Origin of the sequence: Streptomyces longisporus (assembly GCF_039532765.1) — a bacterium.
Classification (GTDB): domain Bacteria; phylum Actinomycetota; class Actinomycetes; order Streptomycetales; family Streptomycetaceae; genus Streptomyces; species Streptomyces longisporus.
Window position 1 is genome coordinate 843660 of the sequence record NZ_BAAASG010000007.1, and the last position, 57671, is coordinate 901330.

Here is a 57671-nt window from a genome sequence, read left to right on the forward strand (position 1 = left end):
GGTTGTACGACTACCCGTCGGTGATGGAGTTGGCTGCTTATGTCGAGCAGTTGATGCCGGCGGGGGAGGCTGTTTCCCCGGAGCCGGACCCGGACCCGGACCCGGAGCCGGAGCCGGAGCCTGTTGCTGCGGCCCGGTTCGAGGGGCTCCCGGCCGCGGCCGAGCCCGCGTCGCCGGGACGTTCTTCGCGTGTGTTGCGGGAGGAGTTGCGGGCGGGGCTCGCTGCGGTGTTGTTCCTGTCGGAGAGCGAGGTTGATCCGCGGCGCAATTTCGTGGAATTGGGTCTGGACTCCATCATCGGGGTGGAGTGGGTGAAGTCGATCAACAAGGCGTATGGCACGTCGTTGACGGCGACGCGGTTGTACGACTACCCGTCGGTGATGGAGTTGGCTGCTTATATCGAGCAGTTGATGCCGGCCGGGGAGGCTGTTTCCCCGGAGCCGGAGCCGGAGCCAGTGGTCGTGCCGGAACCCGTTTCCTTACCGGTGGCGTTACAGACTGCGGAACCACCGTCGGAACCGATACAGCAACCGGAACCGGAACCGGAACCGGAGCCAGAACCGGTGTCGTTGCTGCCGGCGCCCGGGGACACCCCGCACGCCGCCGTTCGCGGTGACCGCGTCGCCGTGGTCGGAATGTCAGGGCGTTATCCGGGCGCGGAGAACCTCCGCCAGTACTGGGCCAACCTCCGGGACGGCCGTGACTCCGTGCGGGAAGTGCCCGCCGACCGCTGGGACATGTCCCGCTACTACGACCCCCGCCCCGGCCAGAAGGGCAAGACCTATTGCAATGCGATGGGCTACCTGGAGGACGCGGACTGCTTTGACCCGCTCTTCTTCAACATCTCGCCGGCCGAAGCGGAAGGCATCGACCCGCAGCACCGCCTGTTCCTGCAGGAGGCCTACCGGGCGTTCGAGGACGCGGGCTACGACCCCGGGTCGATGAGCAGGATGAAGTGCGGTGTCTATCTGGGCATCAGCGGCAACGAGTACAGCTTTCTGCTGTCCGGCAACGACAGCGAGGAAGACACCGTCGCGACGAGCAGCAGCAACGCCATCGCCGCCGCGCGCATCGCCTACTTCCTCAACCTCAAGGGCCCGGCGATCGCCCTCGACACCGCCTGCTCGTCCTCACTCGTCGCGTTGCACCTCGCCCAGCAGGCGCTGTCCAGTGGTGAGATCGACATCGCCCTGGTCGGAGGTGTCTCGCTGTACCTGCTTGCGGGCACCTACGTCAGGATGTCGGGAGCGCGGATGCTGTCGGCACGGGGGCAGTGCCGCTCGTTCGACCAGGGAGCCGACGGCTTCGTGCCGGGCGAGGGTGTGGGAGCCCTGGTGCTCAAGCGGCTGAGCGACGCCGAAGCCGATCACGACCACATCCACGGCGTGGTACTGGCGTCGGGTACGAACCAGGACGGCAAGACCAACGGCATCACGGCTCCCAGCGCCAACAGCCAGATGGAACTGTTCCGTACGGTCTACGACCGGTACGGCATCGACGCGGCGTCCATCGGTTACGTCGAGACGCACGGCACGGGGACGACGCTCGGGGACGCGATCGAGCTGGACGCCCTGAGCACGGTCTACCGTGAGCGGGGAGTCGCCCCTAGGTCGTGCGCGATCGGCTCGGTGAAGAGCAACATCGGGCACACCTCCGCCGCCGCCGGCGTCGCCGGTGTGCACAAGGTGCTGCTCGGCCTGCGCCACGGCCTGCTCGTCCCGTCCCTCCACGTCGAGACGCCCAACGAGCTCCTCGACTCCGACGACTGCCCGTTGACCATCAGCAGGGACCTCCAGTTCTGGGGAGCACGGAACGGCCACGAGCTGAGGCGGGCCGCCGTCAGCTCCTTCGGATTCAGCGGAACCAACGCCCACGTGGTGCTGGAGGAATATCGCCATGCGTGACACGACCGAACACGCCGGATCATCGGCTGTCGTGATCGTCCTGTCGGCAGTGTCGGAAGGGCAGTTGGACACCAGGGCACGCGATCTGCTCGCCTTCGTTGAGGAGCAGCCGCGGCTCGATCTGGTCGACCTGGCCTTCTCGCTCCAGGTGGGGCGGGCGGCGCTGGACTGCCGGCTGGCCTTCACCGCCGACTCCCTCGACGCGGTGGCCCGGGGATTGCGGACCCATCTCGGACAGGACGGCACAGTCGAGGTCTACCGGGGCAGGGCGCCGGAGTCGCCCGACTGGGACGAGCAGAGCGAGGAGGACCGCGACCTGGTCCGCTCGCTGGTCTCCGCCCGCGCGTGGCGCCGTGTCGCGGAGGCCTGGGCCGGCGGCCGTGCCATCGACTGGGCCCAGCTGTACGCCCCGCGCAGGCCCTTCCGCATCCCGCTTCCCACATACCCCTTCGCCAAGGAGCGGTACTGGGTGGCGGCGAGCCCCTCGGCGCCGGCCGGTTCCGTACCGCCTCCGGCCGCAGTGCTCCACCCTCTGCTGCACCGGGACGCATCCGAGCCCGGAGGCCGGCGCTACCACTCGACCTTCCTCGGCGAAGAGCCGGTCCTGCGGGACCATCTGGTGCACGGGGTGCGGACGCTGCCCGGCGCCGCGTACCTGGAGATGGCCCTGGCGGCGGCCGACTTCGGGGGCGGGACGGGGACGCTCAGTGCCGGCGTCGCCCTCACGGACGTGGTCTGGATCCGGCCGTTCCACATCAGTGATCAGCCGCGCGACCTGCACGTGGTGATCCAGCCCGACTCCCCGGACGCGGTCCGCTTCCGGATGTCCGCCGCCGACGAGGACGCCGGGACCGCTGTGCTGTGCACGGGATCGGTGGTGACGTGCCAGACGACACCGGCCCCGGTGGACCTCGTACGGCTGCGGGCCGCATGTGGCGAACGGCGGTGGGATGCGACGGAGATCTACCCCGCGTTCCGGTCCGCCGGGATCGAGTACGGCGATTCGTATCGCGCCATCGATCACCTGCTCCTCGGGGAGTCCCAGGTGCTCGCACGCCTGGCACTGCCCGAAGCGGCGCGCGCCGACGCGGACGGCTGCCGTCTGCCTCCGAGTCTGATGGACGCGGCTTTCCAGACCTGCGCGGGATTGATGGCCGGGGAGCCGGACGCCGGTCGGGCGGCGTTCGTGCCGTTCGGGGTGGAGCGGGTCGAGGTGCTCGCCCCACTGGGCGAAGCCCCCTGGGTCTGGGGCCGGCGTGCCGCTCGGGACACGGTGGGCGGGGCCACCCGTACCTTCGATCTCGATCTGTGTGACGACGCCGGACGAGTCCGGGTACGCGTCCGGGGCCTTTCGGTCCGGGCGCAGTCGAGGACGACGGCCGATGCAGCCCTCCCGCACGCCGCCGAGGCAGCCCTCGCGCACGCGGACGGCGAGGTCTTCGCCACTCCGCGCTGGCAGCACAGGCCGTTGCCCGAGGCGGCCCTCCCTGCCGTCGGCGGGCGGGCCGTGGTGTTCGCCGAGAGCGGTGCTCTGGCCGGTGCCGCCCCGGATCGGGACTGCGAGGTGGTGACGCTCAGCTCCCCGGCCACCACCCTCGACGCCCGCTACACGGATTACGCGTTACAGGTGTTCGAAAGGACGCGGCAACTGCTGCGGGACGGCACGCAGACGAAGTACGTCCTCCAGATCCTGTTGACCGACGGACCGGAGTCGCGGGTGCTGACCGGTCTTGGCGCGCTGCTGAGGACCGCGGCTTCGGAGAACCCCCGGATCACCGGACAGGTCGTCGTCGTGGACGCCGGGACACCGGTCGCGGCACGGCTCGATCTCCTTGCCAAGGAGCGGCGCAACCTCACCGACGCCACCGTGCGGCTGCGCGGGGACAGGCGTGAGGTGCTCACCTGGGCCGAGGAGTTCCCGGCGGATTCCCCCGGCGCGCCGTGGCGGTCCGCAGGCGTCTACCTCATCACCGGCGGCATGGGCGGCCTCGGCCGCATCTTCGCGGAGGAGATCGTCCGGCAGGTGAAGGACGCCAGGCTCGTCCTCGTCGGCCGTTCCCCGGCGACGGAGCAGTCGCGTTCGATCCTCGAACGGCTCCGGGCCTCGGGCGCGGAGGTGTCCTACGAACCCGTCGATGTCGCCGACCGGGCCGCGGTCAGAGCGCTGGTCGACGGGATCCGCCGCACGGCGGGGACGATCCACGGGGTCGTCCACAGCGCCGGCGTGATCGAGGACGACTTCATCCTGAGGAAGTCCGAGCGCGCGTTCCGCGAGGTTCTCGCGCCGAAGGTCAGCGGCCTGGTGAGCCTCGACGAGGCGACCGAGGATCTCGATCTGGACTTCTTCGTGACCTTCTCCTCCGGCGCCGCCGTCACGGGGAACGTCGGTCAGGCCGACTACGCCGCGGCGAACGCGTTCATGGACGCGTTCGCTGAGTACCGCCAGGGTCTCGTGGCCGACGGACGCCGGTCCGGCCGCACCCTCTCGATCAACTGGCCGCTGTGGGCCGAGGGCGGTATGGGCGCCGATGCCGACACCAGGACGGTGCTGCGCGACCGCTTCGGGATCTCCCCGCTGGAGCGCGCCGCCGGTATCGGGGCATTCACCCGGTGCCTGCACACCCACCACCACCAGGTACTCGTCGCCGCTGGGCACATGGACCGGATCAGGAAGGCGCTGACGATGCAGCAGGCCGGAGAACACACGGCACCCGCGACCACCGGGACCCCCGTCGTCCCGTCGGAGGCGGGCCGGGACGACGGACTGGCGGAGTGGACCATCGCGTACATCACCTCGCTGCTGGCGGAGGTGCTGAAGGTGCCCGCACGGCGCATCGATCCTGGCAGCCGCCTGGAGCGCTACGGCATCGACTCGATCCAGGCCGTCAACCTCACCGCCCGGCTGGAGACGTCCTTCGGGAACCTGCCGAAGACGCTGTTCTTCGAGTACGGGAACATCAAGGCGCTGAGCCAGTACTTCGTCGAGGTCCACGGGGACCGGCTGCGGGAGCTGAGAGGCGCCGTCCCGGCCGCCGCGTTTCCCTCGCCTCAGACACAGGCACAGGCGCCGGCACCGGCTCGGACGGAGCGGTCCGCCCCGTCCGCCGCCACCGGACAGGCGGCGGGGATGCCCGCGGCCTGGCCGGCTTCACGCGCGGTGGAGCGCGGATCCGGGCCGCGCGGCACGGAGATTGCCGTCATCGGGATGGGCGGGCGCTACCCGCAGGCACCCGACCTGCGGACGTTCTGGCGCAACCTCGCCGAGGGCCGGGACTGCGTCACCGAGGTCCCCCGGGATCGTTGGGACGCCGGTGCCCACTATGACGCGGACCGTTCCCAGCCGGGGACGACGAACTCCAAGTGGGGCGGCTTCCTCGACGACGTCGACCGGTTCGACCCGCTGTTCTTCAACATGTCGCCGCGAGAGGCCGAGTTCACCGACCCACAGGAGCGCCTGTTCCTGGAGTGCGTCTACGAGACGCTCCAGGACGCCGGATACACGCGCCGGGACCTGACGGAGCCCTCCCCGAACGGAGCCGGAGGCAACGTCGGCGTGTTCGTGGGCTCCATGTACGACGAGTACCAGCTCTACGGCGCGACCGAGCAGGCGCTGGCCGACGGAAGGGTGGTTCCGGGCAACGCCGCGAACATCGCCAACCGCGTCTCCTACTTCTGCGACTGGCATGGGCCGAGCCTCACCGTCAAGACGATGTGCTCCTCGTCCCTGACAGCTCTTCACCTCGCCTGCCAGAGCCTGCAGACGGGCGACTGCGAGGTCGCCATCGCCGGTGGGGTCAACCTGTCCCTGCACCCCGCGAAGTACCTCCTGCTGGGACAGGCCGGCTTCGCGTCCAGCACGGGCCGCTGCGAGAGCTTCGGCCAGGGCGGCGACGGCTATGTGCCCGCGGAGGCGGTAGGGGCGGTGATGCTCAAGCCGCTGGACCGGGCCATCGCCGACAACGACCGCATCCACGGAGTCATCAAGGCGACAGCGGTGAACCACGGTGGCCGCACGAACGGCTACACCGTCCCCAACCCCAACGCCCAGGCCGACGTGGTCGCCCGCGCCCTGGACAGGGCGGGGGTCGACGCGCGCACCATCAGCTATGTCGAGGCGCACGGCACGGGCACCTCGCTCGGGGACCCGATCGAGATCGCCGGCCTCGCCAAGGCGTTCTCCCGCCACACCGACGACCGCCAGTTCTGCGCGATCGGATCGGTCAAGAGCAACATCGGACACGCCGAGAGCGCCGCGGGCATCTCGGCCTTCACCAAGGTGCTGCTGCAGCTCGCGCACGGCCGCCTGGTGCCCTCGCTCCACTCGGAGACGCTGAACCCGCACATCGACTTCGGCGACACGCCCTTCCGGGTGCAGCGGGAACCGGCGGAGTGGCGGCGGCCGGTGATCGACACCCCGGACGGACCTCGGGAGTACCCGCGTCTCGCCGGCATCTCGTCCTTCGGCGCGGGCGGATCGAACGCCCACGTGATCGTGGGCGAGTACGTACCGGCCGGGCCCGCGCCGGCCGACGACCCGGCGCAGTGGCCGCTGGGGTCGGTCATCGTGCTCTCGGCGAGAACCGAGGAGCAACTGCGCGAGCAGGCCCGGCGCCTGCTCGACTGGGTGCGCGAGGAGCGGATCGAGGATGCCGACGTGCCCGCAGTCGCGGCCACCCTCCAGGTGGCCCGGGAGCACATGGCCGAGCGGCTGGCGTTCCTGGCCGGCTCGGCGGCCGAGCTGACGGCCCGGCTGGGCGACTACGTCGAGGGCAAGGACGACGCCGGGGCGTACCGGGGTCGCGGCAGGCGCTCCCAGGACGTCGTCTCCGCCCTGGTCGAGGACGAGGACATGGAACGCACCATCGCGGCCTGGGTGGACAAGAGGAAGTACGGCAAGCTGCTCGAACTGTGGACCAACGGGCTGGACCTGCCGTGGCGCAGCTACTACCCGAACGCGGTGCCGCGCCGGCTCTCACTGCCGACCTACCCGTTCGCCCGCAAGCGGTTCTGGGTGGCCGACGGTGCCCGGCCCGGGGCCGGGACGGCCGGCCGCGACGTGGTCACGGCAGCCGGTCCCGCCGAGCCGGCGGTACCCGCGAAGGTGGAGATCGAGGCGGTACCGGCCCCCGCTCCGGCCCCTGCCGGCACCCGGAGCGTCGCGAAGCCCCGCGGCATCGGCCTGGCCCCCCTGGACGCCGCGTTCGGGCAGGGCGGCGGTTCGGTGCCCGCGCCATCCATGTCGCCGGGCTCCGTCACGGTGCCGGAGGGTCCGCCCCAAGAGACCGATGCGACCGCGACGGCCGGTGCGGACAGCACTCGGCGCCCCGCCCCGGCGGACCCGCTCGGCCCGACGCCCGGCCGGCTCATCCCTCCGGCGCCCGCCCTCCAGGACCAGCAGACTCTCGTCCGCGAGCTGGCGGCGAGCCTCGCCGAGGCTCTGTACCTGCTCGACGAGGAGATCGACCCGGACACCAAGTTCATCGACATCGGCCTGGACTCCATCGTCGGCGTCGAGTGGATGAACGCGATCAACAAGCGGTACGGACTGGATCTGACGGTGACCCGGCTCTACGACCACCCCACCGTCGTGGAGCTGTCGGCCTACATCGTCCGGGAGCTGGCCAAAGGAGGCGCCCCTCAAGGGCGACCCTTTCGTGAGGTGACCGAGCCTGTCGCCGAGCCGGAGCCGGAGCCGGAGCCGGAGCCGGTCGAGGCCGTCGAGCCGGAGCCGGAGCCAAAGCCGGTCGAGGCCGTCGAGCCCGAGCCGGTCGAGCCGGTCGAGCCGGTCGAGCCGGTCGCGCCGGAGCCGGTCGAGCCGGTCGCGCCGGAGCCGGTCGACGCTGCCGTACCGGAGCCCGCGGGCGAGCGGGAAGCGGCGCGGGCCGCGTCCGTCGCGGTGCCGCCGTCAGCGGATTCCCGGCCGGCCGGAGCGATCGCCGTGGTGGGCATGGCCGGCAGGTACCCGGGGTCCACCACCCTGGACGAGTACTGGGACAACCTGGCGCACGGCCGTGACTGCGTGGGCGAGGTCCCCGGTTCCCGGTGGAGCGTCGCCGATCACTACGACCCGCGTCCCCACCAGGAGGGCAAGGTCGCCTGCAAGTGGATGGGGCACCTCGACGACATCGAGAGCTTCGACCCGCTGTTCTTCAACATTCCGCCCGCGGAGGCGGAGTCGATGGATCCGCAGCAGCGGTTGTTCCTTCAGGAGGCGTACCACGCGTTCGAGGACGCGGGCTACGACCCCCGTTCGCTGAGCGGTCGCAAGTGCGGTGTCTATCTCGGGATCATGAGCAATGAGTACGGCGTGCTCATGCAGCGGCAGGGCGGCGAGACGAGTGCGGCGGCCACGAGCGGCAGCAATGCCATCACCGCCGCGCGCATCGCCTACTTCCTCAATCTCAAGGGTCCCGCCATCGCCCTGGACACGGCCTGTTCGTCCTCTCTGGTGGCCACGCATCTGGCGACGCAGGCCCTGCGGAACGGTGAGATCGACATGGCCCTCGTGGGGGGCGTCACCCTCTATCTGAGCCTGGACGCGTACCTCGGCATGTCCAGTGCGGGAATGCTGTCCCCGGACGGGCGCTGCAAGGCCTTCGACAACGGCGCCAACGGGTTCGTACCGGGCGAGGGCGTGGGCGCGCTGGTCCTCAAGCGTCTCGATGACGCCGTCCGCGACGGTGACCACATCCACGGCGTGGTCATCGGCTCGGGCATCAACCAGGACGGCAGGACCAACGGCATCACCGCGCCGAGCGGCGCGAGCCAGATGGAGCTGGAGCGCGACGTCTACGACCGGTACGGCATCGACCCGGCCGGAATCGGCTACGCCGAGCTGCACGGTACGGGAACCAAGCTGGGCGACCCGATCGAGCTGGAAGCCCTGGCGACGGTCTACCGGGAACACACGGACAGAATCGGGTACTGCGCCATCGGCTCGGTGAAGAGCAACCTCGGCCACACCTCGGCCGCGGCCGGCATCGCCTCGATCCAGAAGGTGCTGCTGTGCATGCGGAACGAGCAGCTGGTGCCGACGCTGCACTTCGACCGGCCCAACGAGCACTTCGACTTCGAAAGCTCCCCGTTCCGCGTCAACACCGAGCTCTCCCCGTGGAAGACCGAGACGGGCTCCCCGCGGCGCGCGGCCGTCAGCGGCTTCGGCTTCAGCGGTACCAACGCCCACCTGGTGGTGGAGGAGTATCCGCTGGATGCCGCGGAGCGGCCGGACGGGGGCCCGCAGGTCTTCGTGCTGTCGGCCAGGAGCGAGGAACAACTGAGGACGTCGGCCGCCCGCCTCGTCGAGCACCTGCGCGCCCACCCGTCGCTGGCCCTGCCGGACGTCGCCCACACCCTGCAGCAGGGCAGGGAAGCCATGGCACGGCGGCTCGCCGTCGTGGCCACCACGCCGGGAGAGCTGCTGGAGAAACTGACGCGGTACGCCGAGAACGGCGTGGCGGACGGCGTCCTCACCGGCCTGGCGGGTAAGGGCCGGGCGGTCCGCACCGAACTGGTGCGGCCCGCCGGCGGCGACGGCACGGTGTCGGTGGCGGAGGCCGAGCAGCTGGCCGCGGCGTGGGTCGGCGGAACGCCCGTCGAGTGGGCGGGGCTGACCGAAGGGACGCGGCCCCGCCGGGTCCCGCTGCCCACGTACCCCTTCGCGCGTGAGCGCTACTGGTTCGACGACTCCCCGGCGTCCGGGCGGACCGAGGTGTCCCTCCCGTCACCGAACCCCGTCGCCACCGAGCAGGAGCACGCACCGGCCGCGAGCGACGGCGAGGTCCCGGACGGTACGAGCATCCTGTTGGCACCGGTCTGGGACGCGGTCCCCCTGCGCGTACAGCAGGACGTCGCCCTCCCGTCCGGCCGCGTCGTCGTGATCGGCGGCACAGCGCAGCAGTGGGAGCTGATCCGTGCCGTCCATCCCCGTGCCGAACACCTGCCGCTGGACCCCGGGGACACGACCGCGACCATCGCCGCGAAGCTCGACGCCCACGGTGAAGCCCTCGGGCACCTGATCTGGCTGTCCCCCCGGGAGACGGCCGCCGACGCAGCGGACGACGCGCTGGTGGACGCGCAGGAGGCCGGTCTGTATGCCTGCTTCCGCACGCTGAAGGCGCTGCTGAGGCTGGGGTACGGCCGCCGCCGGCTCGACGTCACGGTCGTGACCGAGCGGACTCTGCGGGTCCGGCGCACGGACGTGGTCGACCCCGCCCACGCCGGACTGCACGGCCTGCTCGGCTCGGTGGCGAAGGAGTACCCCGGCTGGACGGTGCGCCTCGCCGACCTCGACCCGGACCGCGACTGGCCGGTGGCGCAGCTGTTCGCGCTGCCCGCCGAGGAGAGCGGCAGCGTGTGGGCGTACCGCCGTTCCCGCTGGTACCGCCAGACCCTGGTGCCCGTGCGGGACACGACCGCGCAGCGCACCCGCCGGACGGTGTACCGGCAGGGTGGCGTCTACGTCGTGATCGGCGGTGCGGGAGGCATCGGCGAGGCATGGACCGAGCACATGATCCGCGCCTACGGGGCGCAGGTCGTGTGGATCGGGCGGCGGGAGGAGGACGAGTCGATCCGCGCGAAGCTGACGCGTCTGGGCGAGCTCGGCCCCCGACCGCGCTACGTGCGGGCCGATGCCACCGACCGGGCGGCGCTGGAAAAGGCGTACGAGGACATCAAGAGAACCCATCCGGTCGTCCACGGTGTGATCCAGTCGGCGATCGTGCTGCTGGACCAGAGCCTGGAGCGCATGGACGAACAGCGCTTCCGCGCCGCGGTCACGGCCAAGGTCGACGTGAGCGTCCGACTCGCCCAGGTCTTCCGGGGGGAACCCCTGGACTTCCTCCTTTTCTTCTCCTCGATGAACTCCTTCCTGATGGCGTCGGGACAGTGCAACTACGTGGCGGGATCGGTCTTCGAGGACGCCTACGCCCACCGTCTCGCCACCGAGCTGGACATTCCCGTCAAGACCATGAACTGGGGCTACTGGGGCACCGTCGGCGTCGTCGCCGCACCGGAATACCGGGAGCGCATGCACAGAGCCGGTGCGGGCTCGATCGAGCCCGCGGACGGCATGGCGGCTCTCGACGTCCTTCTTTCCGGCACGTTCGATCAACTCGGGCTGATCAAGGCCCCCGGGGGTAATTCCTGACATGCTGAACGACATTCGCCGCGAAGCCATCACGATGGTGCCGGAAGGCACGCGGGTTCCCCTGCGCCACCTGTGCCAGGAGCAGGACGGTACGGCGGGCCCGGCAGCGGGCGCTTCGCCCGGCGTCGAAGCCGACCTGGACGAGGACCTGCTGAGCCGACTGCTGCTCGTCCAGCTCACGAGCGCGGGGCAGCTGTCCGCAGCGGCCCCGCCCCCGCTCCCCAGCGGCGGGCTGCGGCGCTGGCTGGACGAATCCGTGCGGCGGCTGCGCGTCGGCGGGCTCCTGAGCGGCTCCCTCTCGCGGCCGGTCCCGGTGGTGGCGGTGGACAGCTCCGCCGAGTGGTCGAAATGGGAGGAGCACCGCGCCGACGCGCAGGGGGACGCCGCCCGGCGCGCGCGGTTCACGCTGCTCGACGCCACACTGCGGGCGCTGCCCGGCATCCTGCGCGGCGAGGTCCTCGCCACCGACGTGCTGTTCCCCGACTCGTCGATGCAGCTGGTCGAGCGCATCTACCGGGACAACCCCCTCTCCGACCGCTTCAACGGGATCCTGGCGGACGCCGCGGTCGCCGTGGTGCGGGAGATCGTCCGCGCCGACCCGGCCGCCCGCGTCCGCATCCTGGAGATCGGCGCGGGAACCGGCGGCGGGAGCGTCACCGTCCTCCAACGGCTGGAGCCCTTCGCGGCGCACGTGGAGACGTACTCCTACACGGATCTGTCGAAGTCCTTCCTGATGTACGCGGAGGAGGAGTACGGGCCGCGGTACCCCTACCTGGACTACCGATTGTTCGATGTCGAGGAGCCGCTGACGGCGCAGGGCATCGCCCCCGGTTCCTACGACCTCGTCCTCGCCACCAACGTGCTGCACGCGACGAAGGACATCCGCCGGACGCTGCGCAACGCCAAGGGCGCGCTCAAGCGGCACGGTGTCCTGCTCGCCAATGAGCTCTCCACCCACTCGATCTTCACCCACCTGACATTCGGTCTCCTCGACGGCTGGTGGCTCTACGAGGACGACGAGCTGCGCATGCCGGGCGGTCCCGGTCTCTCCCCGGAGACCTGGGAGGAGGTGCTCGACGACGAGGGCTTCGGCTCCGTGTCCTTCCCGGCGCGGCGGCTGCACGGGCTGGGCTACCAGGTGATCGCCGCGGAGAGCGACGGCCTCGTCCGACAGGAGCTCCAAGAGGTCCGGGAGGCTGCGGCCCCGACGCAGGAGACGGCCGGCGAGGGACTCGTCCGGCCCGAGGTCCAGGAGGCCGCGGCCTCCGGCGAGGCGCTGGAACAGCGTGTCAGGGACGCGATCTACGCGCAGCTGAAACGGTCGCTGAAGCTCGACCGGACGCAGATCGCCGCGGACGACGCCTTCATGGACTACGGCGTCGATTCGATCATCGGCGTGCGGCTGATCCAGGAGATCAACCGCACGCTCGGCACCGACCTCGCCACGACCGACCTCTTCGACCACGGTTCCGTCAGCCGGCTGGCCCAGCACATCGTCGACCACGCTCTCCCGGCCGCACCGGCCGCACCGGCCGCACCGGCCGCACCGCTGCCGGCCCGGCAGCGGGTCGCCCCCGAGGAGCTCGCATCGCCTTCGGCCGCCTCCCGACGGGCGGCTGCCGGGCCCGAGGCGGGGCCGGACGCGGGGCGGACCGCCGTGGGCGCCCCCTCCAGGGAGCCCATCGCCGTCGTCGGCATGAGCGGCAGGTTCGCCGGCTCGGCCGACGTCGAGCAGCTCTGGGAGCACCTCGCACAGGGCCACGACCTCACCGGGCCCGTCTCGCGGTGGGACCTGTCCCGCTACCACCCGGCCGATGCGCAGAGCTGCGAGCGCGGCAGCTTCATCGACGGGATCGACCGCTTCGACCCGGCCTTCTTCAACATCTCGGGCGTCGAGGCCACCTACATGGATCCGCAGCAGCGGCTCTTCCTGGAGGAGTCGTGGAAAGCCCTGGAGGACGCCGGCTACGCGGGCTCCGGTACCCGGGGGCGGCGCGTCGGCGTGTACGTCGGCTGCCAGGAGAGCGGTTACGCGCAGCTGTTCGGCGCCGAGGCGCCCCCGCAGTCGATGTGGGGCAACGCGCTGTCGGCGATGCCGGCGCGCATCTCGTACCATCTCGACCTCCAGGGCCCCGCGATCGCGGTCGACACGGCCTGCTCCAGTTCGCTCGTCGCCCTCCACCTCGCCTGCCAGGGGCTGTGGGGTGGTGAGACCGAGATGGCCCTGGCGGGCGGTGTCTCCCTGCAGTGCACGCCGCAGTTCTACGCGCTGGCGGGCCGTGCCGGCATGCTCTCGGCGAGCGGCCGCTGCCACACCTTCGACGACCGGGCCGATGGCTTCGTGCCCGGCGAGGGCGTCGGAGTCCTCGTCCTCAAGCGGCTCGGCGACGCGCTCGCCGACGGCGACCACATCCGTGGCGTCATCAGCGGCTCCGGGATCAACCAGGACGGCGCGTCGAACGGGATCACCGCGCCGAGCGCCGCCTCCCAGGAGCGGTTGGAGACCTCGGTCTACGACACCTTCCGGATCAGCCCCGACGACATCCAGATGATGGAGGCGCACGGCACCGGCACCAAGCTCGGCGACCCGATCGAGTACCGCGCGCTGAAGAAGGCCTTCCGCCGGTACACCGACCGGAGGGACTACTGCGCGCTGGGCTCGGTCAAGTCCAACCTCGGCCACACCATCACCGCCGCCGGCGTCGCCGGAGCCATCAAGGTCCTGCTCTCGCTCGGACACCGGACCATCCCGCCCACCATCAACTTCGAGCGGGCGAACGCGCACATCGACATGTCCGACAGCCCCTTCTACGTGAACACGGTGAACCGCCCCTGGGCTGCCGGGAACGACGGCACACGGCGTGCCGCGGTCAGCTCTTTCGGGGTCAGCGGGACCAACGCCCACATCGTGTTCGAGGAGGCCCCGGACCGGGTCCGCCCCTCCACCACGTCCACCGCGCACCTCGTCACCCTGTCCGCGGCCACCGCCGGGCAACTGGTCGAGCAGGCCCAGCGACTGATCGAGCACTGTGAGCAGCGGCCCGGCCTGGACCCGGGCGACATCGCCTTCACCCTCCTCCTCGGCCGCAGGCACCTGGCACACCGGCTGGCCTGGGTCGTACAGGACGGCGGGGAACTGGTCCGGACCCTGCGCACCTGGCTCGACGGGGGGCAGAGCCCCCACCTGAGCGCCGGCGAGGTCCCCGCGCAGGGGATCGACGAGCGTGCCGCGCTGCGCAACCTCGGCAACGACTGCCTCCGGCAGGCCGCCACCGACCCGGCATCTCGCACCGAGTTGCTGTCGACCGTCGCGGACCTCTACGTACAGGGCTACGACCTGGACTACGCCGCCCTCTTCGCCGCGGACCACCACACCCGCGTACCGCTTCCGACCTACCCGTTCGCCCGTGACCGCTACTGGGTGCCCGAGGAGCAGCCGCTCACCCCGGCCCGTCCCGGGACGGCCGAGCCGCACTCGCTGCTGAACGAGGACCTCTCGGACTTCGGCGCCCGGCGCTACCGCACGCGGTTCACCGGCGAGGAGCACTTCCTCACCGACCACGTGGTCAAGGGACAAAAGGTGCTGCCGGGCGTCGTCTGTCTGGAGATGGCACGCGCCGCCGCCGCCCTGACCCTGGGGACGCCAGAGCCCGGTGGCGGCGGCAACGGCATCGTCCTGCGCAACGTGGTGTGGGCGCGGCCCGTGGCCGTGGGCGACGAGCCCGTCACCCTCGTCACGTCTCTCGCGCCCAAGGGCCCCGACGAGGCCGACTACGAGATCTCCGGCACGCCCGCTCCGGCGCCCGGCAGCGCCCCGGTGGTGCACAGCCAGGGGCAGGTGGTGCGCAGGGAGGTGATGCCGGCGCTGCTCGACGTCCCGGCCCTCCGCGCCGCGTGCGACCAGGGGGAGCTGACCGCAGCCGAGCTGTACGGGGCGTACGAGGCCATCGGGTTCCGCTACGGCCCTTCGCACCGGGGGCTGGAGCGGCTGCACGTCGGCCGCAGCCAGATCCTGGCCCGCCTCGTCCTGCCGGACTCGGTCCGCGCGGCTCGCGACGCGTTCGTCCTGCATCCGAGCCTGCTCGACGCGACCCTGCAGGCATCACTCGGCATCGGTCTCGCGACGGGGAGGGCCGAAGCACTCGACGTGTCCGGCATGAAGCCCTCCCTCCCGTTTGCCCTGGACGAGCTCGAAGTGCTCGGCGGGAGCCCGGAGTCGATGTGGGCCTGGATCCGCTTCAGCGCGGGCTCCCGGACGGACGGGACGGTTTTCAAGCTCGACATCGACCTCTGCGACGACCGGGGAGAGGTCTGCGTCCGGATCCGGGGCATCTCCTACCGCGTCCTGGAGGGCGAGGTCGGCGGGAGCGGGCCGGACGCGGTGTCCTGCGTCAGCTTCCTGCCGGTCTGGCGGGAAGCCGCACCCAGCGGCCACCCGGACATCGAACCGCGGGAACGCGTCGTGCTGCTGCCTGACCTGCCCGGACTCGGCGAACTCCTCGCCCGGCGGGATCCGGCGGCGCGGCTGCTGCGGCTGACCTCGGCTGCGTCCGGGATAGCGGAGCGGTTCACCGAGTACACCGTCCAGGCGCTGGAACACCTGCGCCGTCTGATGGCCGAGGGCGTGCGGGACGGGGTCCGCCTCCAGCTCCTCGTCCCCGACGAGACCGGACTCGCCACCACCCGCGGCCTGCTCGGGCTGCTCAGGTCGGCGCAGGCGGAGGAGCCGGGGCTGCTGCCGCAGGTCGTGCTCGTCGACCCCGCCGAGACCGCCGAGCAGATGATGTCCCGGCTCGCCACCGCCCGTCGGCATCCTGACGCGTCCTGCCTGCGATTCCGGGCCGGCCGAGTCGAGGCGCTCGACTGGCGTGAGGGCGACACGCCTGCGGAGCCCCGGGTGCCCTGGCGAAGTGGCGGGGTCTACCTCGTCACGGGCGGACTGGGCGGAATCGGCATGCTCGTCGCACGGGACATGGCCGCCGGGGCGTCCGACGTCAAGATCGTTCTCGCGGGCCGCTCACCGCTCGGACCCGCACAGGAGCCCGTCCTGGAGGCACTGCGCAACCAGGGAGCCGATGTCCGCTACGCGCAGGTCGACGTCACCCGGGCCGCCGCCGTGCGCTCCCTGGTGGACGGCATCCTGCGGGAGCACGGCACCCTGCACGGCATCATCCACGCGGCCGGGGTGCTCCGTGACGGCCTCCTACGGAGCAAGACCGCCGAGGAGTGCCGCGCGGTCCTCGCGCCGAAGGTCGCCGGCTTGGTGAACCTGGACGAGGCCAGCAAGGACGTACCGCTGGACTTCCTGCTGTCGTTCGCGGGCGCGGCAGGGGTGTTCGGCAACGTGGGTCAGGGCGACTACGCGGCTGCCAACGCGTTCCTGGACGCCTACACGGACCACCGGCGGCAACTGGCCGAGCGCGGTGAGCGCTCGGGGGCCTCCGTGTCGGTCGACTGGCCGCTGTGGGCCGAGGGCGGAATGCGGGTGGATCCCGGCACCGAGGCGATGATGAACGAGCGGCTGGGCATGGCGCCGATGCCGACCACCGAGGGCATGGCCGCGCTGTACGCCGCTCTGGCGGCGCCGCACAGCCAGGTCCTGGTCGTCGCGGGTGACGCGGACCGGATCAGGCGTGCCGTGCTGGGCCGGCCGGTGGCGCCCGAGGTGTCCCGGCCCGCACCGCCGCGGTCGGCCGCCCCGGTCGAGGACCTGGCTGCCGCCCGGCCCCGGCAGGTGACGGGCGACGCAGCCGACCCGGTGCGTACCGCCCTGGTCGCGCGGCTTCGGCAGACGCTGAGCGAGGTGATCCAGGTGCCCGGTCACCGGATCGACGCGGCGGCGCCCTTCGAGCAGTTCGGCATCGACTCGGTGCTGGCGCTCTCCGTCACCAACCGGCTGGAGGCCGATTTCGGCTCGCTGTCGAAGACGCTCTTCTTCGAGTACCGCAACCTCCATGAGCTGAGCGCCTACTTCCTCCAGGCACACGCGGACGCGGTCCGGGCCGTCGTCGGCATCCACGGCGAGCCCGACCCCGCCGCCGCGCCCGAGAGAACGGCCCCGGTCACCGTCGTACGGCCCCCGGCGCCGGTCGAGGTGCCGTCACCGGCTGAGCCGGTACGGCCCGCGACCCGCGAGGACGCGATCGCCGTGATCGGACTCGCCGGCCGCTACCCCGGCGCGGAGGACCTGGCCGGGTTCTGGGAGAACCTGGTCGCGGGGCGGGACTGCGTCACGGAGGTGCCCCGGGACCGCTGGGAGCACGGCCCCTCCGACGACTCCGACCCGAACCGGTTGGGCGGCAGCCCCGCCCAGTGGGGCGGATTCCTCGACGGCGCGGCCGACTTCGACGCACCGTTCTTCCATGTCTCACCGCGCGAGGCCGCGATCATGGATCCGCAGACGCGCCTGTTCCTGGAGTGCGTCTGGACCCTGCTGGAGAGCTCCGGCTACACCCGGGACCGACTGCGCGACGCGCACGGCAGCAGGGTCGGCGTCTACGTCGGCGCGATGTACCAGCACTACCAGCTGCTGTCGTCCGACCTCGTGCACGAGTCCATCACGTCGGTGATGAGCTACAGCGCCATCGCCAACCGGGTCTCGCACTTCTTCGACCTGCAGGGGCCGAGCCTCGCGATCGACACCACCTGCTCCTCGTCGCTGGTCGCGATCCACATGGCCTGCGAGGAACTGCGCCGGGGCGGCAGCGACATGATGATCGCCGGAGGCGTCAATCTCTCCCTTCACCCCAAGAAGTACCTGGGGCTGAGCCTGACCGGCCTCACCGGCAAAGATCCCGACAGCCGGGCTCTCCTCGACGGGGACGGCTTCATCCCCGCGGAGGGCGTCGGCGCGGTGCTGCTGAAGCCGCTTGCCGATGCCGTTCGCGACGGGGACGAGATCCTCGCCGTCATCCGGTCGAGCGCGACCAACCACAAGGGCCGGACCAGTGGCCCCATGGTGCCCAGCCCGGCCCGCCAGGAGCGGCTGATCGCGGAGAACCTGGAGCGGGCGGGCATCCACCCACGCACGATCAGCTATGCCGAGGTATCGGCCAACGGTTCCCAGATGGGCGACGCCATCGAATTCGCGGCACTGCGGGACGCCTTCGGCGGGCAAACCCGGGACGAGCGGTTCTGCGCCGTCGGCACGGTCAAGTCCACGCTGGGCAACATGGAGGCGGCTTCGGGCATAGCCCAGCTGAGCAAGGTCGTCCTGCAGCTCGCGCACCGCAGACTCGTCCCCTTCGTCGGGAAGGGCCGACTCAACCCGGGGGTCGAGTTCGCGGGCACAGCGTTCTATCTGCCGGAGGAGGCGGAGCCGTGGCACCGGCCCGTCGTGAACCTCGACGGCCAGGAGCGGGAGTACCCGCTGCGGGCGACCATCAACTCCTTCGGAGCGGGCGGCTCCAACGCCCATCTGGTCGTGGAGGAGTACGTCGGGGAGCTCGGAGCCGATGACGCTGCCGCGCCGGCGTGCCAGGACGCCGACCCGATGCCGCAGATCGTGGTCCTCTCCGCCCGCACCGAGGACCGGCTGAGGGCCGTTGTGAGCCGGCTGCTGGACTTTCTGCCCATGCAGGCGGACCTGTCCCTGGAGGACCTTGCCCACACACTCCAGTGCGGGCGCGAGGCCATGCCCACCCGGCTGGCGCTGGTGGCGGGGAACCTCAAGGAGCTCGTCGCGGGCCTCGCCCACTACCTCGACGGTTCTGGGGGAATCGCTCCCGTACCGCTGTTCACCGGCACCGCCGGGCGGGACGACCCGGCCCTCGACCTGCTGCTCGACGGACGGGCCGGGGAGGCGCTGGTCCGCGAGCTGCTGGCCGAGAACCACCTCGAGAAGCTCGCGCTCTTGTGGGCGCGAGGCGGCAAGGTGCCCTGGGGGTCTGTGCGGCGCGGCGACCGGATGCCGCGGATCCTCCGGTCGCTGCCGACCTATCCCTTCGACCGGAAGCGGTACTGGGTGCCCGTGCCCCCCGCAGAGGGCGCCAGGACCCCGGTTCCGGCTCCTTCGGCCGCTCCCGCGGCGGCGGCTTCGGCGGTGGCGCATCCGGCCGGCGGAGCCGCGGACCGGATCACGGCCGTCGTCGCCGAGGTGCTGGGGATGCGCACGGACGAACTCGACCTCGCCACGCCGCTGGAGGACCTGGGCTTCAGCTCGATACACGCCACCCAGCTGCTCCAGGTGCTGCAGGCCGAGGTCGACCCCATGGCCGATCTCCGTGCGCTGAGCGAGTGCCGGTCGGTCCGGGACCTGCTGCGGCGTTTCGGGTCCGGGGCGGGCGCGTCCGCCGGGGCCGGGACGGCGTCCGTCGCTCCGGTGCGCATCCCGGAGGTCGTTCAGCTCAACGGCGCTCGCGAGGGCCGACCGGTCTTCTGGTTCCACGGCGGGCTCGGCGGGGTGGAGGTCTACGCGTCGATCGCCGACAGCATCGAGCGGCCCCTGTACGGGATCCAGGCCCGCGGCTGGATGACGAACAGCGAGCCGCTGCACGGGATTCCGGCGCTGGCGGCGCACTACGCGCAGATCATCCGCACGGTCCAGCCGGAGGGGCCCTACGACCTCGGCGGCTACTCGTTCGGCGGCCTGCTGGCCTACGAGGTGACGCGCCGGCTCCAGGAGCAGGGCGGGACGGTCGAGAGCATCGTCATGGTGGACACCTACGACGACAGCGTGGGGGATGTGACCATGTCGCGCACCGACATGCTGTTGCAGCAGGTCAACGCCCTGCTCTTCGCCGCCTCCAAGCCCGCTCCGCAGGACTTCGCCACAACGCTGGTGTCCGGCCGCGAGGTCGACTGGGACCAGGACGAGGATGCCCTGCTCGACCAGATGCTCACCCTCGCGCGACAGCGCGGCCTCAAGGGGGACGCGCAGCAGCTGCGTGCCCGGGTGCTGCGCAATCTGGAGGTCCAGGAGGCCTATGGACTGCTGGACTACGACATCGCACCGCTTCCCCGGCCGGAGTCGGTCACCTGCTTCTACTTCCGTAACCAAAGCGGCCTGTTCTACGGGGAGATGGAGCCGCTGTTCTCCACGCAGAAGGACGGCCCGGTCCTGGACAACACCGTCTACTGGTCGGAGTGGCAGCGGCAGCTGCCGAACTTCCATCAGGTCGACGTGGACTCGGCGAACCACTTCGTGATGCTCGGCGACCCTGCGGCGCTCACCACGGTGCGGTCCTTCTGCAAGCTGTTCTACTCCGGCAAGAGGGACAGGCGCCTCCCGGTGGCGAAGGCGTGGGCCACCCGCCACCAGAAGGCGCGGGACACCGAGTGAACGCGAGGGAAGTACGTGGTGAGGACGCGGCGGCGCAGCTCGGCTGCGCCTCCTTCCGCCGGGACTTCGGCGTCGACTACGCCTACCTGGCGGGGTCGATGTACCGGGGTATCGCCTCGAAAGAACTGGTGATCGCCATGGGGCGGGCGGGCTTCATGGGATTCCTGGGCGCCGCCGGCCTGAGCCCCGAGCGGGTGACGAGCGACATCGCCCACATCCAGCGGCATCTGGAGCCTCACCAGCCCTTCGGAGTCAATCTGCTGTGCGACCTCCAGCACCCGTCACGGGAGACGGCCAACGTCGAGATGCTGCTCGCCCACGGTGTGCGCGTCATCGAGGCGTCGGCGTTCATCAAGGTCACCCCGGCCCTGGTCCTGTTCCATCTGGCGGGGCTGCGGGCAGGGCCGGGAGGCGGGGTCGACCGTGACACGCGGATCGTCGCCAAGGTCTCGCGGCCCGAGGTGGCGCGCGAGTTCATGCGACCCGCGCCGGAGAGCATCGTCGAACGGCTGGTGGCCGAGGGCCGGGTCACTCGCGAGCAGGCCGCGCTGGCCCGGAGGGTGCCAGTGGCGCAGGACCTCACCGTCGAAGCAGATTCGGGGGGCCACACCGACCGCGGGGTGTCCACCGTGCTGCTGCCGTCGATGCAGAGCGCGCGGCTGCACATGACACGGGAGTTCGGGTACGCCGAGAAGATCCGTCTGGGACTCGCCGGCGGGATCGGGACGCCGCACGCGGTCGCCGCCGCCTTCGCCATGGGCGCCGACTTCGTCATGACCGGCTCCATCAACCAGTGCACGGTCGAGGCCCGCATCAGCGATGCGGTGAAGGACTGGCTGCAGACCATCGACGTACAGGACACCGACTACTGCCCGGCGGGCGACATGTTCGAGATCGGTGCCCTGGTCCAGGTTCTGAAGAAGGGCGTGCTGTTTCCCGCCAGGGCGAGACGGTTGTACGCGTTGTACAAGAGCCACGACTCGTGGGAGGAGATACCGCAGGAGACCCGCAGACAGATCCAGGACGCCTACTTCAAGAAGAGCGCCGACGAGGTCTGGCGGGAAACGTGCGAGCACCTTCGGAACACGGGCCGCGAGTCGGAGATCGAGAGGGCGGAGCGCAGCCCGAAGCGGCGCATGGCTCTCATGTTCCGCTGGTACTACGGGTACAGCAGCCGGCTCTCGTTCATGGACACCGATTTTGACCGGACCAACGTGCAGATCCACACGGGACCCGCGCTGGGGGCCTTCAATCAATGGGCGCGGGGAACGCCGTGGGAAAACTGGCGGAACCGCCATCCGGACCGGATGGCGAGGGATTTGATGCGTGAGGCGTCCTCGATTCTCTCGGGATACAGGTAGCCGCGGGCGCATATTTTCTGGCAGGGTGAGGGCGGAACATGATCGCGGTCGTCGCGGCCAGTCGATAAGAATGATGAGAAAGGACGTCCCATGAGGACCTATGTCTTCCCCGGGCAGGGGGCGCAGCAGAAGGGTATGGGTTCATCCCTTTTCGATGAATTCAAGGATCTGACCCGTGCGGCCGACTCGATTCTGGGCTACTCCATCAGGGAACTCTGTCTGGAAAATCCCGACGGACTGCTTGACCAGACGCAGTACACACAGCCCGCCATGTATGTCGTCAACGCCCTGTCGTACTACCAGAAGCTCCGCGAGACCGGCCTGGTTCCGGACTTCGTAGCAGGTCACAGCCTTGGTGAGTACAACGCGTTACTGGCGGCCGAGGCATTCGACTTCGAGACCGGTCTGCGGTTGGTGCGCAAGCGCGGAGAGTTGATGGGCCGGGCTTCGGGCGGCGGGATGGCGGCCGTGCTGAACGCCTCGGAGCGGGAGATCCGCACCATCCTCGCCGAGAACGGGCTCGACTCCGTCGATCTGGCGAACTTCAACACGCCCTCGCAGATAGTGATTTCCGGACGTGCCGAGGACATCGAGGCCGCGAAGCCGCTGTTCCAGACCGGAAACCACCTGTTCGTGCCACTGAGGACGAGCGGGGCCTTCCACTCCCGGTACATGGAGCCGGCCCGGGTGGAGTTCGAGGAGTTCCTGGCCGGGACAAGTTTGTCGAAGCCGCGCATACCGGTGGTCTCCAATGTGACGGCGAGGGTTTATGAGGATCACCTCGTCAAGGAGAACCTGACGAAGCAGATGGTGCACGCCGTGCGCTGGTCCGACTCGGTTGAGTACCTTCTCGGATATCCCGGGATGGAGTTCGAGGAGATCGGTCACGGGAATGTGATGACCAAATTGGTGGATAAGATCCGCCGCGAACTCAAGAGTGCGAAGAAAGCGCTGCCCAGCGTCGCGGAGAAGCCCACCGAGAGTGCCGGGGAGATGGTACGGAAGTGGAATGAGAGGTATGCGGTCGGTACTCGTTGCCGGTCTACCGCCGGAAATTATGGGGATCTGGAGACCGCCACGGCGGCAACCGTCCTCTTCGGGCACCGGGCGGCCGTCTATATGCACGGATACCGCGGATACTTCGATCTCCAGGAACTGCAGCCGGTCCCGGCGGCGCAGTGAACCGGACCGAAACCGAACAGCAAGCCCCAGGGGGAGAAGTCATGACGACCGTTGGAATCGAAGCACTGAACGTCTTCGCCGGCTCCTGTTTTCTCGATGTGGAGAAGCTGGCGAACCACCGCGGTCTCGACACCGCGAGGTTCGACAACCTCCTCATGAAGGAGAAGACCGTCGCGCTGCCGTACGAGGATCCGGTGACGTTCGGCGTCAACGCGGCCAAGCCCCTCATCGACGCCTTGTCGTCCGAGGAGCGGGACTCCATCGAGCTGGTCATCACCGCGACCGAGTCGGCGTTCGACTTCGGCAAGTCCATGAGCACGTACTTCCACGATCTGCTGGGGCTGAACCGGAACTGCCGCCTCTTCGAGATCAAGAACGCGTGCTACTCGGGGGTCGCGGCGCTGCAGACAGCGGCGAACTTCATCCTGTCGGGCACCTCGCCCGGCGCGAAGGCTCTGGTCATCGCCACCGACATCACCCGTTTCATGGTCGCGGAGAGCGGCGACGCACTCTCCGAGGACTGGTCCTTCGCCGAGCCGAGCGGCGGTGCCGGCGCCGTGGCGATGATCGTCAGCGACACCCCGCACATCTTCCAGATAGACGTCGGCGCGAGCGGCTACTACGGCTACGAGGTGATGGACACCTGCCGTCCCCTGCCCGACAGCGAAGCGGGCAATGCGGACCTGTCCCTGCTCTCGTACCTGGACTGCTGCGAGAACTCCTTTCTCGAGTACCAACGCCGGGTCGGTGACGTGGACTTCGTCTCCACCTTCGGTTACCTCGCCTTCCACACCCCCTTCGGCGGAATGATCAAGGGCGCGCACCGCAATCTGATGCGCAAGGTCGCCAAGGCGCGTCCTGCGGTCATCGAGGAGGACTTCCGGCGGCGCATGCATCCGGGTCTGACGTACTGCCAGCGCGTCGGAAACATCATGGGTGCGACCACGATGCTGTCGCTGGCCAGCACCATCGACAACGCGGACCTTTCCAGCCCCCAGCGCATAGGCGTCTTCTCGTACGGCTCCGGCTGCTGCTCCGAGTTCTTCAGCGGCGTGTCCCGCCAGGAGAGCCAGGACCGCACGCGCGGTCTCGGCATGGAGAAGCACCTCAGCGCTCGGTACGAGTTGACGATGCCGGAGTACGACTCACTGCTCCAGGCCAATCACGCGGTGAAATTCGGCACCCGGAACGCCCTCCTGAGCACCGACATCGTTCCACAGGCGCGGACCGGGAACGGCCGGGAGCTCCTCTTCCTGAAGCGGATCGACGAGTTCCACCGGGAGTACGAGTGGGTGTCCTGAACACGGCGGGATACGACACCGTCAAGGTCCGCTTCGACAACGGGATCTGCTTCCTCCAGATGCACCGGCCCGAGGCGGGCAACACCATCAACACCCGTCTGGTCGAGGAGTGCGCCGACGTGGTGCGCTTCGCCGAGGAGCACGCCACCGTCCTGGTCCTGGAAGGGCTGCCCGAGGTGTTCTGCTGGGGCGCCGACTTCGGGGAGCTCGCCGCAGGGGGCGGCGAAGCCGGGAACGGAGAATCGCCTGCGGCGGCCCTGTACGACCTGTGGCTCTCCCTGGCCTTCGGATCGTTCGTCTCCGTGGCGCATGTGCGCGGCAAGACCAACGCCGGAGGACTGGGATTCGTGGCCGCGTGCGACATCGTGGTGTGCGCGGACACGGTGATGTTCAGCCTGTCCGAGCTGCTCTTCGGCCTGATGCCGGCCTGTGTCCTGCCCTTCCTGACCAGGAAGGTCGGCCCGGCCAGGTCCAACTACATCACGCTGATGACCCAGCCGTTCACCGCCGAACAAGCGGTGAGCTGGGGGCTCGTCGACGTCAGCGCGGACAACAGCGGCAACCCGCTGCGTCGGCACCTCCTGCGGCTGCGCTATCTGCCCAAGACGGGAGTGACCCGCTACAAGCAGTACCTCCGCAACCTCGACGACATCCTGCTCCCCTCCCGGGACAAGGCCGTCGCGGCCAACCACGAGGTGTTCTCCGACGAGGAGAACCTGCGCAAGATCGAGCGCTACGTGAAGACAGGGCAGTTCCCCTGGGAAGGAGAGTAGGGATGCAGAGCCCACCCGTCGAGTACCGGGAGATCACCCCCTCCGTCGTCCAGATCACCATGCAGGACCGGGTACACAAGAACACCTTCTCCGATCAGCTCATCACGGGTCTGCAGGACGCCTTCGCGAAGGTCTCGGCCGACGAACGGTGCAAAGCCGTCGTTCTCACCGGCTACGGCAACTACTTCGCGAGCGGCGGCACCAAGGAGAGCCTGCTGCTGATTCAGGAACGGCGCATCAGTTTCACCGATGCCGACATCTACGGTCTCGCGCTGGACTGTCCCGTGCCCGTCATCGCGGCGATGCAGGGCCACGGCATCGGCGGCGGCTTCGCCATGGGGATGTTCGCCGACTTCGTGATCCTCAGCCAGGAGAGCATCTACACCACGAACTTCATGAAGTACGGGTTCACTCCCGGCATGGGGGCGACCCTGATCCTGCCCAGGAAACTCGGCACGAGCCTGGCTGGGGAGATGCTGCTCTCGGCGCAGACCTACTACGGCCACGAGCTGAAGGAACGGGGCGTCCCCTTCCCGGTCCTGCCGCGCGCCGACGTGCTGCAGCACGCCCTCGAACTGGCCGAGACCCTGGCCGAGAAACCCAGGATCTCCCTGGTCACGCTCAAGAGCCATCTGGTGGCCGAGCTACGCGCCGAACTCCCGCACTACATCGAGCGCGAAGTAGCCATGCACGCGAAGACCTTCCACCAGCCCGAGGTCCGGGCTCTCATCGCATCCCACTACACAGGAGGCTGACCACATGCCGGACACACGCGTCTTCGATCTGATCGTGGAACACACCCGCGAGGTGATCCCCGAGCTCGAAGAGCACCGATTCGAACCCTCCGACTCGCTGCGCGACCTGGGAGCCAACTCCATCGACCGCGCGGAGATCATCATGATGACGCTGGAGTCGCTCTCGCTGCGCATCCCCCTGGTCGAGCTGGCGGACGCGAAGAACATCAGCGAGCTGGCGGATCTCATCCATGACAAGTCGGCGAGCTGACGGCCGCGACGTCGTCGTCACCGGCCTGGGTGTCACCACCGCGGTGGGCCAGGGCAAGGACGACTTCGTCGCAGCGCTTCTCGAAGGCCGCCACGCCTTCGGGTTCATGCAGCGTCCGGGCCGGCTGCCTCCGGCCCCTTCCACCGACGAGACCACGGCCTTCCTGGGCGCCGAGATGGAGGAGCCGAGCCTGCCCGGGAGCATCGCCGCGCGCACCGTACGCACGGCGTCGCTCTCGGCCAGGGCAGCCCTGGCCACCCTCGATGAGGCATGGCACGAAGCCGGGCTGGACGAGGCCGACCCGTCCCGCATCGGCCTCGTGATCGGCGGATCCAACGTCCAGCAGCGGGAGTTGACCCTGCTGCACGCCCGCCACGCGGACCGTCCCGAGTTCCTGCGCCCCACGTACGGCCTGGGCTTCATGGACTCCGACCTGTGTGGATTCTGCACCGAGCGGTTCCCGATCCGGGGCTTCGCCCATACGCTCGGTGGCGCTTCGGCCAGCGGCCTGCTCGCGGTGCTCCAGGCGGTGCGGGCGGTGCAGTCCGGCGAGGTCGACGTCTGCATCGCCCTGGGCGCGCTCATGGACCTGTCGTACTGGGAGTGCCTCGCGTTCCAGTCCATGGGCGCCATGGGCTCCGCCCGCTGGGCCGACGACCCGGCCGCGGCCTGCCGCCCCTTCGACCGGAGCCATGACGGCTTCATCTTCGGCGAGGCCTGCGGCGCGGTGGTCGTCGAACGGGCGGACGGGCGCCCGCATCCGGCGCCGTACGCCCGATTCCGCGGTGGCGGCAGGGCATTGGACGGCACCCGTAACCCCCACCCCTCGGTGGAGGGAGAGGCGGCCGTCATCCAGACGGCGTTACGGGAAGCCGGCCTGTCCGCGTCAGCCATCGACTACGTCAACCCGCACGGCACCGGATCGCCCACCGGCGACGCGGTCGAACTGCAGGCGCTCGCGCGCTGCGGACTCGGTCATGCCCGTATCAACGCGACGAAGTCGATCACCGGGCACGGGCTCACGGCTGCGGGGACGGTGGAGATCGTGGCCACACTCCTGCAGATGAGGGAGGGGAAGCTGCATCCCACCCGCAACCTGGTCGATCCGCTGGACGAGACGTTCCCCTGGGTGCGCGAGAAGGCGGAGGACTGCGCGGTCCGGACGGCTGTGAGTCTCAGCATGGGCTTCGGCGGAGTCAGCGCGGCCATCTGCCTCGAAAAATGCTGACGCCGACGGCATCCCCGTCCACGACCGAGGCCTCGCGAAAGGAGCGGCGATGACGAGACCGACCGTCTTCATGTACTCGGGGCAGGGCTCCCAGTACTTCCACATGACCCGCGAACTGTACGAACAGCACCCGCGCTACCGGCTCTGGCTTGAGCACTGCGACGACATCGCCTTCCCCGTTCTCGGCAAGTCGGTGGTGGACACGATCTTCGACCAGGACCGCACGAAGAGCGATCCGTTCGACTCGCTGGCGGACTCCAACGCGGCGCTGCTGTGCGTGGAGTACAGCCTCACGCGGGTCGTGCAGGAGATGGGATACCGGCCCGACGTCCTGGTGGGCTACAGCCTGGGCGAGATCACCGCGGCCGTGGTCGCGGAGGTGCTTTCGCTGGAGCTCGGAATCGCCTTCGCCGTGGAATTCGCCCGGACGCTGGCGGATCGGACACCGCTGTCCGGGATGCTGGCGGTCCTCGGCACGGAAGAACTCCTGCGCAGCCACGCCGGGTTGTTCGCCGACTGCTGGGTCACCGGACGCAACTTCGACGGCAACTTCGTGGTCAGCGGTCGGGTCGAGGCGGTGGATCGGCTCGAACGCTCCCTTGAGCACGAGGGAATCGTCTGCCAGCGACTCCCGGTCAACCACGGCGTGCACACCGAACTCATCGACCCCGTGGAGGAACACGTGCGTGGCCTCCTCGGCACCGTGACCTTGGCTCCACCGAAGATCCCGATCGTCTCGTCCGCCTCGGCGGACCGGGTCGCCGACGTGACGGCCGACGGCGTCTGGGCCGCCATGAGAAATCCCGTGGATTTCGCGCGGACCATCGAGAAGCTGTCCGCCGCCGGCGACGCGACCTTCATCGACCTCGGGCCCAGCGCGACACTCGCGACGTTCGTGAAATACATCCTGCCGCCGCGCAGCGGCTCGGTGCCGGTGCACACCATCAATCGTTTCGGACAGGACCTGAAATCGCTCCGCGAATTTCAGGAGCAGACGGCCTCCATACGTGGCTGAGCACGAGTACGGGATCCAGGAAGGACATCCGGGCATGTCGACATCGAGCGAGATCAGAATCTATCGTGACGCCACGGCGATCATCACGGGCGCCGCGTCGGGCATCGGCCGTGCGCTGGCCGAGGAACTCGTGGCCCGAGGCTGTGAGGTCGTGCTGGCCGACCTCCAGATCGAGCAGGCCGAGGAGGTGGCCGCCGCCCTTCGGGAGGCCGGCGGGAAGGCGACCGCCGCCTGGCTCGACGTCACCGACCATGCGAAGTTCGAACAGCTCGTCAAGGACACCGTCGCGCGGACCGGACGTCTGGACTATCTGTTCAACAACGCCGGCATCACCCACGGCATGGGTGCCGGCGCCCGGCACTATCGCATCGAGGACTGGCGCCGCATGATCGACGTCAACGTCGTCGGTGTCGTCAACGGCGTTCAGGCCGCGTACAACCTCATGATCGACCAGGGCTTCGGCCACATCGTGAACACGGCCTCCCTGGCGGGCCTGGTCCCGAGCGCGGGGACGACCTCGTACGTCACCACCAAGCACGCCGTGGTCGGCCTCTCGCACAATCTGCGCATCGAGGCGGCGCAGCTCGGCGTGCGTGTGAGCGTGCTGTGCCCGGGCGTTGTCCGGACCCCCCTCATCGAGGGCGGCGTGTACGGCCGCAGCGTCCCAGGAGTGACCCGTGAGATGACACGCGACATGTGGGAGGAGCAGAAGCCGATCTCACCGGAGGAATTCGCCAAGAAGTCACTCGACGCGGTCGCCCGGAACAAGGGGATCATCGTGGTTCCCGAAATCTGGAAGCTGTTCTGGTGGCTCTTCAGGCTGTCGCCGTCCCTCTGCCTCAATATCGCGACCAAGAAATTCCGGGACCTCGGGAGGAGTGAGGCTTCCGGCCGCTGAAATCGGCGCCTGCCGTGCACCGGATCCAAAGACCTCTGCCAACCGTACGAACAGGGAGTTGCCGATATGATCAGTGCGTCCACGAGTGCTTCCACGGCAGCCGTGCCCCCGTCCGCGGCCACGGGCTGTTTCTACTCGACGGCATGGGTCGAGGCCGAGGGGCCCTCAGGGGTTTCGCTGCCGGGTCCCCATCTGCTGCTGTCCGCTTCGGACGTCGAGGTCGATCTGCCGGGCGGGTGGGTCAACCGCGTGGTGCGCGCCTCGGATTCGCCCGGCGATGTGCTCCTCGAGCGAGCCTGGGGCTGCGTCGCGGTTCTGAGCGGCGGGCGAGAGGCTGATGTGGCAGCGGGGCTGCGCGTTCTGCAGGCCTGTTCGGAGGGCGTGCTGTCGCCGCCGCGCAGGGTCGTGTTCCTGCCGGCGCCGGGCGCGGTCGACGACGCGGGGTTATGGGGGCTCGGCCGGACCGCCCGGTTGGAGCGGTCCGACCTGTCGGTTCACTGCATCGAGGCATCGAGGGAGCAGCTTTCACGAGCGTTGACCCTGAGTGGGAGCGACCGTCTGGAGGAGGACTACCGGTTTACCGGGTCGGGCGTCCTGCAGGTGCCGCGCCTGCGGCGGCACACCGTCGGCGACGATGGCTTCACTGCCCGTCCGGATGCGACATATGTGGTGAGCGGGGGTTCGGGCGCCCTGGGTCTGGTGGCGGCCGAGTTCCTGGTGGGCCGGGGGGCGCGGCATGTGGTGCTGCTGTCCCGGTCTGCGCGCGCGGGAGCTCCTGTGCCGCCCGAGGTCGCGGAGCTGCGTCGATCGGCGCGGGTCGAGTCTGTGACGTGCGATGTGAGTGACCCGAGGAGTGTTCGCCGGGCGCGGGACGCCATGACGACCGCCGGGATGCCGGCGGTGGCGGGAGTGATCCATGCCGCGGGTGTCCTGGCCGACGGGGTGCTGGCGAACCAGTCGGAGCAGAAGCTGAGGCAGGCCTACGGGGCCAAGGTCGAGGGCGCGAAGAATCTTCGGAGCGTGTTCGCTCCGCCGGACTTCCTGGTGTTGTTCTCCTCGGCCGCCTCGCTCTTCGGGGCCGCCGGTCAGGCGAGCTATGCCGCGGCCAACGCCACGCTGGACGCGTTGGCCGAGTCGTGGTCGCTGTCGGGTGACCCCGTTCTCTCGATCCAGTGGGGGGCGTGGTCCGACGCCGGCATCGCGGTGCGTCATGGAGCGGTCGAACGTGCCAGGAGCGCGGGGTTCGGAGCGATCGGCAACGATCTCGGGGTCACGGCGTTGAACCGGCTGCTCGCCGGAAACGAGCGGGGAGCGGTATGCGTCTCCCCGTTGGATTGGGGCACGCTGTCGCTGAGGAACCGTTTCGTTTCACGCTTCACCCCCCGGCGGGCGGTCGATGCTCCGGTGTCGCCACCGCTGCAGGGCAACGTGGAGCAGGTCGTCCGCTCGGCGGCTCGGGAGGCCGTGGGACGGCAGGTCGAGGACAACGCCACACTGTCGGAGTCCGGTCTGGACTCGTTGGGCAGCGTACTGCTGCGCAACAGGATCGCGTCCGACCTGGAAGTCGTGCTGCCGACGGAATACGCCGTGGAGTCGGCAGATGTCCGCTCGCTGGTGGGTTACGTTTTCGAACAGATACGGAAACGGTCGAGCGAGCGTGTCCCGGCTCGGCGGGAATCCGCACGGCAGACTCCTGTGCGGCAGAAGCCCGCGCAGCGTAGTCCTGGCGCTTCGCGGGAGCCCGCCCCGTCGCGTCTGCCGGTTCTGGTCATAGGGGCAGGCCTGGGCGGTATCGGCTTCGCTCGACGACTCGAGAAAATGGGCGTCGCGGCGATAGTGATGGAGAAGCGGGACCGTGTGGGCGGTGTGTGGAGCACATTGGCCAACAAGGACTCCCGAGTTCAGATCGATTCCCCCGCATACAGTTTCGACAGTGCGTTGCCCGCGGTCCACGACGACCATCGATGGCGATCGGTGTTCCCGGACAGGGGCGAGGTCCTGGAGCAGGCGAACGCCGTGTCGTCCGAGCTGAAGGAGCCGATTCGCTTCAACTGCGAAGTGGTCTCCGTCAGGAAGGTGCGGGAGCAGGAATACGAGGCCGTGTATGTGCAAGGAGGCGTCACCAAGTCCGTCCGGGTCTCCGGTGTGGCGGCCCTCACGGGTGGGCTCCACCGGCCCGTGCGGCACCGTTTTCGTGATGAGCACCTCTTCACCGGGCATATCGGGCTGGGGGTGGCCGACGACACACCGCCGGAGAAGTTCACCGGTGCTTCGGTCGTGATCGTCGGACACGGCGCTTTCGCCCTGGAGAACATGCGAACGGCCCTCGAGAACGGTGCGCGCCATGTGACCATCGTCTGTCGGCGGCGCAACCTGGTCGTGTCGACCCTGTGCAACTGGGTGATCAATTCGAGCGACGGAGCGACACCGCTCAACGATGTCGTCGACATCATGCGACCGTTCTACGAGCTCTGCGGCGTGGACATGGAGGATCTTCCTTCGCTCTCCCGGGACGCGGACGGAAGTTTTGTCCTGGACCAGTCGACGGTTCCGGCTGCCTCGGACGTCTATTTCCTGGCGCAGGCGCTCGGCAAGGTGACCGTCGTGGAAAGCGAGATCGATCATCTGTCGGCCCGCTCGGTCGTCACCGAGAGCGGGCAGGAGGTGAAGGCCGACGTGCTGGTCAAATGCCTGGGATCGACGACGGACCGGACCGTCCTGTCGAGGATCTTCGGGGAGGACACCGAGGTGGAAGGGCTCTGGATCGACGGAGACCCCAACCTGTTCGCCTACAACGACGGTGCACAGATCCCCCGCAAAGCGAAATCCCTGCTCTGCTCCAGCTACGTGTTCTTCCTGCAGGCATTCACCGAAGTGTATCTGCACTTCCGTGACAACCCCGCAGAACTGCAAGCGCTGTTCGCCAGAATCGCTGTCGAGGATTCGAGCAGGTCGTCCTCCGAGCGGTTGCTCGTCGAATTGTGGGATTTCATCGAGCGCGCGAAGAGGAACGTCGCCTCGCGCACCGCGGAGCTCTGCCCGTTCGACCGTTTTCAGAGAGAACGGGAAGCCGAGTGGCAGGCGTACTCCGCGCTGATGGGCGAGACGGCGGACGAGCGGGAGGGGCTTTGGAGCATGATGCCCCCCACCGTGTCGCTGCTGCACCGGCGGGATCCCGCGTTTCCCGTGGAGCGACGTGTCAGGCACGACGACTTCGGCTCGGTGAGCATCTATGCGCCGCGTCGCCACAGGGTGCTGTTCCTGCCGGGTCGGGGGACCGACGGGCGCCTCGCCCGAGCCATGCTGAAGAAGGCCGGTTGGACCAGGCGCGAAGACCTCGAGTACGTCATTCCCGACGCGCCCTACACGATGCCGGCGTTCGCCAGTGCTGAGCAACTTCAGATCCGGGGCCTGGACTCCCTGGCCGAGGAGGGGCTCTACGACGTCACCGGAACCTACCGAGAGTGGAAGGCGGGTTTCCCGGAGCTGTGGAACCGGTACTACGGCACTCCTGCCGACACGGATGACGCTGATGCCGGGACGGCCTTGGACTCGATCCTCCGGTACCTCCGATCGGTCGCGGAGGAGCATGGACCGTTCGCCGGTGTCGCCGGATTCGGTGAAGGCGCCGCGACAGTCTCTGCGGCGCTCCATCGTCAGGCTCTGGGGATTGATGTCGGGCTGGGCGAAGTACGGTTCTTCATCGCGATGTCCGCCTGGCGGTCACCCGCGCATGAACGGGCCGGAGTTTTCGAGAAGACCCGGCCCATCGATGTTCCGGTGCTGCAGACCCTCGGTGAGAGAGAAGTGGAGGTGTTCCAGGCCGCTGCTCCGGTCTTCGGCCGGGACTTCGGCACGGTATTCGAACACAGGCATCTGGGAAAGCACGCCTACCCTTCGCTCACACGCAGCCTCGATCAAAAGCTCAATCGCCTGCTTCACGCCGCATTCAGTACTCGAGCAGCAGATCGTGATCTTCATGTGTGAGCTGTGGCGAGGTTGCCGGCTCTCGTTGCAGCTCAGCGGAGCCAGGTCGTCCGGCTCGGGGCTCGACGCCGGCAGGAGGTGTCTCCAAGGCGTGGCCGTGTATGGGCGGCTGTGGCCGTCGTTCCCAGGCTGAGTGGCGCGGCACGGGCGGCCCGGGCGGTCTGGCCCGTGCTAACGTTGCGCTTTTGCTGAGTCGCTGTGTCGGCGCTCCCTTGAGTGTCTCTGGCCGGCGGCCGCTTCCCTGCCGCGCCTTCCTCGGTACGGTCCCTTCGGAGGAAGGCTCTCTGTGAGCGAATCAGCACGTGCCGGTGCCCGGCAGCAAGACGATGTGTCCGATGCGCCGGGCGCCACTTCGGCAGTGCCCACCGCCGCGTCCTTCGCCCAGTTGGGGTTGCCGGCCGAGGCTCTGCGGGCGCTGGATGAGCAGGGCGTGACCGTGCCCTCCCCGATCCAGGCGGCGGCGCTGCCGAATGCGCTCGCGGGACGGGACGTCCTGGGCCGGGGCCGCACAGGATCCGGCAAGACGCTCGCCTTCGGCCTGGGGATGCTCGCCCGGACGGCCGGGCAGCGCGCGCAGCCGAAAGAGCCGCTGGGGCTGGTTCTGGTGCCCACCAGGGAGCTGGCGCAGCAGGTCGGTGAGGCGCTCACCCCGTACGCCGAGGCGCTGCGGCTGCGGCTCGCGACCGTGGTGGGCGGCGTGTCCGTCGGACGGCAGGCCGCCGTGCTGCGGGATGGCGCCGAGATCGTCGTCGCCACGCCCGGTCGGCTGCACGACCTCATCGAGCGCAAGGACTGCCGACTGGGACGGGTGCGCATCGCGGTCCTGGACGAGGCCGACCACATGTGTGACATGGGGTTCCTGCCGCAGGTCACCGGGATCCTGGACCAGGTGCGTCCCGACGGGCAGCGGATGCTGTTCTCCGCCACCCTCGACGGCGACGTCGACCAGCTGGTACAGCGCTACCTGCGCGACCCCGCCGTCCACTCGGTGGACCCTTCGTCCAGCGCCGTCTCCGCGATCGAGCACCACGTCTTCGTCGTGCACGGCCCGGACCGGTACGCAGTGACCACGGAGATCGCCGCCCGGGACGGCCGCGTTCTGCTGTTCCTGGACACCAAGCACGGCGTCGACCAGCTCACGCGTCATCTGCGGGCCAGCGGCGTGGCCGCCGTCGCCCTGCACAGCGGCAAGTCCCAGCCGCAGCGCAGCCGGACCCTGTCCCAGTTCAAGAACGGACAGATCACCGCGCTGGTGTCGACGAACGTCGCCGCACGCGGCCTGCACGTCGACGACCTGGACCTCGTGGTCAACGTCGACCCGGCCACCGACCCGAAGGACTATCTGCACCGCGCGGGCCGCACGGCCCGGGCCGGCCGCTCCGGCACCGTCGTCACACTCGTCCTGTCGGGACAGCGCCGCGAGTCGAGCCAGGTCATGGCGGACGCCGACGTTGCCCCCAAGGTCACCAAGGTGCGGTCCGGCGAGGCGGAGTTGAGCCGGATCACCGGCGCCAAGGCCCCCTCCGGAAAGCCTCTCGACGGCGGACCGGCCGTACCGCGCCCCAAGAACCACAACGTGCCGTTCGGCGGCCTGGGCAGCACCAAGGACGCGAAGAGCGGTTCCGGTGGCAGGTCGTCGTCCCGCAAGAGCAGCGAAGCCCGCAAGCTCGCGGAGGCCCGTAAGGCGGCCCGGGTCCGGCGCGGCGGCTGAGCCGGGCACCGCGAGCCGCCGGCGGTGTCTTCGTCCACGCTGCTGGACGGATACGCCGACCGGAGATCGGTCGGGGGTCACGGGGCGGTCGGGCCCTCGGGGTCAAGGCGGCCCACTTCGACCGGCGGCCGACCCGCACTTCTGCGAAGTGTTCCACGCAGCGGGCGAGGCTGCTGCCCGCGGAGTCGGCGGTTTCACAAGGCTCCGGCCGTGGACGCCGATCCCGACGCGAAGGCGCTCTGGCCGGCCACCGCGTACTGCCCCGGGCCAACGCTCGCCGAGCTGATCGGAGCGGTGCAGGAACGCCTGCCCGAGCAGCCGACCCGCCGCACGAAGACAGGCCCCGGTGCGAAATACTCTCCCGATGAGTTCACGGACTTCCCCGATCAGCCAGTCGATCACGATACGGAGGGCTGTCGCGCGGGATGCCAAACGGCTCACGCGGCTCGTGCGCGGCTCAGGTGCCTACGAGGGTAAGTACGCAGCCGCGGTGGCGGGCTACCGGGTCGGGCCCGATTACATCGAGGCCCACCGGGCCTTTGTGGCCGTCGGCGGGGAGGAGCATGGAGGCCGGGTCCTCGGGTTCTACTCGCTCGTCCTCGCTCCACCGGAGCTCGACCTGCTGTTCGTCGCCGACGAAGCGCAAGGACGGGGTATTGGCCGGATGCTCGTGGCGCACATGCAGTCCGAGGCCCGTGCCGCCGGGCTCGACCGTCTCAAGGTCGTGTCGCATGTTCCCGCCGAGGACTTCTACCACCGTGTTGGTGCGGTGCGGACCGGGACCGCGTTCGCGAACCCGCCCGCCGTACCGTGGGACCGTCCCGAATTCGAGTTTCGCATTCCTTCGGAATGACGCGGTGGTGACCGCATGCAGGAGCCGCTGGACGCCACGCCTCCGTGGCCGGCGCCACCGTAGCAGCGGGCACTTCTGTCTCGTCAGGACCGGCGCCATGCGTCGACGGCCGTCGTACGCGCCGGCCGCCCAAGCTTTGGCAGAGCCGGTTGCTGTCGTATGCACCGCACCGCTTACTCTTACAGCTTGTAGTAACTGGCGAGAGCATCAGTGGGCCCCGGGCCAGGCCCTTTACGCGTCGTGGCGGGGCCGGTCGGCTTCGCAGCGGCGAGCGGGCCTGTGCCTGGCTGAGGAGTGGCGAGGATGAGTGAACACCGGCGCCGACCGTCGGGGAGGACCGGGCCGTCCGGCTCGGACGGTGTACCGTACGGCGGCCGTGCCGAGGCGCGCAGGGCTGCCCGGGCGGGGGATGGGCGGGGCCGCCGCGCGGCGGACAGGCCTCGTGCAGCTGCCGGGCGCTCCGGCCGGGCGGCCGCGCGGCGCACGAATGCGGCACGTTCCGGCCGGCGCCTCATCGACTACCCACGTGCGGGCAAGCGGGGCGTGCGGCGGTGGCTGCCCTCGTGGAAGCAGGTGCTCGGCACCTTCCTGCTCTTCTCCGGGGGCTTGCTGGGCCTGTTCTCGTACGCCTACGCGACGACGACGATTCCGAGCGCGAATCCCAGCACCCAGCAGCAGAGCAACACCTATTACTGGTCCGACGGCTCGGTGATGGCCACGCAAGGCTCGACCAACCGGCAGAACGTCGACCTGGCCCAGGTGCCCAAGGCGGTGCAGTGGGACTTTCTGGCAGCGGAGAACGCCACCTTCTACTCCGACCCCGGCATCGACACGCAGGGCATGCTGCGCGCTGTCTACCACATGGCCACGGGCGGCGAGGTGCAGTCGGGGTCCACCATCACCCAGCAGTTCGTGAAGAACACCTACCTCGACCAGAGCCAGTCGGTCACCCGCAAGTTGAGGGAGATCATGATCTCCCTCAAGATCGGTGGCCAGATGTCCAAGCAGCAGATCCTGCAGGGCTATCTCAACAGCTGCTACTACGGGCGGGGCGCTTACGGCATCGAGGCCGCGGCCAACACCTACTATCACGTCCACGCCTCCCAACTGACCGTCAGCCAGGGCGCGTTCCTCACGGCGACGGTCAACGAGCCGAGCGTGATGATGCTCGCCGACACCGACCCGCAGGCCAAGGCCCGGGCCACGGCGCGCTGGACGTACGTCCTGCAGCGCATGGCGAAGATCCACAAGATCACCGATGCGCAGGAACAGCAGTACCTGGCCGCCGGATTCCCGACGCCCAAGCCCTACACGCCGTCGGCGGGGATGTCCGGGCAGACCGGCTATCTGGTGCAGACGGCGCAGAAGTACGTCGAGGCCCATACGTCCCTCACCGACCAGCAGCTCGGCCACGGCGGCTACCAGATCTACACCACCTTCGACAAGAAGAAGGTGAAGGCGCTGGCGGCGTCGGTCGCGGCGATGGAGAAGAAGCACCTCGACCCGAAGCACCGCTCGGCCGACAAGGACGTCCAGGTCGGTGCGGCGTCGGTCGATCCGTCGAGCGGGGCGGTCGTGGCGCTGTACGGCGGAGCGGGCTGGGACAAGGGCCACTGGACCGACAACGCCGACGCCAAGGGGGTGCCGGTCGGCTCCACCTTCAAGCCGTTCGACCTGGCCGCCGCCCTTGACCACGGAGCCGTACTCTCCCCGGGCCACTCGCCTTCACCGATCACCCCGGACTCCAAGTTCAACGGCGACGACGGCATAACCATCAAGAACCAGCAGGGCCAGGAAATGCCCGACTCGGGCGACCCCACGGGGCTCCTGCACCAGCGCAACGACGTTTCCACGAAGTGGGGCTACATCACCCTGCGCAAGGCCATGGAGCAGTCGGTCAACACCCCGTACGTCCAGCTCGGCGAGTACGTCGGCTACGACAACGTGGAGAACGAAGCCCTCAAGGCGGGCCTGCTGCGGGGCAGCCTGCAGTACGACACCCCCGGCTTCTACATCGGCACCTCCACCCCCTCGGCGATCCGCATGGCCGGCGCGTATGCCACCTTCGACGACGGCGGTGTCCAGCACGAGCCGTACTCGGTGACCAAGGTCATCGCCGACGGTCGGCAGCTGCCCGGATTCGAGGCGCCCAAGGGGACGACGGCCATGCCCGCCGCGACCGCCGACACCGTCACCGACGTGCTGCAGGGCGTGGTCAAACACGGCACGGGCACCAATGCCCAGGCCCTGGGCCGCCCGGCGGCCGGCAAGACCGGCACCACCGACGACTACAAGTCCGCCTGGTTCATCGGGTACACCCCGCAACTGGTCACCTCGGTCAGCATGTTCAAGGAGGATCCGAAGAACGCCGGTCTGCAGTCGATGCAGGGCGTCGGCGGCTACACCAAGGTCTTCGGCGCCGACATGCCCACCGAGATCTGGACCGGCTACATGACCGCCGCCCTGAACGGCCGGCCCGTCCAACAGTTCCCGCCCGCACCCCAGCTCGGCCAGGGCAGCGACGAATTCGGCGCCCCCTCGCCGACCCCCTCCGCCACCGCGAGCACGCCGTCGGCCACCCCGACCGCACCGAGCCCGACCCCCGGACCATGCCACGGGAAGAAGAAGGACTGCCCCAGCCCGACCCCGACCGACACCGCCGGCACCACCACCGGCGGCGGCTCGACCGGGGGTGCGGGCGACGGCGGACTGCTCGGCGGCACTACCGGCGGCAGCACCTCACCCACACCGACACCCACGTCAAGCCCCATCGGCCGCGGCCGGCATCCGTAACCGACGAGACGCCGTCACATGGGTGCACGGACAGACGGAGGGGCGGCAGTGCAGCGGCGGGACGATCCAGTGAGCCACGGCTGGCGGCGGCGTCCCAGCGGTGCACAGACAGGGCGCCGCCTTGTCCGGGTGCCCCGCGTGCAGAGGCCACCGAGAGGCCGACCGTGCGGCCCCACACGCGGGGCGGTCGGAGCCGACGTCGACGTCGGCTCCGACCCGAAGGCGGAGGATCAGGAGTGCCGGAACAACCGGGCGGTGGTCCTCCGCTTGGTGCACATGTCCAACCGGTTACGCCAGGCGGATGTTCAGCCGGTGAACGCGGCCGTCCCGTTCGGGACGCCGAGCCCGGACGGGCCGTCGTACCCGGTGGTGCCGGTGCAGAGGTAGGAGCCGCCGCAGCTGCCGTTGGAGCCGCTGGTGACGTCGTACAGCGCCGAGGTGTGCGCGTACGGGAAGGAGCCCGGGTAGGAACCGGCGGACGGGGCGCCGCCCAGTGCGTACGTCGCCGCGATCAGCGGGGAGGAGGCGCTGGTGCCGCCGAAGACCATCCAGCCGGTGGCCGAGCGGTAGCTGTCGTAGACCGCGACACCGGTGTTCGGGTCGGCGACCGCGGACACGTCCGCCACCGTGCGGTTGGCGCAGCCGGTGTCCTTCTGCCAGCTGGGCTTGGCGTCGTACGTGGAGCAGCCGGAGCCCGCACCGCTCCACACGGTGTCGGTCCAGCCGCGCGAGTTCGACGCCGTCGTCAGGGACGTACCGCCCACCGCCGTCACGTACTTGGACGCGGCCGGGTACTCCACGCCGTAGCCGTTGTCGCCGGAGGAGACGGTGATGGCGACGCCCGGGTGGTTGAAGTAGCTGGAGTCGTACGTCGCGTCGCTGGAGGACTCGGAGCCGCCGTAGCTGTTGGAGACGAACTTCGCGCCCAGCCGCACGGCGGTGTTGACGGCCGTGCCGAGGTTGGTCATGCTCGCCGAACTGGCCTCCACCAGCAGGATCTTGCAGTTCGGGCAGGCCGCGCTGACCATGTCGAGGTCGAGGGATATCTCCTCGGCCCACCCGGAGTCGCCGCGCGGGTAGCTGGTGCCACCGCTCTGGCCGACCTTCTTGAAGCAGCCGTTGGCGGTGGTGCAGGCGGACAGGCCGTACTGGGAGCGGTAGGTGGCGAGGTCCGACTCGGCGTTGGGGTCGTCGTAGGCGTCGACGATCGCCACCGTCTGACCCGAACCTCCGCTCGCGGAGGGCAGGTTGTACGCCGACTGCAGCGAGGCGGGGCCGTAGCCCGAGGGTGCGGCGGCGGCCGTCAGGTCGCTCTCGGCGTGCGCCGACTTCGGGGTGCCGGAGGTGACCTGAAGGGCGTGGCAGGCCATCTCGCCCTTCTTCGTCGGCGTCGCGCAGGCGTGGGCGACGGTGATGCCGTGGGACGAGGAGGTGGTGGCCTGGGCTGCCTGGCCGAGCGGGGCGGCCAGGGCGAGGGCGGCCGTGGCGAGCGTGGCCACAGCGGTAAGGGAAACGGTTCTGCGCAACGTACGTCCTTCACATAGTGGGTGAACCGGGAAGGGCTGTGGGGGGTGCGCGGTACGACCTCGGTGCGGGGTGTGCACCGTGATCGCGCAGACCGTATGGATGTCGGGGTCACGACAACAAGGTGGCGGTTGAATCAGGGACGTTCCTTTGCGTTTCCTGAGGCTTTCATGTGCTGTTGCCGAGTAAGTCGTGGCCGAAATTCGGCCCTACCATGGCTTGACCTACGTGGGCATGACGTTCGGTGCCGGCGGTGCAGCAGCTGTGTCGCCCAGCGCCTTTCCCCTTGACCCCGGCAGCCCGGAGAGGTGCCGACGATCCCCCTCCTCCCAAAACAAGCCTTGACAACAACGGGCTCAAGTTTTATTTCAGGACTGAAGGCAGGTGAGGATGAAGCCGCAGCTCGCAGCAGGTGAGGAGGTGGGCCGGGATGCAGGCACAAGATCATGGAGCGGACCTGTACGCGGTGCTGGGGGTGGAGCCCTCGGCGACGACCGAGGCGATCACCTCCGCCTTCCGGGCCCGGGTGTGGGAACTGCGTCCCGACACGCGTGTGGACGCGGCCACCGCCGAACGGTTCGGTGAGGCGCGGGCGGCGTACGAGACGCTTCGCGATCCGGTCCTGCGCGCGGCCTACGACCGGACGTACGAACGGACGGCGGAGCGGGCAGACGACCGCGGACCTGTCTTCGTGCGGCCGGTCGGTCCCGCCCAGCGGTACGTGGTGGTGCTGGGGGCCGCCCGCCCCGAGCCGCTGCTGCGCGCCGGTCCCGTCCGGTGGGAGCGGCCGTCCCGATGACGCCGACTGACCAGAGACGTGAAGCAGCGCATGGGTGAGGAGGAAGAGCGAGATGGCGCGCTCGGTCGGTATCGACCTGGGAACGACGAACTCGGTGGTCTCGGTCCTCGAGGGTGGCGAGCCCACGGTCATCACGAACACGGAAGGCACGCGGACCACGCCCTCGGTGGTGGCGTTCGCCAAGAACGGCGAGGTGCTGGTCGGCGAGGTCGCCAAGCGGCAGGCCGTGACGAACGTGGAGCGCACCGCGCGTTCCGTGAAGCGGCACATGGGGGACCACGCGTGGCGGTTCCCGGAGCACGGCGACATCGACGGCAAGCGGTACACCGCGCAGGAGATCTCCGCGCGCGTGCTGCAGAAGCTGAAGCGGGACGCGGAGTCATATCTCGGCGAGGACGTCACCGACGCGGTGATCACCGTGCCCGCGTACTTCGACGACGCCCAGCGGCAGGCGACGAAGGAGGCCGGTGAGATCGCGGGTCTGAACGTCCTGAGGATCATCAACGAGCCGACGGCCGCCGCGCTGGCCTACGGGCTGGACAAGGAGAACGACCAGACGGTCCTCGTCTTCGACCTCGGCGGCGGCACCTTCGACGTGTCGCTGCTGGAGATGGGGGAGGGCGTCATCGAGGTGAAGGCCACCAACGGCGACACCCACCTGGGCGGTGACGACTGGGACCAGCGGATCGTCGATCACCTGGTCAAGCAGTTCAAGAACCACTACGGGGTGGACCTGTCCAAGGACAAGATGGCCGTACAGCGGCTCCGTGAGGCGGCGGAAAAGGCGAAGATCGAGCTGTCCAGCTCCTCGGAGACCACCATCAACCTGCCCTACGTCACCGCGTCCGCCGAGGGCCCGCTGCACCTCGACGAGAAGATGACCCGGGCCCAGTTCGAGCAGCTGACCGCCGATCTGCTGGAGCGCTGCAAGGCACCGTTCCACAACGCGATCAAGGACGCCGGGATCAAGGTGTCCGACATCGACCACGTCGTCCTGGTCGGCGGCTCGACGCGCATGCCTGCGGTCACCGAGCTGGTGAAGGAGCTGACCGGCAAGGACCCGCACAAGGGCGTCAACCCGGACGAGGTCGTGGCCGTCGGTGCCAGCCTGCAAGCCGGCGTGCTCAAGGGCGAGGTCAAGGACGTCCTGCTGCTCGACGTCACCCCGCTGTCCCTCGGCATCGAGACCAAGGGCGGCATCATGACCAAGCTGATCGAGCGCAACACGACCATCCCGACCCGCCGTTCGGAGATCTTCACCACGGCCGAGGACAACCAGCCGTCGGTGACGATCCAGGTCTACCAGGGCGAACGCGAGATCGCCGCGTACAACAAGAAGCTCGGCATGTTCGAGCTGACCGGCATCGCACCCGCCCCGCGCGGGCTGCCGCAGATCGAGGTCGCCTTCGACATCGACGCCAACGGCATCATGCACGTCTCCGCCAAGGACCTCGGCACCGGCAAGGAGCAGAAGATGACCGTCACCGGCGGCTCCGCGCTGCCCAAGGACGACATCGACCGCATGGTCCGCGAGGCCGAGCAGCACGCCGAGGAGGACCGGCGCCGCCGGGAGGCCGCCGAGACCCGCAACCAGGGCGAGCAGCTCGTCTACTCGACCGAGAAGCTCATCGAGGACAACGCGGACAAGATCCCGGCCGAAGCGAAGAGCGAGACGGAGACCGCGCTGGCCGACCTCAAGGAGAAGCTGAAGGACGAGAGCACGGACACGGCGGCGATCCGGCAGGCGATCGACCGTGCGTCGCAGGCCGCCCAGAAGATCGGCACGACCCTGTACGAGAAGTCGCGGGCCGAGCAGCCGACGGGTGCGGCCGGGGCGTCCGCAGGCGGCACGGCCGGTGGCTCGTCGGAGGACGAGGTGGTGGACGCCGAGATCGTCGACGACGACAAGCCGGAGGCCGGCTGACGATGACCGGAAGTGAGCCGCAGAGCACCGAACTGCACCAGCTGCGGCACCTGGTGGAGGAGCGGACCGCCGACCTGCAGCGGGTGAAGGCCGAGTACGACAACTACCGCAAGCGGGTGCGGCGGGACCGCCTGGCCGTCCGCGAGATCGCGGTGGCCAACGTGCTCCGGGCGCTGCTGCCGGTCCTGGACGCCGTCGACCGGGCGTGCGCGCACGAGCCGCTCACGCCCGGTCTGAAGGACATCGCCGACACTCTGAAGGGCCGGCTCGGCTCGCTGGGCGTCACGTCGTTCGGTGAGGTGGGCGATCCGTTCGACCCCGCCTGTCACGACGCCCTGACGTACCAGGTCTCCGACCGGGACCGCCTGGTGTGCTCGACGGTCCTGCGTTCCGGTTACCGGCTCGGCGGGCAACTTCTGCGTCCGGCCGCCGTGGAGGTCACCGGACCGGCTCCACCGCGAGGAACCCGCGGGGAAGCGCCCTCGTCCGTCGGTGGCCCGCCGTTGACGCAGGAGGTCATGCGCGTGTCCTGGGACGCTTTCATCGCCGCAGTCCAGGAACGCGGTGCATACCCTTCGCAGCAGGAGGCAGAACGAGCCTCCCGGGTCGTCATGGCCCTGCTGGGCGCCCATCTGGTGGGCGAGGTGCGCGCCGAGCTGGCCGCCCGGCTCCCCGAAACGCCGGCGTACGTCCTGCTCAACCCGCTCCAGGCACACGAACCGCTGCCGCCCGAACGATTCGTCCGGGCAGTCGCGGCCTGGATCGACGGCGCCACGGAGAAGACCGCCACACGGGACGTCAGCGCCGTCCTCGGCGTCGTGGCCGACATCGCCGGCGAGGATCTGACGAACCGCATCCTGCTTCAACTCCCACGGGGCTACGACCTGCTGTTCGGCTGCCCGCGGCCAGACTGACCCACCCCCGACGGGTCCCCGTTCAGCCAGGTCGGCTGACTTGCGCCGCCCCGGTGGCATCCGTGATGTCCAGCCCCGCAAGGGCGCCCGCACGTACGTCACGTGGGCTCGCGCCGAGTTCACGGCGGCAGGCCTTGTTGAAGGCCTGGAGGTCGGCGATGCCCACGGCCGCGGCGATGGCGGTGATGGAAAGGGTGGACGACAACAGGAGGTGCCGGGCGCGTTGAAGGCGTCGGTGGCGGATGTACGACACGACCGTGAGGCCGGTTTCGGCACGGAACACGCGCGTCAGGTGGGTGTGGGAGATTCCGACAGCGTGAGCGACGTCCGGTACGGACAGCGGTCCGGCCAGGTGTTCCTCGACGTAGGCCTGTGCGGCGGCCACGAAGGGATGGCGGCGCCCGGCTCCCTCGCCCCTCGGCAACTCGGCGATGCGCCACAGAGCGGTCCAGACCTCGGCCGTGGCCCGCGGGGGAGAGGTCGGCATGGCCGTGACGGCGTGTCGCAGCAGATCTGCCAGCCGTGCGCTCTCGGCCGCGGCGTCCTGCATCACCGGCACCACCCGCGCGGTTCCGCCCTCGTGCAGCCGCAGATGGACGTAGAAATGCTCCGACCTGCCCCGGTAGTGAAAGTGCACCTCGGTGTTCGGCGGCACCAGGCTGACGTGGCCGGGGCGTATGGGGTGGACCGACTGCCCGAGGGACAGCGCACCCTCGTAGTGGTAGAGGTGCAGCTGCCACAGGTCGGGCAACCGGAAGACGTCGTGGGCGGTGGAGACGCCGTGAACTCCGATACCGGCAGCGACCACGGTGGGCGCCTCGTCGAGCCGTAGCGTCACATGCTTCACGAGGATGGAAAACTACCAGCACTGGACGATTTCAGCCCACGACCGAGCCGGACTCGGCACGTACGTTCGTCGCATGTCAACCAGCAAGCAACTCCTGACATCGGTTCAGGTGGCGCGCTTCGTCGCGCAGGGATTCCTGCGCCTGGACGGGGTGGTGCCCCAGGAGATCAACGAACGGGCCATCGCGGCCCTGACCGAGGGCCTGCCGGAAGTGTCCTACGGCACCCCGCTGGGCGGGGCGTTCGCGCCGGACACCTTCGTCCACGAGCTGCTCGCCCTGCCGGTCGTCGCGGGCGCCGTCGAGAGCCTGGTCGGCCCCGAGCCCACGGTCGACCACCATGCGGTTCATGTGCGCGAGCCGCACGAGGGACAGGCACAGCCGCTGCACGCAGACGCGATCATCGATGTGCGGCCGGATGCGTTCGACATCCAGCTCATGTACTACCCGCACGAGGTGACCGCCGAGATGGGCGGCACCCTCAGCGTGCCCGGAAGCCATCTGCGCAGGGTCAACGAGACGGACGTCGGCCGGGTCCAGAACCTCAAGGGGCAGACTCGTCTCACCTGCCCGGCGGGCACGGTCGTTCTCGTGCACCACGGCATCTGGCACGGTGGCCGCCGCAACGACACCGCGGGCCGCCGCTACATGTACAAGCTCCGCCTCAACCCGACCGTGCCGCAGGTGCGCCTGTGGGACCTCTCCGACCTGCACGACCCTGCGGTGACCGCTGAGCTCAACACGTACTTCCCGTGGTACGAGCAGGCCGCGGCACGACTGGAGATCTACAACCGGGCCCTGCTGTGGCGGGCCCTGACCGGTGACGACTCCTTCGACGTCGAGTACTGGGTCACGCGCGTCAGCAACCGGCCGACCCTGAGCAGGAGTCACGCATGAGGCAGCAGGTTCTGGTCCTCTATCTCGCGACGTCGGCGCTGGACTCCCACGTGGTGGGCTGGTCCCGGTACGACGGGACGGGCCGGACCCGTCCGACGACCGGTGACAGCGACGAGCCGCCCTACGCCACAGGCCTTGACGCACTGCTCGACGGCTGGCGCCTGTTCCAGGCCTCCCAACTGCTCCCACCGCAGCCCGGCCACGAGTACGACGTCTCCTTCCTCAAGCACGAGTTCTTCTTCGAGAAGCTGGAGGACGGCTCCGGCCGGTGACGGCGGTGTGGGCTCGGGTCTCAGTGCGGTTCGGGCTCGGGGAGGGACTGCGCGCACCAGATGGTCTTGCCGTTGGTCGTGTGCCGGGTGCCCCAGCCCTGGGTGAGCTGGGCGACCAGCAACAGGCCCCGGCCGCCCTCGTCGAAGGCGCGGGCCCGGCGCAGGTGCGGAGCGGTGTTGCTGGCGTCGGAGACCTCGCAGATCAGGGAGGTATCGCGGATCAACCGCAGCCTGATCGGCGGCTCGCCGTATCGGATGGCGTTGGTGACCAGCTCGCTGACGACCAGTTCGGTGACGAAGGCGGCCTCCTCCAGGCCCCAGGCGTCCACCTGGTCGACGGCGAACTTCCTGGCGCGCGGCACCTGGGCGGTGTCGGGCTCGACCTCCCAGTCGGCGACGTGACGGGGATCCAGCGCGCGAGTGCGGGCGAGGAGCAGGGCGGCGTCGTCCGTACGGCGTTCGGGGAGCATGGCGTCGATCACCGTGTCGCACAGGGCCTCCAGTGAGGTGGTCGAACGGTTCAGGACCGTATGCAGTGCGGCGATCCCTTCGTCGATGTCGCGCTCGCGGCTTTCCAGCAGTCCGTCGGTGTAGAGGGTCAGCAGGCTGCCCTCGGGCAGCTCCAGCTCGGCGGCCTCGAAAGGCAGCCCCCCGATGCCGAGCGGTGGCCCCGGATGGGCGGGTACCGGACTCCTGGTGCCGTCCGGGGAGATGATCAGCGGCAGGGGATGGCCGGCGCTGGCCAGCGTGAGGCGGCGGGAGACAGGGTCGTAGACCGTGTACAGGCAGGTGGCCCCCGACTCGCCCGTCGGCTGGAAGTCGCCGGTGGCCTGGAGGTCGCTGGCGAGGTGCAGGACCAGGTCGTCCAGGTGGGTCAGCAGCTCGTCCGGCGGCAGGTCGACGTCGGCGAGGGTACGGACCGCCGTGCGCAGCCGGCCCATGCTGGCCGAGGCGTGCAGTCCGTGACCGACGACATCGCCGACGACCAGGGCGACCCGGGCGCCGGACAGCGGAATGACGTCGAACCAGTCACCGCCCACTTCCGCGCCTGTCCCGGCGGGCAGGTAGCGGGATGCCACCTCGACCGCCTCCTGGCTGGGCAGGCCCTGCGGCAGGAGGCTGCGCTGCAGGGTCAGAGCCGTCGTGCGCTCACGCGAGTACCGGCGGGCGTTGTCGATGGCGACGGCTGCCTTCGCGGTCAGCTCTTCGGCGAGGATCAGGTCATCGGCGGTGAAGGCCTCGGGCCGGTCGAGACGGGAGAAGGCGACGACGCCGAGCAGCGCGCCGCGGGCCCGGAGCGGCACGGTGATCCGGCCGGTCAGCCCGTCCGCGGCCAGGGACTCGTCGATCACCGGGTTGTCCGGCGGCCAGTGGGCCGGGTCGGCGGCGAGACCGGGCCCGAAGGCCCATTCGCCGCCCTCGCCCGGCTCGGCGGCGAGCTGGACCGTGGACCTGCCCGTGGCCATGCAGCGGGCGGCGACAGAACCGGGAGGATGGCCGACCGACGTCGTGGGCCCGGGGGCGCGGCCGGTGTCCTCGTTCGCGCTGTGCTGTGCGGCACGGCTGAGCGCGATCGTCTCGCCGGGGCCGAACGCGGACACGGAGGGCGGCTCCTCCCCGCGCAGCACCTCGTCGAAGAGATCCACGGTGACGAGGTCGGCGAATCCCGGCACGGGAGTGTCGGCCAGTTCCTGGGCGGTGCCGATCACGTCGAGTGTCCGGCCGATGCCGCCACTGGCCTTGTTGAGGAGGAGCAGGCGTTGCCGGGCCCAGTACTCGGCGCTCATGTCGAATCCCCAGTTGGCGATCGCGCGGACCCTGCCCTCGGCATCCCGGACGGGCCAGATGCTGGTGGCCCAGGCGTTGGCGTAGTTGCTGCCGCGCGGCTGGAAGACGGTGATGAGACGCATGGGCTCGCCCGTCCTCGCCACCTGGGCGAGCGCGTCGGTGTAGGGCTTGTCGTCCCGTTCGGGAAACAGCGTGCGGTCGAATTCGGGGAGCACTTCGCGGTACGCCTTGCCGAGCACCTGCTCCTCTGTGTGGGCGATCACCCGGGCCGAGGAGGCGTTGATCCACAGGAACCGCAGATGGGGGTCGTAGACGCCCAGAGCGAAGGGGCTCTGCTCGAAGGCCCGGTCGGCGATCACCGGGCGGCGTCCCCAGCGCTGGATGGTCAGCGCGTGACCCAGCACCCGGCTGTCGGGGCCGAACAACGGGTGAGCCGCCACCACGGCGTCCAGCGTGGAGCCGTCCCGGTGGCGCAGGGGGATGAAGCCCGTGGGGTCGGGACCGGCGCCGTAGCCCTCGGGGAAGCCGGGTGGCGGCGGATCGGCCAGCAGATCGGTCACGGGGCGGCCGACGGTTTCCTGCGCCGTCCAGCCCAGCAGCAGCCGGGCCCCCTCGCTCCAGCCGCTCAGCAAACCGTCGGGGCCCACCACGGCAACGGCAGTGGGGGCGTCCTGCTTGCCGGCCATCTCCACGCGCCATGCCTCCGTCCGGACATCCGTGCCCGTCAGGGCTGGTTTCCAGCGGCTGCTTCCAGCCTAGATCGTCCCCCGCTCCACGGCGCACCGGCTGGTGCGTTCGGGCCCACAGGTCCCGGGTGAACGGGCCCGGGGACGAGTCCGGCCCGCCCGACCGCCCGCCACCACGCAGTCTCAAACGGCTGTGGCCCGGTCCTGCACGCCTGGCATGCCTCGCCCCGTCTCCGCGGGTGCGGGTCCCGCGGTCGTCGCCGGCGCCGCGGCGGTCTACTTCTGCCGTTCATGAGCGGAAAGCCGGACCCCGGCCCTTGGAACTGGCCGGATCTGCCTCCTTGTTGTCACGGGCGCCGCACAGGGTTGCCGCGAGCCGGGAACATTTTTCGGATCACTTCGTGGTGCGGATCCGGGTGCTCACGTCGTGGCCCTACGCCCGCCTCATCGCCTTTTCGGCCTCACGGGTTGGGAACCCCGGATCGCGGTCCTACTCTCTGACCATGCACCCGGCACCCGCAGCAACGCCCCGCCCCGCGCAGGCGTTCTCGACGGCGCGTCTTGCGCCTGCGGAGCGGCTGCGGGCCTGGGAGGAGCACAACGCCGATGCCCTGATCGCCTTGATGTGCCGCACACCGGGCGGTGCGGACTTCCGGGCGCGTGAGGACAACCTCGACCTGGGGCGGGTGCATCTGGCGCGGGTGCGCACCACCGCGCACATGGTCGAGCGTCCTGCCGACCTCATCGAACGACGGCCCACGGGTTCCGTCGCGATCTACGTCTCCCTGCGCGGGGAGGCCCTGTTCCAGCAGGCCGGCCGGCGGCAGGTCGTCCGCCCCGGTGACCTCCTGGTCTGCGACGCGGACGGCAGCTTCGTCCGCGGGTTCGGCCAGGGCCTGGACGAACTGGCGGTGCGTGTGGACCGCGGTGCGCTGCCGGACGGTGTGCAGGTCAGGGAACCGCTCATCGTCCGGCGTGACGAGAGCAACCCGTACGGGCGGGCGCTGGCCCGTCTCGTCGGACGCGCCGTCGGTGGCGAGGGCGCGACCCGGCCCGACGAGCAGGCCATCGTCGACCTCGCGTCCGTGCTCGCGAGCGACGGGGCCACGCGCCCGCCCGTCGTCCACCGCGCGCTCGCCTGCGCCCGCGTCGAGGACCGACTGCACGATCCGCGCCTGTCGGCCCCCGAGGTCGCCGGCGCGGTCGGCATCAGCGTCCGTCAGCTGACCCGCGTCTTCGCCGACGGGGGCACGACGTTCCCGCGCTATGTGCTCGGCCGGCGCCTCGAAGCCGCCTACGGCCTGCTGACGGGTCCGGGCGCCGCCGAGGTGCGCACGGCGACCGTCGCGGCCAGGTGCGGATTCAGCTCGGTCGCCCACTTCTCGCAGACCTTCCACGCCCGGTTCGGCATCACCGCGGGCGAGTTGCGCCGCACGGCCGCGCAGCGGGACTGAAGGGACGCAGCCGAACCAGGGGCGGCGCCACGGCGACGAAGCGCCCCGAAACACCGCGTCATACGGATTTCGGCCGTCCTCCACCCCGTCCCGGCCGATGCGGTCGCGGCCGGGGGCACGCTGCCTTCAACGCAGCGCGAGAAGAAGGCGAGAGGCCCCATGCCCGAGTTCCACGACGGTCAGCGAGAGACCGGACTCCCGACATCGGCGCACGTCGAGACCGATGTCCTGATCGTCGGCTCCGGCCCGGCCGGCGCCTCGGCGGCGCTGTTCCTGTCGACCCTGGGGATCGACAACATCGTGATCACCAAATACCGGTGGACCGCGAACACACCCCGGGCGCACATCACCAACCAGCGGGCGATGGAGATCTTCCGCGACATGGGGATCGAGGACCAGGTGCTGGCCGACGCCACCGGCCATGACCTCGTCGGTGACACCGTCTTCTGCACCTCCATCGCGGGCGAGGAGATCGGCCGTATCCACACCTGGGGCACCCGGCCCGACCGGGAGGCCGACTACCGGCTGGCGTCGCCCTGCCTCACCGTCGACATCCCGCAGACCTATCTCGAACCGATCCTCGTCAAGAACGCCACCGTCCGCGGCACCCAGACCCGTTTCTCCACCGAGTACCTCGCGCACAAGCAGGACGACACGGGCGTCACCGTCCGGGTCCGTGACCGGCTCACCGGCCAGGAGTACGACATCCGGGCGAGGTACCTCATCGGCGCCGACGGCGCCCGCTCCCGGGTCGCCGAGGACATCGGCCTGCCCTATGAGGGCGCGATGGACATCGCCGGTTCGATGAACATCACCTTCAAGGCCGACATCGCGTCCTACGTCGGCCACCGGCCCTCGGTCCTGTACTGGGTGATCCAGCCGGGCGCCAACGTCGGCGGTATCGGCGCCGGTCTGGTCCGGATGGTCCGCCCGTGGAACGAGTGGCTCATCGTGTGGGGCTACGACATCGACTCCGAGCCCCCCGTGGTCGACGAGACCGAGGCGATCCGCATCGTGCGGCAGCTGCTGGGGATCCCGGACCTCGAGGTCGAGATCACCGGCACCAGCCTCTGGGGCAACAACGAGATGTACGCCACCCACCTGCACAAGGGCCGTGTCTTCTGCGCGGGGGACGCCGTCCACCGTCACCCGCCGAGCAACGGCCTCGGTTCCAACACCAGCGTCCAGGACTCCTACAACCTGGCCTGGAAGCTCGCGGCAGTGCTGCGCGGACAGGCCGACCCGTCCCTGCTGGAGACGTACTCGGCGGAGCGGGCGCCCGTCGCGAAGCGGATCGTCACCCGGGCCAACAAGTCCAGCCGCGAGTTCGTCGACATCTTCCAGGCCCTCGGCGTCCTCGACGCCAAGGACGAGGACGAGATGCGGGCCCTGATCGAGGAGCGGAAGGCCAACACCCCCGAGGGCGCGGCCAAGCGGGCCGCTCTGGTGGCGGCGATGGAGACCAAGAACTACGAGTTCAACGCGCACGGCGTCGAACTCGGCCAGTTCTACGAGTCCGCCGCAGTCGTCTCCGACGGCACCCGCCCCGCCCCGAGCAGGGACGAGGACCTCTACCACGTCATGTCCACCAGCCCCGGCGCGCACCTCCCGCACGCCTGGGTCGGCGACCACGTCACCAGACTCGCCCTGATGGACCTGGCGCCGTACACCCGCTGGACCCTGATCACCGGCATCGCCGGCGAGGACTGGACCGGTGCCGCCGAGAAGGTCGCGCAGGACTTCGGCATCCCGCTCAAAACCGTGGTGATCGGCCCCGGCCGCGAAGTGACGGACCTCTACTACGACTGGGCCAAGCTGCGCGAGGTCGAGGAGTCCGGCGCGATCCTGGTGCGCCCCGACAAACACGTCGCCTGGCGCTCGATGAACCTCGCCGACGACCCCGAGGCGGCCCTGCGCGACGCCCTCGTCCAGCTCCTCGGAAAGGCGTGACCGTGCGGTTCATCCACGAGACCCTGCCGCAGCGGGTCGTCTTCGCCCCCGGCGCGGCGCCGGCCGCGGTGGCCGCCGAGGTGGCCGCGCTGAAGGCGACGCAGGTGATGCTCGTCGCCGCACCGGCGGTGGCGGCCCTCGCCGACCGCCTCGCCGCGGACCTGCCGGTGGCGGTGCGCCACCACGAGGTCGTCATGCATGTCCCGGTCGACGTCGCCGAGCGCGCCCGGAAGGCCGCGACGAAGGGTGCCGTGGACGCGCTGGTGTGCGTCGGCGGCGGCTCGACGACCGGCCTGGCCAAGGCGGTGGCGCTGACGACCGGCCTGCCGATCGTGGCCGTCCCCACCACATACGCCGGTTCGGAGGCGACGAACGTCTGGGGCCTGACCGAGGGCGAGGTGAAGACGACCGGGGTCGACCCGCGGGTCCTGCCCCGCTCGATCGTCTACGACGCCTCGCTGCTGACGGGCCTGCCGGTGGAGATGTCCGTGGCCAGTGGACTCAACGCCCTGGCCCACTGCGTCGACTCCATGTGGGGACCGCGGGCCGACCCGATCGACCGGGCCCTGGCGTTCGAGGGAATCCGCGCTCTGTCCGAGGGTCTGGCCGCCGTGACCGCCGACCCCACCGGACCGGAAGGACGCGAACAGACCCTGTACGGCGCCTACTTGGCCGCCGTCGCCTTCGCCTCGGCCGGCTCGGGCCTGCACCACAGGATCTGCCATGTGCTGGGCGGCATGTTCGACCTCCCGCACGCCCAGACCCACGCGGTGGTGCTGCCGCACGTGCTCGCCTTCAACGCCCCGGCGGTACCGGAGACCGAACGGCGCATCGCCGAGGCCTTCGGCAGCCCGACGGCGGTGGCGGGACTCACCGCACTGCGCGGGACGCTCCACGCCCCGCGCGCGCTGCGCGACTACGGCATGCCCAAGGACGGCATCGCCCGGGCGGTCGCCCCCGTCCTGGCCGCCGTCCCCGCCGGCAACCCGACCGCCGTCACCGAGGAGAACCTGACCGCGCTGCTGCGCGCCGCCTGGGAAGGAAGTGACCCCGTATGACGCTCCACGATGTGCCTTCCGAGCAGGCGGCCCGGGAGGAAGACCTGATCGCGCGCGTCCAACGCTCCTTCGACGCCTGCCAGGACCCCCGCCTGAAGGAGCTGATGCAGGCGGTCGTCAAGCACCTGCACGCCTTCCTGCGCGACGTCCGCCTCACCGAGGAGGAGTGGAACAAGGGCATCGAGTTCCTCACCGCCGTGGGCCATCTGACCGACGACAAGCGTCAGGAGTTCATCCTGCTCTCCGACACGCTCGGGGCGTCGATGCAGACGATCGCCATCAACAACGAGGCCTACGGCGACGCCACCGAGGCAACCGTCTTCGGCCCCTTCTTCGTCGAGGGCTCCCCGAGGATCGAGCCGGGCGGGGACCTGTCCTTCGGCGCCGCCGGCGAGCCCTGCTGGGTCGAGGGGACCGTCTGCGACGCCGACGGCACCCCGATCGCAGGGGCCAAGGTCGAGGTGTGGGAGGCGGACGAGGACGGGTTCTACGACGTCCAGTACGACGACGACCGGGTGGCCGCCCGCGCGCATCTGTTCACGGAGGCCGACGGGAGCTACCGCTTCTGGGGCGTCACACCGACGCCGTACCCGATCCCGCACGACGGCCCCGTGGGCGGGATGCTCGCGGCGACCGGCCGCTCGCCGATGCGGGCCTCGCACCTGCACTTCATGGTCGAGGCGCCCGGGTGCCGCACCCTGGTCACGCACATCTTCGTCCGGGGCGACGAGCTGCTCGACTCCGACACGGTCTTCGGCGTCAAGGAGTCCCTGGTCAAGGACTTCGACCGGCGTCCGGCGGGCACGCCGACACCCGACGGGCGGGCCGTCGAGGGCACCTGGACACAGGTCCGCTTCGACATCGTCCTCGCCCCTGCCGACGGGCGAGGATGACCCGAGTCCGCGGCAGGGTCCTGCCTGCCGCGGACGCCACGGAGGTTGAGCGGGTCGCTCACACGTCATGACCGGGGCCGCGGCGCAGCACAGGGCGCAGGTCCTCGATGACGTTCGGGTCGTCCACCGTGGAGGGGATGGGCTCGTCCAGGCCGTCGGCGATGCCGCGCATCGTCTTGCGCAGGATCTTTCCGGAGCGGGTCTTGGGCAGGGCCGGTACGACGGCGACGTCCTTGAGGGAGGCGACGGCGCCGATGTGTTCGCGCACGAGCCGGACGAGTTCGGCCTCGACCTCGGCCGGTTCGCGGACGGCGCCCGCCTTCAGGACGACCAGGCCGCGCGGGATCTGTCCCTTGAGGGCGTCGGCGACACCGATGACGGCGCATTCGGCGACGTCGGGATGGGTGGCCAGGACCTCTTCCATGCTGCCGGTGGACAGCCGGTGCCCGGCGACGTTGATGACGTCGTCGGTGCGCCCCATGACGAACACATAGCCGTCGGCGTCGATGTGTCCGCTGTCGCCGGTGAGGTAGTAGCCGTCGAAGGCGGAGAGATAGGAGCCGATGAAGCGCTCGTCGTCGTTCCAGAGGGTGGGCAACGCCCCGGGCGGCAGGGGGAGTTTGACGACGATCGCGCCGTCGACGCCGGGCGGCACGGGCTGCCCGGAGGGGTCCAGGACGCGGACGTCCCAGCCCGGCAGCGGACGGGTGGGGGAGCCGGGTCTGACCGGGGCGGCCTCGATACCGACCGGGTTGGCGACGATGGGCCAGCCGGTCTCCGTCTGCCACCAGTGGTCGATCACCGGGACGTCGAGGAGGGCGCTCGCCCAGTGGTAGGTCTCGGGGTCGAGGCGCTCGCCGGCGAGGAAGAGGTAACGCAGGCGGGAGAGGTCGTACTCCGCGGCGAGGGCGCCCTTGGGGTCCTCCTTCCGGATCGCCCGGAAGGCGGTCGGCGCGGTGAACATGGTCTTGACGCCGTACTCGGCGGCGACCCGCCAGAACTGGCCCGCGTCCGGAGTGCCGACCGGCTTGCCCTCGTACAGCACGGTCGTGGCGCCGGCCAGCAGCGGGCCGTAGACGATGTACGAGTGCCCGACCACCCAGCCCACGTCGGAGCCGGTGAACATGGTCTCGCCCCGGCCGATGTCGTACACGGCGCCCATCGACCAGTGCAGGGCCACCGCGTAGCCGCCGCAGTCGCGGACGACCCCCTTGGGCTTTCCCGTCGTCCCGGACGTGTAGAGGATGTAGAGCGGATCCGTCGCGGCCACCGGCACACAGTCGACAGGCGTCGCGGTGGCGACCAGTTCGGCCCAGTCGAGGTCGTGCGTCCCCAACTCGGCCCGCTCCTGCGCCCGTTGCACGATCACCCGCTTCTCGGGCTTGTGCCCGGCGAGCTCGATCGCGCGGTCCAGCAGCGGCTTGTACGGGATGACCCGCTTGCCCTCGATACCGCAGGAGGCGGAGACGACCACCTTCGGGGCCGCGTCGTCGATTCGGACGGCGAGTTCGGGCGGCGCGAACCCGCCGAAGACGACCGAGTGGATCGCACCGATGCGGGCACAGGCCAGCATCGCGATGGCCGCCTCCGGGATCATCGGCATATAGATGACCACCCGGTCGCCGTACCCCACGCCGAGCTGCTTCAGGCCTCCGGCGAAGGTGGCCACCTCGTCCCTCAGCTGCGCGTAGGTGTAGGTGCGCCGCGTGCCGGTCACGGGGGAGTCGTGGACGAGCGCGGGCTGGTCACCCAGGCCGGCCTCGACGTGCCGGTCGAGCGCGTTGAAACAGACATTGAGCCGCCCGTCGGGAAACCACCGGTAGAAGGGTGCACCGGAGGAGTCCAGGGCGCGTTGCGGAGCGACATCCCAGTCGATGCCCTCCGCGGCCCTCAGCCAGAAGCCCTCCGGGTCTTCGGTACTGGAACGGAAGACATCCTCGTACGTTCCCATTGCGCACTCCTCGGTGGCATCGGGGGCAGGTGGGTAACGGCGTGCAGAACGCTGTCGGCGCAGGTTTTTTCTATCGTCAGCACGTCGGGCGCGGCCAGCAGAACCCGCCTTGCCTCCAGATTCGGTTCGGCCCACGCGCCGGGTGCGCACGGACCCTGAGAACTCTCAGGTACTGCCCGGCGAACGCCGCACCTACGGTCCTGGTACTGCCGAGAAGCGAGGGGGATGGGCTGATGGCACTGCACGGTGACGATGTGGACAGGGCCTCCGCCGTACGGGACGGGTTCACGCTTGGGCGACTGATCGATCCGGTGGACGAGGAGACCTTCCGGCAGGAGTACTGGGCCCGGCAGCCGCTTCTCGTCAGCCGGGGTGCGCCGGGCTACTTCGCGGAGTTGCTGACTCTGGCCGACATGGACCGGGTCCTGTCGCTCTCCAATGTCCGCGACGGCGACTTCCGGGTCGTACGGGACGGCAAGGAGACCCCCGTCAACCAGCTCAACTCCCGCCGGGGCGAGGGCGGCGCGCACGGCCTGGAGGTCCTCTACCAGCATTACCGGGAGGGCTCCACCGTGGTCGTCAACGCGCTCGAGCGGCGTTTCGCGCCGCTGCAGCGGCTGGCCCACGCACTGGGCACCGAGATCACCGCGCGCATCCAGGCCAACATCTATGTGACGCCCGCGGGCAACCGCGGCTTCAAGCCGCACTACGACACGCACGACGTCTTCATCTGTCAGGTGCACGGCAGCAAGCGGTGGCAGCTCTTCGGGGCCCCGCTCGATCTGCCGCTGCGCAGTCAGCCGCACAACAAGTCGCTGCCCGAGCCGACGGAGCCGCTCCAGGAGTTCGACCTGTGCGACGGCGACGTGCTCTACCTGCCCCGGGGCACCCTGCACGCGGGCACCTCGAACGACCGGACCTCCGTCCACATGACGCTGGGCGTGCACCCGATCCTGTGGCACGACGTGTTCGAGGAGGCGATGCGCGGCGCGGCCCACGCCGATGTCCGCTTCCGCCGCGGTCTGCCGCTCGGCTTCGGCTGGGACGAGGAGGCACAGCGCACGGCGCAGGAGACCGCGGCCCAACTGGTCGCGGCCCTGGCCGAGCGGCTGCGGCCGCAGGAGCTGGTGGAGGCGTCTTTGGCGCGTTCGCGGGTACTGAGCCCACCGGACCTGCTCGGTCATCTGGCCGACCTGGAGCACCAGGCCGAGGTGGAGGCCGACACCAAGGTGCGACGGCGGGCCGGGCTGCCGTTCCGGCTGGGCGTCGACGGCGAGCTGGTCAACCTGGACTTCCACGGCAAGACCGTGCAGCTGCCCGCGCACGTGGAGCCCGAAGTGCGCTACGTGGCGCAGAGCGGCGGAGCGGGGTTCACCGCGGCCGACATCCGCGGTGAGTTGGACGGACCGGGGCGCCTCTTGCTGGTGCGGACCCTGGTCCGCGAGGGATTCCTCACCCTCGCCTAGGACAGTGACGCGCTGTCATGGCCTTGTGAGAGGAGGTGAAAACCATGGCTACATCGCTCGATCCCGAAGACATCCGGGTGCTGCACGCGGGCACGGTCGTCCGGCCGTTCAACGACGGAGGGGGAGGGACCCCCGGTAACAGCGACCACCCCGACGGAAACTTCGACGGGGACATAGGGGACGACGACGACTGGGACCCGTGGGACGGCAAGAAGTGACCTGGCCGTACGGGTGAGGGCCGGGGCCGCGCGACCCGCGCGGCCCCGGCTCGGCCGCACGGCAGACAGGAGGGGGACCATGCAGGATCGGACACCGCTGGGAGAGCCGGCGCCGCGCGTCTCGGCACGACGCGTCGCCGGGCTCTTCCGCCCGTACACCGGGCGGCTCACCGTGGTCCTGCTGATCGTCACCGGGTCCTCGGTGCTCGCGCTGGCACCACCGCTGATGCTCCGCGAGCTGCTGGACGTGGCCCTGCCGCAGGGGCGGACGGGGCTCCTGACGGCACTGGCGGGCGGGATGCTCGTCCTCGCCGCCCTCGGTTCCGCGGCAGGCGTCGTCCAGTCCTATCTGACGCTGACCGTCGGCCAGCGCTTGATGAACGACCTGCGCGGGGCCGTCTACACCCACCTGCAGCGCATGTCCCTGGCCTTCTACACCCGCACCCGCACCGGTGAGATCCAGTCCCGGATCGCCAACGACGTGGGGGGCATGAGCCAGACCGTGACCACCGTGGCCGTCAGCACCGTCGGCTCGGTCACCACGCTGGTCTCGGCGCTCGTGGCGATGGTCGTCCTGGACTGGCGACTGAGCTGCG

At 69.8% G+C, this 57671-nt stretch carries 32 protein-coding genes and 1 pseudogene (1 of these 33 only partly in view); 29 read left to right on the forward strand and 4 right to left on the reverse strand.

Features of this window, described 5'->3' with window-relative positions; all coding sequences use genetic code 11:
* The 16 genes from ABD355_RS15255 to ABD355_RS15335 all read left to right on the forward strand — a co-directional run.
* On the forward strand, nt 1-1904 hold a 1904-nt coding region (locus ABD355_RS15255), incomplete at its 5' end, for a type I polyketide synthase (RefSeq protein WP_344400813.1).
* Nucleotides 1897-11049, forward strand: coding sequence for an SDR family NAD(P)-dependent oxidoreductase (locus ABD355_RS15260; protein ID WP_344400814.1), 9153 nt, complete (start codon nt 1897-1899; stop codon nt 11047-11049). The genes ABD355_RS15255 and ABD355_RS15260, both read left to right, overlap by 8 nt.
* A 1-nt stretch (nt 11050) precedes the next feature.
* The gene (locus ABD355_RS15265) at nt 11051-20329 is read left to right on the forward strand and encodes an SDR family NAD(P)-dependent oxidoreductase (protein ID WP_344400815.1); all 9279 of its coding nucleotides are present in this window, start codon (nt 11051-11053) and stop codon (nt 20327-20329) included.
* The gene (locus ABD355_RS15270) at nt 20326-21690 is read left to right on the forward strand and encodes a PfaD family polyunsaturated fatty acid/polyketide biosynthesis protein (RefSeq protein ID WP_344400816.1); all 1365 of its coding nucleotides are present in this window, start codon (nt 20326-20328) and stop codon (nt 21688-21690) included. The genes ABD355_RS15265 and ABD355_RS15270 overlap by 4 nt, the downstream gene beginning before the upstream one ends.
* A gap of 90 nt (nt 21691-21780) precedes the next feature.
* On the forward strand, nt 21781-22872 hold the full coding sequence (gene fabD / locus ABD355_RS15275; RefSeq protein ID WP_344400818.1) for an ACP S-malonyltransferase: 1092 nt from the start codon (nt 21781-21783) through the stop codon (nt 22870-22872).
* 41 nt (nt 22873-22913) lie between these two features.
* Nucleotides 22914-24173, forward strand: a complete 1260-nt coding sequence (locus tag ABD355_RS15280) for a hydroxymethylglutaryl-CoA synthase family protein (RefSeq protein ID WP_344400819.1) — start codon at nt 22914-22916, stop codon at nt 24171-24173.
* A complete protein-coding gene (locus ABD355_RS15285; RefSeq protein WP_344400820.1) occupies nt 24161-24946 on the forward strand; it encodes an enoyl-CoA hydratase/isomerase in 786 nt (261 codons plus the stop codon). The genes ABD355_RS15280 and ABD355_RS15285 overlap by 13 nt, the downstream gene beginning before the upstream one ends.
* A gap of 2 nt (nt 24947-24948) precedes the next feature.
* Nucleotides 24949-25701 carry a polyketide synthase gene (locus tag ABD355_RS15290; RefSeq protein WP_344400821.1) on the forward strand — a complete coding sequence of 251 codons (753 nt, stop codon included), beginning with the start codon at nt 24949-24951 and terminating at the stop codon, nt 25699-25701.
* Nucleotides 25702-25705: 4 nt separating this feature from the next.
* A complete protein-coding gene (locus tag ABD355_RS15295; protein ID WP_344400822.1) occupies nt 25706-25951 on the forward strand; it encodes an acyl carrier protein in 246 nt (81 codons plus the stop codon).
* Nucleotides 25932-27179, forward strand: coding sequence for a beta-ketoacyl synthase N-terminal-like domain-containing protein (locus ABD355_RS15300; protein WP_344400824.1), 1248 nt, complete (start codon nt 25932-25934; stop codon nt 27177-27179). The genes ABD355_RS15295 and ABD355_RS15300 overlap by 20 nt, the downstream gene beginning before the upstream one ends.
* Before the next feature lie 49 nt (nt 27180-27228).
* Nucleotides 27229-28194, forward strand: a complete 966-nt coding sequence (locus ABD355_RS15305) for an acyltransferase domain-containing protein (RefSeq protein ID WP_344400826.1) — start codon at nt 27229-27231, stop codon at nt 28192-28194.
* 34 nt (nt 28195-28228) lie between these two features.
* On the forward strand, nt 28229-29092 hold the full coding sequence (locus ABD355_RS15310; protein ID WP_344400827.1) for an SDR family NAD(P)-dependent oxidoreductase: 864 nt from the start codon (nt 28229-28231) through the stop codon (nt 29090-29092).
* Nucleotides 29093-29158: 66 nt separating this feature from the next.
* Nucleotides 29159-33079 (forward strand): SDR family NAD(P)-dependent oxidoreductase, encoded by a 3921-nt coding sequence (locus ABD355_RS15315; RefSeq protein WP_344400828.1) that lies wholly within the window; start codon nt 29159-29161, stop codon nt 33077-33079.
* A 286-nt stretch (nt 33080-33365) separates the two neighbouring features.
* Nucleotides 33366-34790: a DEAD/DEAH box helicase gene (locus ABD355_RS15320; RefSeq protein WP_425585738.1), complete on the forward strand. Its 1425-nt coding sequence runs from the start codon at nt 33366-33368 to the stop codon at nt 34788-34790.
* Between the two features lie 364 nt (nt 34791-35154).
* A complete protein-coding gene (locus ABD355_RS15330) occupies nt 35155-35643 on the forward strand; it encodes a GNAT family N-acetyltransferase (RefSeq protein WP_344400831.1) in 489 nt (162 codons plus the stop codon).
* Nucleotides 35644-36216: 573 nt separating this feature from the next.
* Nucleotides 36217-38436 (forward strand): transglycosylase domain-containing protein, encoded by a 2220-nt coding sequence (locus ABD355_RS15335; RefSeq protein WP_344400832.1) that lies wholly within the window; start codon nt 36217-36219, stop codon nt 38434-38436.
* 305 nt (nt 38437-38741) lie between these two features.
* Here ABD355_RS15335 and ABD355_RS15340 read toward each other — a convergent pair whose 3' ends face one another.
* Nucleotides 38742-39962: a S53 family peptidase gene (locus ABD355_RS15340; RefSeq protein WP_425585739.1), complete on the reverse strand. Its 1221-nt coding sequence runs from the start codon at nt 39960-39962 to the stop codon at nt 38742-38744.
* 428 nt (nt 39963-40390) lie between these two features.
* Between ABD355_RS15340 and ABD355_RS15345 the strand changes: the two genes are divergently transcribed.
* The 4 genes and pseudogenes from ABD355_RS15345 (at nt 40391) to ABD355_RS15360 (ending at nt 43597) form a co-directional block, all read left to right on the forward strand.
* Nucleotides 40391-40759, forward strand: a complete 369-nt coding sequence (locus tag ABD355_RS15345) for a J domain-containing protein (RefSeq protein ID WP_344400834.1) — start codon at nt 40391-40393, stop codon at nt 40757-40759.
* A 52-nt stretch (nt 40760-40811) separates the two neighbouring features.
* Entirely contained in the window at nt 40812-42683 is a 1872-nt protein-coding gene (dnaK, locus tag ABD355_RS15350; protein ID WP_344400835.1) for a molecular chaperone DnaK, read from the forward strand.
* A gap of 2 nt (nt 42684-42685) precedes the next feature.
* Nucleotides 42686-43114 (forward strand): annotated as a pseudogene (grpE, locus tag ABD355_RS15355) (nucleotide exchange factor GrpE); the annotation flags it as partial.
* Between the two features lie 87 nt (nt 43115-43201).
* Nucleotides 43202-43597, forward strand: coding sequence for a DUF2267 domain-containing protein (locus tag ABD355_RS15360; protein ID WP_344401223.1), 396 nt, complete (start codon nt 43202-43204; stop codon nt 43595-43597).
* A 22-nt stretch (nt 43598-43619) separates the two neighbouring features.
* On the opposite strand, the gene ABD355_RS15365 is transcribed toward ABD355_RS15360, so the two are convergent.
* On the reverse strand, nt 43620-44435 hold the full coding sequence (locus ABD355_RS15365; protein WP_425585751.1) for a helix-turn-helix domain-containing protein: 816 nt from the start codon (nt 44433-44435) through the stop codon (nt 43620-43622).
* Between the two features lie 82 nt (nt 44436-44517).
* Here ABD355_RS15365 and ABD355_RS15370 point away from each other — a divergent pair, with 82 nt between their 5' ends.
* Nucleotides 44518-45339, forward strand: a complete 822-nt coding sequence (locus ABD355_RS15370) for a phytanoyl-CoA dioxygenase family protein (protein WP_344400838.1) — start codon at nt 44518-44520, stop codon at nt 45337-45339.
* Entirely contained in the window at nt 45336-45611 is a 276-nt protein-coding gene (locus ABD355_RS15375) for a hypothetical protein (RefSeq protein WP_344400839.1), read from the forward strand. The genes ABD355_RS15370 and ABD355_RS15375 overlap by 4 nt, the downstream gene beginning before the upstream one ends.
* 20 nt (nt 45612-45631) lie before the next feature.
* Here ABD355_RS15375 and ABD355_RS15380 read toward each other — a convergent pair whose 3' ends face one another.
* Entirely contained in the window at nt 45632-48085 is a 2454-nt protein-coding gene (locus ABD355_RS15380) for an ATP-binding SpoIIE family protein phosphatase (RefSeq protein WP_344400840.1), read from the reverse strand.
* A gap of 503 nt (nt 48086-48588) precedes the next feature.
* Here ABD355_RS15380 and ABD355_RS15385 point away from each other — a divergent pair.
* The 4 genes from ABD355_RS15385 to ABD355_RS15400 all read left to right on the forward strand — a co-directional run bounded on the left by ABD355_RS15385 (nt 48589) and on the right by ABD355_RS15400 (nt 53440).
* Complete coding sequence (locus tag ABD355_RS15385) at nt 48589-49539, forward strand: helix-turn-helix domain-containing protein (protein ID WP_344400841.1); 951 nt, start codon at nt 48589-48591, stop codon at nt 49537-49539.
* A 159-nt stretch (nt 49540-49698) separates the two neighbouring features.
* The gene (locus tag ABD355_RS15390; protein WP_344400842.1) at nt 49699-51489 is read left to right on the forward strand and encodes an FAD-dependent oxidoreductase; all 1791 of its coding nucleotides are present in this window, start codon (nt 49699-49701) and stop codon (nt 51487-51489) included.
* 2 nt (nt 51490-51491) lie between these two features.
* Nucleotides 51492-52547, forward strand: a complete 1056-nt coding sequence (locus ABD355_RS15395) for a maleylacetate reductase (RefSeq protein WP_344400843.1) — start codon at nt 51492-51494, stop codon at nt 52545-52547.
* The gene (locus tag ABD355_RS15400; RefSeq protein ID WP_344400844.1) at nt 52544-53440 is read left to right on the forward strand and encodes an intradiol ring-cleavage dioxygenase; all 897 of its coding nucleotides are present in this window, start codon (nt 52544-52546) and stop codon (nt 53438-53440) included. Before ABD355_RS15395 ends, ABD355_RS15400 begins: the two co-directional genes overlap by 4 nt.
* 58 nt (nt 53441-53498) lie before the next feature.
* Here ABD355_RS15400 and ABD355_RS15405 read toward each other — a convergent pair whose 3' ends face one another.
* On the reverse strand, nt 53499-55391 hold the full coding sequence (locus tag ABD355_RS15405) for a propionyl-CoA synthetase (RefSeq protein WP_344400845.1): 1893 nt from the start codon (nt 55389-55391) through the stop codon (nt 53499-53501).
* Nucleotides 55392-55624: 233 nt separating this feature from the next.
* Between ABD355_RS15405 and ABD355_RS15410 the strand changes: the two genes are divergently transcribed.
* From ABD355_RS15410 to ABD355_RS15420, 3 genes are all read left to right on the forward strand, one after another.
* The gene (locus ABD355_RS15410; RefSeq protein ID WP_344400846.1) at nt 55625-56857 is read left to right on the forward strand and encodes a cupin domain-containing protein; all 1233 of its coding nucleotides are present in this window, start codon (nt 55625-55627) and stop codon (nt 56855-56857) included.
* 44 nt (nt 56858-56901) lie between these two features.
* A complete protein-coding gene (locus ABD355_RS15415; RefSeq protein WP_344400847.1) occupies nt 56902-57075 on the forward strand; it encodes a hypothetical protein in 174 nt (57 codons plus the stop codon).
* Nucleotides 57076-57154: 79 nt separating this feature from the next.
* On the forward strand, nt 57155-57671 hold the 5' portion of the coding sequence (locus tag ABD355_RS15420) for an ABC transporter ATP-binding protein (RefSeq protein ID WP_344400848.1). It continues 1274 nt past the right edge of the window; 517 of the gene's 1791 nt are visible here — the first part of the coding sequence; it begins with the start codon at nt 57155-57157; its stop codon lies beyond the right edge, outside the window.

What these genes read in the sequence shown, in the direction of transcription:
- ABD355_RS15260 (WP_344400814.1), top strand. Translation starts at nt 1,897, where the DNA reads ATGCGTGACACGACCGAACACGCCGGATCATCGGCTGTCGTGATCGTC.
- ABD355_RS15265 (WP_344400815.1), top strand. Translation starts at nt 11,051, where the DNA reads ATGCTGAACGACATTCGCCGCGAAGCCATCACGATGGTGCCGGAAGGC.
- fabD (WP_344400818.1), top strand. Translation starts at nt 21,781, where the DNA reads ATGAGGACCTATGTCTTCCCCGGGCAGGGGGCGCAGCAGAAGGGTATG.
- ABD355_RS15280 (WP_344400819.1), top strand. Translation starts at nt 22,914, where the DNA reads ATGACGACCGTTGGAATCGAAGCACTGAACGTCTTCGCCGGCTCCTGT.
- ABD355_RS15290 (WP_344400821.1), top strand. Translation starts at nt 24,949, where the DNA reads ATGCAGAGCCCACCCGTCGAGTACCGGGAGATCACCCCCTCCGTCGTC.
- ABD355_RS15295 (WP_344400822.1), top strand. Translation starts at nt 25,706, where the DNA reads ATGCCGGACACACGCGTCTTCGATCTGATCGTGGAACACACCCGCGAG.
- ABD355_RS15300 (WP_344400824.1), top strand. Translation starts at nt 25,932, where the DNA reads ATGACAAGTCGGCGAGCTGACGGCCGCGACGTCGTCGTCACCGGCCTG.
- ABD355_RS15305 (WP_344400826.1), top strand. Translation starts at nt 27,229, where the DNA reads ATGACGAGACCGACCGTCTTCATGTACTCGGGGCAGGGCTCCCAGTAC.
- ABD355_RS15310 (WP_344400827.1), top strand. Translation starts at nt 28,229, where the DNA reads ATGTCGACATCGAGCGAGATCAGAATCTATCGTGACGCCACGGCGATC.
- ABD355_RS15315 (WP_344400828.1), top strand. Translation starts at nt 29,159, where the DNA reads ATGATCAGTGCGTCCACGAGTGCTTCCACGGCAGCCGTGCCCCCGTCC.
- ABD355_RS15330 (WP_344400831.1), top strand. Translation starts at nt 35,155, where the DNA reads ATGAGTTCACGGACTTCCCCGATCAGCCAGTCGATCACGATACGGAGG.
- ABD355_RS15345 (WP_344400834.1), top strand. Translation starts at nt 40,391, where the DNA reads ATGCAGGCACAAGATCATGGAGCGGACCTGTACGCGGTGCTGGGGGTG.
- dnaK (WP_344400835.1), top strand. Translation starts at nt 40,812, where the DNA reads ATGGCGCGCTCGGTCGGTATCGACCTGGGAACGACGAACTCGGTGGTC.
- ABD355_RS15360 (WP_344401223.1), top strand. Translation starts at nt 43,202, where the DNA reads ATGCGCGTGTCCTGGGACGCTTTCATCGCCGCAGTCCAGGAACGCGGT.
- ABD355_RS15370 (WP_344400838.1), top strand. Translation starts at nt 44,518, where the DNA reads ATGTCAACCAGCAAGCAACTCCTGACATCGGTTCAGGTGGCGCGCTTC.
- ABD355_RS15375 (WP_344400839.1), top strand. Translation starts at nt 45,336, where the DNA reads ATGAGGCAGCAGGTTCTGGTCCTCTATCTCGCGACGTCGGCGCTGGAC.
- ABD355_RS15380 (WP_344400840.1), bottom strand. Translation starts at nt 48,085, where the DNA reads ATGGCCGGCAAGCAGGACGCCCCCACTGCCGTTGCCGTGGTGGGCCCC.
- ABD355_RS15385 (WP_344400841.1), top strand. Translation starts at nt 48,589, where the DNA reads ATGCACCCGGCACCCGCAGCAACGCCCCGCCCCGCGCAGGCGTTCTCG.
- ABD355_RS15390 (WP_344400842.1), top strand. Translation starts at nt 49,699, where the DNA reads ATGCCCGAGTTCCACGACGGTCAGCGAGAGACCGGACTCCCGACATCG.
- ABD355_RS15400 (WP_344400844.1), top strand. Translation starts at nt 52,544, where the DNA reads ATGACGCTCCACGATGTGCCTTCCGAGCAGGCGGCCCGGGAGGAAGAC.
- ABD355_RS15405 (WP_344400845.1), bottom strand. Translation starts at nt 55,391, where the DNA reads ATGGGAACGTACGAGGATGTCTTCCGTTCCAGTACCGAAGACCCGGAG.
- ABD355_RS15410 (WP_344400846.1), top strand. Translation starts at nt 55,625, where the DNA reads ATGGCACTGCACGGTGACGATGTGGACAGGGCCTCCGCCGTACGGGAC.
- ABD355_RS15415 (WP_344400847.1), top strand. Translation starts at nt 56,902, where the DNA reads ATGGCTACATCGCTCGATCCCGAAGACATCCGGGTGCTGCACGCGGGC.